The sequence below is a fragment of the Nostoc sp. DedQUE04 genome, assembly GCF_034530995.1.
Taxonomy (GTDB): Bacteria; Cyanobacteriota; Cyanobacteriia; order Cyanobacteriales; family Nostocaceae; genus Nostoc.
The window spans coordinates 1-57,671 of record NZ_JAVRCA010000015.1 but is presented as its reverse complement, the minus strand read 5'-3'; the positions used below and the strand labels follow the sequence as shown (position 1 = coordinate 57,671).

General features: G+C 41.4%; 53 protein-coding genes and 1 pseudogene (1 of these 54 running past the window's edge). 20 read left to right on the top strand and 34 right to left on the bottom strand.

The annotated features are described in order from the left end of the window. Together RM049_RS13240 and RM049_RS13235 are read left to right on the top strand one after the other, a co-directional pair. Positions 1-1,448: the 3' portion of a hybrid sensor histidine kinase/response regulator gene (locus RM049_RS13240; protein ID WP_322704475.1), read on the top strand. It extends 1,048 nt beyond the left edge of the window; the window shows 1,448 of its 2,496 coding nt (coding positions 1,049-2,496); the start codon falls outside the window, past its left edge; it ends in the stop codon at positions 1,446-1,448. 238 nt (positions 1,449-1,686) lie between these two features. Then, complete coding sequence (locus tag RM049_RS13235) at positions 1,687-2,226, top strand: diguanylate cyclase (RefSeq protein WP_322704474.1); 540 nt, start codon at positions 1,687-1,689, stop codon at positions 2,224-2,226. A 69-nt stretch (positions 2,227-2,295) separates the two neighbouring features. Here RM049_RS13235 and RM049_RS13230 read toward each other — a convergent pair whose 3' ends face one another. Together RM049_RS13230 and aat are read right to left on the bottom strand one after the other, a co-directional pair. After that, positions 2,296-2,919, bottom strand: a complete 624-nt coding sequence (locus RM049_RS13230; RefSeq protein ID WP_322670972.1) for a hypothetical protein — start codon at positions 2,917-2,919, stop codon at positions 2,296-2,298. Positions 2,920-2,959: 40 nt separating this feature from the next. Further along, positions 2,960-3,535 (bottom strand): leucyl/phenylalanyl-tRNA--protein transferase, encoded by a 576-nt coding sequence (aat, locus tag RM049_RS13225; protein WP_322704473.1) that lies wholly within the window; start codon positions 3,533-3,535, stop codon positions 2,960-2,962. Positions 3,536-3,639: 104 nt separating this feature from the next. Between aat and RM049_RS13220 the strand changes: the two genes are divergently transcribed. Then, a complete protein-coding gene (locus RM049_RS13220) occupies positions 3,640-3,969 on the top strand; it encodes a hypothetical protein (RefSeq protein ID WP_012410384.1) in 330 nt (109 codons plus the stop codon). 85 nt (positions 3,970-4,054) lie between these two features. On the opposite strand, the gene rpsN is transcribed toward RM049_RS13220, so the two are convergent. From rpsN to RM049_RS13190, 6 genes are all read right to left on the bottom strand, one after another. Further along, a complete protein-coding gene (rpsN, locus tag RM049_RS13215; protein ID WP_322670970.1) occupies positions 4,055-4,357 on the bottom strand; it encodes a 30S ribosomal protein S14 in 303 nt (100 codons plus the stop codon). A gap of 76 nt (positions 4,358-4,433) precedes the next feature. Continuing rightward, on the bottom strand, positions 4,434-5,123 hold the full coding sequence (nth, locus tag RM049_RS13210) for an endonuclease III (protein WP_322704472.1): 690 nt from the start codon (positions 5,121-5,123) through the stop codon (positions 4,434-4,436). Then, on the bottom strand, positions 5,099-6,199 hold the full coding sequence (rseP, locus tag RM049_RS13205) for an RIP metalloprotease RseP (protein WP_322670968.1): 1,101 nt from the start codon (positions 6,197-6,199) through the stop codon (positions 5,099-5,101). The genes nth and rseP overlap by 25 nt, the downstream gene beginning before the upstream one ends. Positions 6,200-6,336: 137 nt before the next feature. Continuing rightward, complete coding sequence (gene serS, locus RM049_RS13200; protein WP_322704471.1) at positions 6,337-7,617, bottom strand: serine--tRNA ligase; 1,281 nt, start codon at positions 7,615-7,617, stop codon at positions 6,337-6,339. A gap of 101 nt (positions 7,618-7,718) precedes the next feature. Further along, a complete protein-coding gene (locus RM049_RS13195) occupies positions 7,719-7,916 on the bottom strand; it encodes a hypothetical protein (RefSeq protein WP_322699652.1) in 198 nt (65 codons plus the stop codon). Positions 7,917-8,149: 233 nt separating this feature from the next. Then, positions 8,150-8,728: a DUF3611 family protein gene (locus tag RM049_RS13190; RefSeq protein WP_292730500.1), complete on the bottom strand. Its 579-nt coding sequence runs from the start codon at positions 8,726-8,728 to the stop codon at positions 8,150-8,152. 597 nt (positions 8,729-9,325) lie between these two features. Here RM049_RS13190 and RM049_RS13185 point away from each other — a divergent pair. After that, positions 9,326-9,673, top strand: a complete 348-nt coding sequence (locus tag RM049_RS13185) for a PadR family transcriptional regulator (RefSeq protein WP_289798053.1) — start codon at positions 9,326-9,328, stop codon at positions 9,671-9,673. Between the two features lie 52 nt (positions 9,674-9,725). Then, entirely contained in the window at positions 9,726-10,256 is a 531-nt protein-coding gene (locus RM049_RS13180; protein WP_322683019.1) for a cofactor assembly of complex C subunit B, read from the top strand. 451 nt (positions 10,257-10,707) lie between these two features. Here the strand turns inward: RM049_RS13180 and RM049_RS13175 are convergent, their stop codons facing one another. Continuing rightward, on the bottom strand, positions 10,708-11,025 hold the full coding sequence (locus RM049_RS13175) for a DUF3155 domain-containing protein (protein ID WP_041566316.1): 318 nt from the start codon (positions 11,023-11,025) through the stop codon (positions 10,708-10,710). A 287-nt stretch (positions 11,026-11,312) separates the two neighbouring features. Here RM049_RS13175 and RM049_RS13170 point away from each other — a divergent pair, with 287 nt between their 5' ends. After that, on the top strand, positions 11,313-12,665 hold the full coding sequence (locus tag RM049_RS13170; RefSeq protein ID WP_322704470.1) for an ATP-binding protein: 1,353 nt from the start codon (positions 11,313-11,315) through the stop codon (positions 12,663-12,665). Positions 12,666-12,690: 25 nt separating this feature from the next. Here the strand turns inward: RM049_RS13170 and RM049_RS13165 are convergent, their stop codons facing one another. The 3 genes from RM049_RS13165 to RM049_RS13155 all read right to left on the bottom strand — a co-directional run bounded on the left by RM049_RS13165 (position 12,691) and on the right by RM049_RS13155 (position 15,501). Further along, positions 12,691-13,578, bottom strand: a complete 888-nt coding sequence (locus tag RM049_RS13165) for an aldo/keto reductase family oxidoreductase (protein ID WP_322680872.1) — start codon at positions 13,576-13,578, stop codon at positions 12,691-12,693. A gap of 126 nt (positions 13,579-13,704) precedes the next feature. Then, on the bottom strand, positions 13,705-14,514 hold the full coding sequence (locus tag RM049_RS13160) for an SDR family oxidoreductase (RefSeq protein WP_322704469.1): 810 nt from the start codon (positions 14,512-14,514) through the stop codon (positions 13,705-13,707). Positions 14,515-14,535: 21 nt separating this feature from the next. Further along, a complete protein-coding gene (locus tag RM049_RS13155; RefSeq protein WP_322704468.1) occupies positions 14,536-15,501 on the bottom strand; it encodes an NADP-dependent oxidoreductase in 966 nt (321 codons plus the stop codon). A 296-nt stretch (positions 15,502-15,797) separates the two neighbouring features. On the opposite strand from RM049_RS13155, the gene RM049_RS13150 reads away from it, so the two are divergent. Then, positions 15,798-16,718 carry an AraC family transcriptional regulator gene (locus tag RM049_RS13150; protein WP_322704467.1) on the top strand — a complete coding sequence of 307 codons (921 nt, stop codon included), beginning with the start codon at positions 15,798-15,800 and terminating at the stop codon, positions 16,716-16,718. A gap of 212 nt (positions 16,719-16,930) precedes the next feature. Here RM049_RS13150 and RM049_RS13145 read toward each other — a convergent pair whose 3' ends face one another. From RM049_RS13145 to RM049_RS13130, 4 genes and pseudogenes are all read right to left on the bottom strand, one after another. After that, positions 16,931-18,172: an S-layer homology domain-containing protein gene (locus RM049_RS13145; RefSeq protein ID WP_322670960.1), complete on the bottom strand. Its 1,242-nt coding sequence runs from the start codon at positions 18,170-18,172 to the stop codon at positions 16,931-16,933. Between the two features lie 425 nt (positions 18,173-18,597). After that, positions 18,598-19,227: pseudogene (locus RM049_RS13140) on the bottom strand (S-layer homology domain-containing protein); the annotation flags it as partial. 1,640 nt (positions 19,228-20,867) lie between these two features. Then, a complete protein-coding gene (locus RM049_RS13135) occupies positions 20,868-21,587 on the bottom strand; it encodes a conjugal transfer protein TrbI (RefSeq protein WP_322704466.1) in 720 nt (239 codons plus the stop codon). Positions 21,588-21,975: 388 nt separating this feature from the next. Continuing rightward, complete coding sequence (locus tag RM049_RS13130; protein ID WP_322704465.1) at positions 21,976-24,276, bottom strand: NACHT domain-containing NTPase; 2,301 nt, start codon at positions 24,274-24,276, stop codon at positions 21,976-21,978. A 134-nt stretch (positions 24,277-24,410) separates the two neighbouring features. Here RM049_RS13130 and RM049_RS13125 point away from each other — a divergent pair, with 134 nt between their 5' ends. Then, a complete protein-coding gene (locus RM049_RS13125) occupies positions 24,411-24,635 on the top strand; it encodes a hypothetical protein (RefSeq protein ID WP_322704464.1) in 225 nt (74 codons plus the stop codon). A gap of 355 nt (positions 24,636-24,990) precedes the next feature. Beyond that, positions 24,991-28,017, top strand: coding sequence for an SMC family ATPase (locus RM049_RS13120; protein ID WP_322704463.1), 3,027 nt, complete (start codon positions 24,991-24,993; stop codon positions 28,015-28,017). A 32-nt stretch (positions 28,018-28,049) separates the two neighbouring features. Here the strand turns inward: RM049_RS13120 and RM049_RS13115 are convergent, their stop codons facing one another. From RM049_RS13115 to RM049_RS13065, 11 genes are all read right to left on the bottom strand, one after another. After that, the gene (locus RM049_RS13115; protein ID WP_322704462.1) at positions 28,050-29,468 is read right to left on the bottom strand and encodes a peptidoglycan-binding protein; all 1,419 of its coding nucleotides are present in this window, start codon (positions 29,466-29,468) and stop codon (positions 28,050-28,052) included. Positions 29,469-29,629: 161 nt separating this feature from the next. Further along, on the bottom strand, positions 29,630-30,139 hold the full coding sequence (locus RM049_RS13110) for an SH3 domain-containing protein (RefSeq protein ID WP_322704527.1): 510 nt from the start codon (positions 30,137-30,139) through the stop codon (positions 29,630-29,632). A gap of 444 nt (positions 30,140-30,583) precedes the next feature. After that, positions 30,584-32,095 carry an AAA family ATPase gene (locus tag RM049_RS13105; RefSeq protein WP_322670952.1) on the bottom strand — a complete coding sequence of 504 codons (1,512 nt, stop codon included), beginning with the start codon at positions 32,093-32,095 and terminating at the stop codon, positions 30,584-30,586. A 277-nt stretch (positions 32,096-32,372) separates the two neighbouring features. Beyond that, positions 32,373-33,056, bottom strand: a complete 684-nt coding sequence (locus RM049_RS13100; RefSeq protein WP_322704461.1) for a hypothetical protein — start codon at positions 33,054-33,056, stop codon at positions 32,373-32,375. Between the two features lie 294 nt (positions 33,057-33,350). Beyond that, positions 33,351-33,878, bottom strand: a complete 528-nt coding sequence (locus tag RM049_RS13095) for a DUF177 domain-containing protein (protein WP_322688582.1) — start codon at positions 33,876-33,878, stop codon at positions 33,351-33,353. A gap of 172 nt (positions 33,879-34,050) precedes the next feature. Beyond that, positions 34,051-34,578: a protein jag gene (locus RM049_RS13090; RefSeq protein ID WP_322670949.1), complete on the bottom strand. Its 528-nt coding sequence runs from the start codon at positions 34,576-34,578 to the stop codon at positions 34,051-34,053. After that, positions 34,575-35,726, bottom strand: a complete 1,152-nt coding sequence (gene yidC / locus RM049_RS13085) for a membrane protein insertase YidC (RefSeq protein WP_322704460.1) — start codon at positions 35,724-35,726, stop codon at positions 34,575-34,577. The genes RM049_RS13090 and yidC overlap by 4 nt, the downstream gene beginning before the upstream one ends. Positions 35,727-35,886: 160 nt before the next feature. Next, entirely contained in the window at positions 35,887-36,279 is a 393-nt protein-coding gene (locus tag RM049_RS13080) for a PH domain-containing protein (protein WP_322688581.1), read from the bottom strand. Further along, positions 36,266-36,688: a ribonuclease P protein component gene (rnpA, locus tag RM049_RS13075; protein WP_322704459.1), complete on the bottom strand. Its 423-nt coding sequence runs from the start codon at positions 36,686-36,688 to the stop codon at positions 36,266-36,268. The genes RM049_RS13080 and rnpA overlap by 14 nt, the downstream gene beginning before the upstream one ends. Before the next feature lie 26 nt (positions 36,689-36,714). Beyond that, positions 36,715-36,849, bottom strand: coding sequence for a 50S ribosomal protein L34 (gene rpmH / locus RM049_RS13070; protein ID WP_099102484.1), 135 nt, complete (start codon positions 36,847-36,849; stop codon positions 36,715-36,717). Between the two features lie 106 nt (positions 36,850-36,955). Further along, the gene (locus RM049_RS13065) at positions 36,956-37,468 is read right to left on the bottom strand and encodes a DUF2808 domain-containing protein (protein WP_322670945.1); all 513 of its coding nucleotides are present in this window, start codon (positions 37,466-37,468) and stop codon (positions 36,956-36,958) included. 816 nt (positions 37,469-38,284) lie between these two features. On the opposite strand from RM049_RS13065, the gene RM049_RS13060 reads away from it, so the two are divergent. The 3 genes from RM049_RS13060 (at position 38,285) to RM049_RS13050 (ending at position 41,283) form a co-directional block, all read left to right on the top strand. Then, on the top strand, positions 38,285-39,460 hold the full coding sequence (locus RM049_RS13060) for a Re/Si-specific NAD(P)(+) transhydrogenase subunit alpha (RefSeq protein ID WP_322683004.1): 1,176 nt from the start codon (positions 38,285-38,287) through the stop codon (positions 39,458-39,460). A gap of 126 nt (positions 39,461-39,586) precedes the next feature. Further along, a complete protein-coding gene (locus tag RM049_RS13055) occupies positions 39,587-39,880 on the top strand; it encodes an NAD(P) transhydrogenase subunit alpha (protein WP_109009004.1) in 294 nt (97 codons plus the stop codon). Further along, complete coding sequence (locus RM049_RS13050; RefSeq protein ID WP_322704458.1) at positions 39,877-41,283, top strand: NAD(P)(+) transhydrogenase (Re/Si-specific) subunit beta; 1,407 nt, start codon at positions 39,877-39,879, stop codon at positions 41,281-41,283. Before RM049_RS13055 ends, RM049_RS13050 begins: the two co-directional genes overlap by 4 nt. A 135-nt stretch (positions 41,284-41,418) precedes the next feature. Here the strand turns inward: RM049_RS13050 and RM049_RS13045 are convergent, their stop codons facing one another. After that, a complete protein-coding gene (locus RM049_RS13045) occupies positions 41,419-42,051 on the bottom strand; it encodes an alpha-ketoglutarate-dependent dioxygenase AlkB (protein WP_322704457.1) in 633 nt (210 codons plus the stop codon). Between the two features lie 183 nt (positions 42,052-42,234). Here RM049_RS13045 and RM049_RS13040 point away from each other — a divergent pair, with 183 nt between their 5' ends. Next, on the top strand, positions 42,235-43,074 hold the full coding sequence (locus tag RM049_RS13040) for a hypothetical protein (RefSeq protein ID WP_322704456.1): 840 nt from the start codon (positions 42,235-42,237) through the stop codon (positions 43,072-43,074). A 48-nt stretch (positions 43,075-43,122) separates the two neighbouring features. Here RM049_RS13040 and RM049_RS13035 read toward each other — a convergent pair whose 3' ends face one another. After that, positions 43,123-43,293: a hypothetical protein gene (locus RM049_RS13035; protein ID WP_322704455.1), complete on the bottom strand. Its 171-nt coding sequence runs from the start codon at positions 43,291-43,293 to the stop codon at positions 43,123-43,125. Here RM049_RS13035 and RM049_RS13030 point away from each other — a divergent pair. After that, positions 43,282-44,181 (top strand): DUF4351 domain-containing protein, encoded by a 900-nt coding sequence (locus tag RM049_RS13030; protein WP_322704454.1) that lies wholly within the window; start codon positions 43,282-43,284, stop codon positions 44,179-44,181. The genes RM049_RS13035 and RM049_RS13030 overlap by 12 nt on opposite strands. A gap of 3 nt (positions 44,182-44,184) precedes the next feature. Continuing rightward, complete coding sequence (locus RM049_RS13025; RefSeq protein ID WP_322682999.1) at positions 44,185-44,322, top strand: hypothetical protein; 138 nt, start codon at positions 44,185-44,187, stop codon at positions 44,320-44,322. Positions 44,323-44,359: 37 nt separating this feature from the next. Here RM049_RS13025 and RM049_RS13020 read toward each other — a convergent pair whose 3' ends face one another. The 3 genes from RM049_RS13020 to petN all read right to left on the bottom strand — a co-directional run bounded on the left by RM049_RS13020 (position 44,360) and on the right by petN (position 47,923). Further along, complete coding sequence (locus RM049_RS13020; protein WP_322704453.1) at positions 44,360-47,512, bottom strand: GAF domain-containing protein; 3,153 nt, start codon at positions 47,510-47,512, stop codon at positions 44,360-44,362. A gap of 152 nt (positions 47,513-47,664) precedes the next feature. Beyond that, on the bottom strand, positions 47,665-47,826 hold the full coding sequence (locus RM049_RS13015; RefSeq protein ID WP_322670936.1) for a hypothetical protein: 162 nt from the start codon (positions 47,824-47,826) through the stop codon (positions 47,665-47,667). 7 nt (positions 47,827-47,833) lie between these two features. Next, on the bottom strand, positions 47,834-47,923 hold the full coding sequence (gene petN / locus RM049_RS13010) for a cytochrome b6-f complex subunit PetN (protein WP_017322509.1): 90 nt from the start codon (positions 47,921-47,923) through the stop codon (positions 47,834-47,836). Between the two features lie 279 nt (positions 47,924-48,202). Between petN and RM049_RS13005 the strand changes: the two genes are divergently transcribed. From RM049_RS13005 to RM049_RS12985, 5 genes are all read left to right on the top strand, one after another. Then, positions 48,203-50,089 (top strand): ATP-binding protein, encoded by a 1,887-nt coding sequence (locus RM049_RS13005; protein WP_322704452.1) that lies wholly within the window; start codon positions 48,203-48,205, stop codon positions 50,087-50,089. Positions 50,090-50,119: 30 nt separating this feature from the next. Next, positions 50,120-51,382, top strand: coding sequence for a sensor histidine kinase (locus tag RM049_RS13000; protein WP_322704451.1), 1,263 nt, complete (start codon positions 50,120-50,122; stop codon positions 51,380-51,382). Between the two features lie 125 nt (positions 51,383-51,507). Beyond that, on the top strand, positions 51,508-51,942 hold the full coding sequence (locus tag RM049_RS12995; protein ID WP_322704526.1) for a hypothetical protein: 435 nt from the start codon (positions 51,508-51,510) through the stop codon (positions 51,940-51,942). A gap of 178 nt (positions 51,943-52,120) precedes the next feature. Further along, positions 52,121-52,693: a 3'-5' exonuclease gene (locus tag RM049_RS12990; RefSeq protein ID WP_322704450.1), complete on the top strand. Its 573-nt coding sequence runs from the start codon at positions 52,121-52,123 to the stop codon at positions 52,691-52,693. 329 nt (positions 52,694-53,022) lie between these two features. Next, entirely contained in the window at positions 53,023-53,820 is a 798-nt protein-coding gene (locus RM049_RS12985) for a superoxide dismutase (protein ID WP_322704449.1), read from the top strand. Between the two features lie 274 nt (positions 53,821-54,094). Here the strand turns inward: RM049_RS12985 and RM049_RS12980 are convergent, their stop codons facing one another. After that, on the bottom strand, positions 54,095-55,414 hold the full coding sequence (locus RM049_RS12980) for a hypothetical protein (protein ID WP_322704448.1): 1,320 nt from the start codon (positions 55,412-55,414) through the stop codon (positions 54,095-54,097). Between the two features lie 134 nt (positions 55,415-55,548). Beyond that, positions 55,549-56,247, bottom strand: a complete 699-nt coding sequence (locus RM049_RS12975; RefSeq protein WP_322704447.1) for a hypothetical protein — start codon at positions 56,245-56,247, stop codon at positions 55,549-55,551. Positions 56,248-57,671 lie beyond the last annotated feature (1,424 nt).

Below are 57,671 nucleotides of genomic sequence, written 5' to 3'. Positions count from 1 at the left end.
AGCCAATAATTCACCTTACCAATATAGTTTTCCAGTTTACCGCGGGTAACTTAGATATCCGTGCCAAAAATAAATCAAAAGACGAAATAGGTCAACTGTCAAAATCGTTTAACAACATGGCACTTCAGTTACAAACATCTTTGGAAACTTTAGAACAACGGGTACAGGAGAGAACAGCAGAGTTAGCCATTGCTAAAGACAAAGCCGAAGTCGCAAATCAAGCTAAAAGTTTATTTATTGCGAATATGAGTCATGAGTTGCGATCGCCCCTCAATGCTATTCTAGGTTTTTCTCAGTTAATGTTACGCGCGAAAAACTTGCCTACCGAGCATTATGAAAATGCCGGGATCATTTATCACAGTGGTGATTATTTACTAACGCTCATCAATAATATTCTCGATTTATCAAAAATAGAGGCGGGTAAAACTACTCTTAATCCTAGAGATTTCGATCTATATCGCTTGCTAGATGACTTAGAAGATATGCTACATTTACAGGCAAGCAATCAAGGCTTAAATTTAATATTTCAACGTAGTGAAAATGTCCCATGTTATATTTGCACAGATGAGTTAAAACTCCGGCAAGTATTAATTAATTTGATTACTAATGCCATTAAGTTTACTCAAAAAGGAACAATTAGTTTAACAGTAAATAATACTAGTGAAGAAATTACAGATATTTTAACTCTTGATTTTGAAGTCTGTGATACAGGAGTGGGAATTGCAGCCGCAGAATTACCCAAACTTTTTAATGCTTTTTCTCAAGCACAAGCTGGAAAAGAATCTCAAGAAGGAACGGGTTTAGGTTTAGCAATTAGTCACAAGTTTATTCAGTTAATGGGAGGAGATATTTTTGTTGAAAGTAAATTAGGAGTCGGGACAACTTTTAAATTTTATATTCAAGCAAAGTTAGGTCAACCAACCAATAACAATACTTTAGAAGTACATCCAAAAGTATTAGAACTTGCACCAGGACAACCTATATATAAACTCTTAATAGTAGATGATAAACCTATTAATCGCCAATTATTAATTAAACTTTTACAACCGTTAGGGTTTGAGATGAAAGAAGCTAGGAATGGCAAAGAAGCGATCGCTATTTGGAATGAATGGGAACCCCACCTGATTTGGATGGATATGCGAATGCCTGTCATGGACGGTTACGAAGCTACAAAATATATCAAGTCCACTACCAAGGGGAATGCTACAGCTATAATTGCTCTGACGGCAAGTGTTTTAGAAGAAGAAAAAGCGATCGTTCTTTCAGCCGGATGTGATGACTTTCTCCGCAAACCTTTTGCAGAACATACAATTTTTGACACACTAGCCAAACATCTTGGTGTCAAATATATATTTGCTGAAAATAATTCTTCAAATTTGGAATATACAGAAAAAAATACTTTAATATCCCAAAATCTATTGCTTAGTTATCAATCCTGTTATTGCTAAAGCTTTCGGAAGCAAATGTGAAGAGATAATCGGCAAATTAGTACTCAAAAAACTCTTAGCTTATCTAGAACCAGAACTCTTTAATCACTTCGTTAATCTTGTCAAAACAGGGGAAGCTTTCAAGCGAGATTTTTATCATCCATTAGGTAATTCTTGCTGGTATCACTTTGTTGCAGTCAAACTAGATGATGGTTTTGCTATTACCATATGCGACATCACTGGACGAAAACAAATTGAATTGGCTCTCCAAGATGCCAATCAGAAACTAGAACAACTGGCAAATTTAGATGGCTTGACTCAGGTGGCTAACCGTCGTTGCTTTGATGCACGACTCAAAGCAGAATGGAGACGCCTTGCACGAGAACAACAACCCTTGTCACTGATTATGTTTGATGTTGATAAATTCAAACTTTACAACGATTACTATGGTCATCTTGCTGGCGATGATTGTCTAATGAGGATAGCGCAAACAGTGCAACAAACAATTCATCGTCCTGCCGATTTAGTAGCGCGTTACGGTGGAGAAGAATTTTTGGTACTCTTGCCCAATACTGACTTAGCGGGAGCGATAAAAGTAGCACAAAGTATTCAGCAAGCAATTCATGCTCTGGCTATTCCCCATGTACAGTCTGATGTCAAGAATATTATCACCGTTAGTTTAGGAATTACCTCTCGCATACCTATCTGGAACATCAGGCCAGACACACTCATTGCTTCAGCAGATAAAGCACTGTACGATGCCAAACAAAATGGGCGCGATCGCTATTGTAATGATTGAAAGATTTTTATGACAATACCTTCATTTCCAGCATTATTACATCAGTAACAATCACATCTAGCTTTTCTTCTAAAATAACCCAGGGTCTATTATTTCAATGCTGAATCTACCATGCCTGAATACTACATTATGCCATTCCTCGTCACCCATCTCGTCGTTATAGTGTAGGTAGCCATCGCGGAATGCACAAACACTTTTAGGTTCAAGAAGCAACAGTTTCCAAAATGCCTTGGCAATACGTTCATAAATCTCAGTTGATGAACCATCTGGATTAAAACGTAGTCCAGCACGAAGATTGTAATCTTCACAGATAAATGGGTATGCTATCCAGTCTCCATTTGACCCTAGCTCACAAGCCATGAACATTTGCTCTATGAGTGCATACTTGTAGTCTGGAATAGACAAGCTGATCAAAATATTAGAACCAAATATGGCTGGAATTCTAGCCCGTACCCACACTGCATTAGCTGATTCTCCAAATAGATCCTGGCATCTCTGTAAAATACTTGGAGGTTGTCCCTCAATGTAGTCTGAAAGAGGAAACATTGGATCTTCTCCAACCCTCTGATATGAGATAATTTCTAGTTCGCTACCCAAGTCACCTAATAGCGCAATAAAAACAAACCCACCATGCTGGGCACATTCCCCAAGAATCTGATGAAACCATCCATGTTTGATAACAATGGAAACCATCAATCAAATTACTTTTTCATACTAATAAATTTGTCATTATTTATACTAAGCTACAAGCACGTTGCAACGCTTGCTGAAGTAGCATTTGATATTCTTCATCCCCAACCCGATAAGCGCCAAACCTCTCCAAATGGGGATTCATCATTTGGGCATCAAAAAACACAAATTTCCTCTGGCGCAATCTTTCCACCAATTTAACCATCGCCACCTTTGAGCCTTCGGGAATGCGGTAAAACATCGACTCGCCAATAAAAGCCCCACCAATCACAATCCCTAAAATTCCTCCAGCTAATTCGTCACCTTGCCAAGTTTCAAAACTATAAGCATAACCACTCTGGTAAAGTAGCCAGTAAATCTTTTCCAATTCCGGTGAAATCCAAGTTGTCTCTCTATTAGCACACCCAGCCACCACAGCTTGGAAGTCCCGATTAATCGCCACAGTAAACCGCTCTTGATTCAGAACACGCTGTAAAGACTTGGGATAACGAAACCGTTCATCTAAAGGAATAAAAGTTCGATCGCGACTTCCGTACCAACTCAGGCGATCGCGCTCATCAGCCATGAGAAAATAGCCTTGTGCATAGCCCTCAACAATAGCCGCGATATCATATTGCATAAATAAATATAAAAAAACACTCCTAGAAACGCAATTTGATGCTAAAAAATCAACCTCAGCGTCCCTCTGCGTTTCCCTCCGCGTCCCTCTGCGTTTAAAAAAAGATGACTCAACCAATTCCACCCATCACCCTACCACCGCCCGAAAACCCCCTACTCGAAGGTGAATGGTTACGAGAACGCTTACAACGGTGGCTAGATACAGAATTTATCCCCGAAGCAGTCAACCAAAATATTGCCCAACGAGCCGCACAGATTTTTGTGCGTCAACGGATGGAAGGAGAAAATGACCTTGGTTCTCTGGTAATTGCCATTGTCACAGAGATGCAGTCCTATGATTTTTCCAATAGCTTCTATGGAGAGTTTGCGATCGCCAACGCCGTCAGCGATCTACTCTTAGAAAGTCTGGGAATTGATAAGTGTTGTGGGCAATAAGAGTTAGGAGTTAGGAGTTAGAAGTTAGGAGTTAGGTTTGTCTCAATTAATAACTCATCACTCATAACTCATCACTCATAACTTTTTACCAACTAGACTTAACAACTCCAGGTAAAAGACCTTCATGCGCCCATTCTCGCAGTACGTTCCGAGACAACCCAAAATCGCGGTAAACTCCTCTAGAACGACCAGTCAACCAGCAACGGTTGCGGTGGCGGGTGGGCGCACTGTTCCGGGGTAGCTGTTGAATCTTCCGGTGGATTTCTAGTTTATCCAAAGGAGATGCTGCACTTCTGAACTCTTCTAAAAGAGTTTCCCGCTTGTCAGCATACTTTTCGATCAACTTGGTGCGCTTTTTCTCGCGCTCAATCATGCTCTTTTTTGCCATATATTCTCTAACTTATTTGAAGACACCGTTTTCCATTCTACAGTCTCTCCATCAATTCTGGGGTTACTTGTGTCGCTTATTCTACAACCACTGGCTTATTTGCAGCCGGACATAAATCGGCAAGCTCGCAAGCAACGCAGACGGGAGAGCGGGCTTTACAAATAGCACGACCGTGATAAACCAGCCGAATTGACCAATTTTCCCAATCAGGCTGAGGCAATAAACCCATTAAATCTTGCTCAATCCGAATGGGGTCTGTATGTTCAGTTAAACCCAAGCGTTCGCACAGGCGCTTAACGTGAGTATCTACTGTCACGCCAGCATTAATGCCATAACCATGAGCTAGGACTACATTTGCTGTCTTGCGCGCCACACCTGGAAGCTTTAATAATTGCTCCATTTGGTTGGGGACAACAGAGTTAAACTCAGTGACAATCATCCGACAGGCGGCTTGAATGTTCTTGGCTTTATTGCGATAAAATCCGGTTGAACGCACCAAACTTTCTAATTCTACCAAATCAGCGATCGCTAAACTTTCTGCATCAGGAAACCGAGCAAATAAAGCTGGTGTTACTTTATTCACCCGCTCATCAGTACACTGAGCAGAGAGAATCGTTGCCACCAACAATTGTACTGGCGTTGAGTAGTTCAAAGAGCAAGTAGCATCTGGATAAAGACGCTTCAGCCGAGCTAAAATTTCTATCGCCCGTTGCTTTTTAGATAACGATTTGCAGGTAATGCTTACTGGAACAATTTTTGTACCCATTCCAATTGGCTAGTTAATTGGGTAGTTTCTTTGACGATCAGAAAAATTCCTAAGCCTAAGAGTAACACCAAACCAGTTTGCATTACACTTTCTTGAATGCGGGCGGGTACAGGCTTACCGCGTAAACCTTCAATTAGCAGGAAAGCGAGTTGTCCGCCATCCAAAGCTGGTAAAGGCAAAATATTGATAATAGCCAAGTTAATGCTGATAATTGCCGCAAAAGACAACAGATTTACAGTATTGTCCTCTGCTAATTTCGCACCAATTTTGACAATATTAACTGGCCCAGAAACTTGCCCAGCAGTTTGTTGAAAGTTAGTAATTAACTGACCAAAACCGCTTAGTGTACCAACAAATAATTGTTGAAATCTATTAGCAGCAAGACCAAAAATTTCAAAAGGACTATTAGGACGGCGATAAATTGCTGTAGCATTTGGACTGAGTGCCACACCAACTACGCCTTTGCCATCGGCTCCCAATTTCGGAGTTAATTTCAGGGTTTGTTGTTGGTTTTCACGTTGAATTTTCAGTTCGATTTGCTGATTGGGATGAGTTTGAATTTCTTTAGTCAGCAAAGGAGTTGATTTATCAGAAGCTAGGAGTTCCTGACCGTTAACAGCCAGAATAATATCTCCTTCCCGAATTCCTGCTTGGTAGGCAACAGATTCTTGATTAACAGGCTGTACAACGACACCAGCTTGATAGGTTAATTCCTTGGGAATGCCGACAATACCCAATTGCAGAGCCAACACCAAGTAGGCAAATATTAAATTGGCGATTACTCCAGCACTGATGACAATCGCCCGGTCTAAAACTGGACGGTTACGCAGCAGATTTGGGTCATTGGGTGGAACATCGCTATCGGGGTCATCATCGGGAAAGCCCACAAAACCGCCCAAAGGAAAGGCGCGGACAGCATATTCGGTTTGTGAACCTTGGTACTTCAAAAGAACCGGGCCAAAACCCAAAGAAAAACGGTTAACGAGAATGCCTTGAGAACGTGCTGCAACAAAATGCCCCAACTCGTGTACCAAGATCAAAACAGCCAAGACTGCGATCGCTGCTAAAACTGACATAGAGTAAATTGTGAAGATATTAAGCTATAGTTATCTCCATTCTAATTGGGCATTGGGCATTGGGCATTGGTCATTGGTCATTGGTCATTGGTCATTAGTTTTTAACAAAGGACAAAGGACAAATGACTAATGACAAATTATAAAACTTCACGTCCCAAGTAAGGTTGCAATACTTCTGGTATCCTCACCGTCCCATCAGGTTGTTGATAATTCTCCAAAATTGCTGCCATCGTCCTTCCCACCGCCAAACCCGAACCATTGAGGGTATGTACAAACTGAGTACCTTTCTTCCCCGTCTCTTTGAAACGAATATCAGCCCGTCGTGCCTGAAAATCTATAGTATTGGAACAGCTAGAAATTTCACGGTATTTTCCAGAAGAGGGCAACCAAACCTCTAAATCATAAGTTTTAGTAGAGGCAAATCCTAAATCCCCAGTACTTAAATTTACTACTCGGTAAGGCAATCGCAACGCCTGTAAAATTGCTTCTGCATTCCCTACCAATTTTTCCAGTTCATCAAAAGACGTACTGGGTTCGACAAATTTCACCATTTCCACCTTGTTAAATTGATGCAGGCGAATTAATCCCCGCATATCGCGCCCATAACTACCAGCTTCGCGGCGAAAACAGGGAGTAAAGGCACAGTGGTAAATAGGCAAATCTTCAGCAGCGAGAATTTCACCCCGATAGAGATTTGTAACTGGAACTTCAGCTGTCGGAATCAGCCATAAGTCATCATCAGCGCATTTAAAGCTTTCTTCCGCAAACTTGGGTAACTGACCGGTCGCCGTCAAAGACTCAGTATTAACTAACAGTGGCGGACTGACTTCCACATACCCAGCTTGAGTATGGAGAGACAGCATAAATTGAATTAATGCCCTTTCCAATCCTGCACCAGCGCCCATCAATGTCACAAAGCGACTTTGGGCAACTTTTACAGCTCGTTCAACATTGAGAATACCCAGCTTTTCACCAATTTCCCAATGAGGGAGAATATTCGGATTTTGAGGAATGTACTCATCACCCCAACGGCGTACTTCTACGTTATCTTCCTCATTTTTACCAAGGGGTGTAGAGTCACTTGGTAAATTCGGAAGTGCCAACACAAGTTGAGCAATTTCAGCTTTGAGGTCTTTTTCTTGGGGTTCGAGTTGACTCAATGTCGCTTTAAGAGAGTTACCTTCATCCCGCAAAGCTTGAATTTCTGGGTCTTGAGGATTGATCCCAGATTTAATCTTCTGGCCGACAATTTTACCAATTTCGTTGCTCCGAGCTTGGAGTTGACTGCGCGTCCCCTCAAGTTCCCGTTGTTGCCGATCTAACAGTAAAATCGGTTCGATGTCGTATTTACCACTACGACTATTCAATCGTTCTTGAACTAATTGGGGATTTTCCCGTATTTGCTTGATATCCAGCACAGATTTTTCTCAGTTTTTAGCCTATTATCTACCTGCCAACACATCAGCATATACTGATTTTGGCTTTGTGTGAGCAGAAAAGCAACCATTTAAATTTAGTATTATTCTGATTTTCTAGATTCCTGAGTGTTTGCAGGTGAGGCTAGCCAGTAGGCAAGTACGCCTGATAAACCACTCCAGTAAACTGCCTGGTTTTGGCTATTATCGCGTTCCAGAAAGATTAGGGAACTACATAATCCAATCATCAATGTGCTAAAAAGTACTTGTATACCAAACTTCCATATTTCTAGTTTTTCCATAGTGTCAGACCTTCAATAAAAATTAATTCACCTTGATAACGGTTCTAATATCACTCTTTAGATGGGTGCTAACGTAAGAAACTGGTATTATTCTTCACACAGTAATTTAATAATTTCGGAAAAGTACAATCAACATATTTGAATTATTGCCATACAACTTTTGAAAAAGAGGAGAAAAGAAGTCAAAAGAATTGCTGATTTTTGACTATTACCTTTTCTTCTGACTCCCTTTTCTACGGTCGGTTAATGCGATTGAGTAACCAAAGTGACGCCACCAGCCCTGCAAAGTGGGCTGAGACAGTGTTGGTGTTTGCCTGTACTACAAGCATATCTAGACCGCTAATAATCCGGGTAGGGTCAAAAAATTGGGTAGTTATCGCTTGCGGAGATATGGATCGTGCTACCAGTGTTCCAACGATCGCTTGCGCTCCCAAAAGAGTCACTAGCGTTCCTCCTAAATTCACCCACACACCTAAGCGTAATACTTGCACAGTCTCGCTTTTCCGAGGGCGGTTGCTGGGATTGGAGGATTCCAATTGCTTGCCAATTCTCGTGTAACGGTAAGCTAAATAAATCCCCCCACCTAAAACAACCAGTCCACAAATTGCTAAAAATACGCCAAAGCCAGTCCCAGGATTATTACTAGGACTGCCAGTTCTTTGATTAAAGATGGCGAACAGCAGCACAATTATGCTAGAAACAACGCCTAGTACTAGCTGAATCCAGAAGCTAATCCAACCTGTAAGGCGAAAAGTTTGGGCAATTGCCCTAAGAGTTGAGGAAGATGATGGGGCATCGGGAGTTTGTGACATAGCGATCGCTAATATGCTGGGTGCTTGATAAAGGAAGGCGAAGAGGAGAGGACGAAGGGAGTTTAGCGCCTTCTTTGATAAATTTACTATCACACTTGTCAAATAAGACAAGAAATTCTGCGATCGAGGAAATCAGAAATGGTTACTGTTTAAGTATGTCTACCGACGTAGCAGTTCGATCTCAGATATATCCCTTAGCTTAAGATTTTAGAATTTGCATTGGGAAAATCACTGTAAAACAAAGTGTTTATTAAGCTTTACAGACAAAATAGCATTTTACCTGTAAAATTTCTTCGATGGCATTTTATTGCTTAAGCAGCTCGGCATCAGTTAACACCAAGATACTGAGTCTCTCACTGTCTGTTCGCTCCTCACCACACCGTATCGAGCTTGAGTGGGGGTACATTGTTTTGTGCCCCTAAAACTCGCAAACTCGCCCCACAACTTCACAGGCGTGGGTAATTGTTTGATGTTTACGCAATAGATATCTAGTCTAAGTAGCTTTATATGTATTACTCGCGTAGTAGTAGCACTGTATACTAGCTACAAGGATTGTAGACTTTACCCTAAGGCATTTTTTTTAGCCATTCACTAACCATGAAACTTGAGGATATATATCAATTTTTTGAGAATCCTCCGCCAACTTACCTTTGTCAAGAACTAGCAGTTTGTTACATACTGTCTGTTTTATTACAAGGTGAATCCTACGGAACCGAGTTGATTGAGCAATTAGAAACTGAGTATCCCGTCTATCGGCTTTCAGATACCGTACTTTATAGTGCAATCAAATTTCTAGAAGACCAAAAGGCAATCACTGGATATTGGAAGAAACTCGAAGGACGGGGGCGCCCCAGGCGGATGTACCAAGTTTCTCCTGAATGGCAAGTTCAAGCTCAGGATTTAGCTTTTCAATGGCTTGACTACATCAACGGGAGGAAAAAGTAACGAATCATTGATAATGAATAAGTCTCCTCCAGTCAAACACTAACAATTAGTTATGGATACTGCTATTCTGCCATCTACCTTCCTGCTAACCTTGTTGTTATCGGTTGGGCTGTTTTTCTTTATTCGTGCCTCGACTAAAGACCGCACAGAAATAGCCCACCTAGTATCTGAGCAAGATGAAGCTGTTTTAATGTCTCAATTAAAAGAGTATTTTCGATCGCGGTCTTACCGAGTGGCAACGGTAGACCGAGAACAAAATCAGGTAATTTTTGAAGGTAATGTTCGTCCCAGCTGGTTCTTAGCCATATTTCTAACTTTCCTAGCAGCGACTGGCATTGTTTGTCTATCTCTGGTGACATCCCTGCTTTTTCCTAGCCTGAGTACCCTTGTTCTGGCGATGGTACTGCTGTCGCCTTTAAGTGGTCTATTTTATTGGAAAAAATCTGGAAGACTTGAGAAGGTATCGCTCAAAGTAGAAACAACTCAGAGCGAACAAACCTCCTCAAGTAAGATTGCTGTAGTTGCCCATCGAGATGAACTCAGCGAGTTGCAGAGGACTCTACAGCTCAAGCCTGGGAAATAATTGTTGATTGTTGCGACCATCTCTTAACTATGATATGCAGACTTCTGACCTAACCTACTATGCAGGCAATGGAAAGTAGTCAGGAGAAAATCAAGACTGCTGCTTTGTCAGTTTTCCCCACGACTTTGGTCGTGGGGAAAAAATTTAAATTCATTAACTTAAATTCATTGACAGAGCAAGCTTTAACCATCTACGGCATAAGAGCGCAACTTCACTCTTCTTTTTAGACGCGCTTGGCTCTATACCCACTCCCTTTTGCATCATCAAATTAGTATCAATCCATGCAATCTAGCATGGTTTGAAACAGCTTCACTTTCCAACTACCTGGACTAGATTTCCTGGCAAATCAGCTACAAACTAAAAAAAAATTAAATTTTGCATAAACTTAGCAATTTTGCCAGTTAATAATAGTCAGGAGCCACATTCAATGCCCAAGATGACCATCTATGGTTCAACGACTAGCTAAAGCAAGAGGTTCTTGACCTGGTGAAGGTTCCAACACCCTCAAACTAGGAAACAAGAAATGGTTTTCCTCTACGTATTGAGCACCAAACAGTCCCTTTTCTGCCCAGAAATAACGATCTGTAGTGTGTTCATTTCGCTTTACAAGTAGCAACGCTGGTGGCAAAATCCCTTCAGCTTGAATGAATCTTCTCGCTGCTGTTACTGGCTTTTCTTCGCCACTTTCGATGCTATATTGAGGCACGTGTTCCAAAATACGCCGTCCTTCCTGACGACGACGACTCTTCCTTTTGCGTCTCCTTGCCAATATACTGTCCTCCTCTTTCAAGCTATAGATTGTAGTGATAGCTACAAAATCCGTCGTCATTATATAGGTTCTAGTTCAGAATATCAATAGTTTTTAACCTTTTAATATAAGAAAGTTAATATCTTTGAAACATCAAGAAAATAAAATCACCTAAGAATATAATTCCTTAGTACAAACCATCTCTTTTGAAGATTTTAGTTAAGCTTGATGAAATGAGTGAGGTAAAAATTAAGTATCCTCTCTTACATCATGCCTCAAAATCTATAATCTTGAGCAAAAGCTAAAAAATGTTAATGTCTGCCAGTTCTGATTTTCTTGCTTTGTGTCGAGAGCAAATAGCGCTACTAACCCAAGGGCTAGGAGCAACTTTAAGTATTGTGTACTTAACACAAGAATTGGTAGATACTCCTTCTGGCGATGCCAAACTGATTCCTGTGGTGATTTACCCGGAAACAGCATTATTGCTGCCAGGAGAGGAAACTATTGAAGCGACGGCATACAAGCAACTTCAACTTGGAAAGGCGTTTATATTACCCAATCAACAGGGAAGGTTATTGACAGCAGGTTCAGAATCTCCAACTTCGTCACGGGAGTCTGAGATACCAGATACGTCTCAACCCGATCTCAAAGAGGAATACCTACTTAGTGGCAACCAAATTGTTTTACCTTTGATTTATGAGGGTGTGATGATGGGGTTATTAGTGACAGGTAGGAAAGATCGGGTATGGAATGAACACGAACAAAGTCAGATTCAACGGATAGCCCAAACATTAGCGATCGCTTGTATTTTAGATCAGCGGCGAGCATGGTTTGAGCAACAGTTGCGCGAGCAACAAATTCTCCAAGAAAAACAGCGAGATTTGCTGGATAATTTGTTGCATCAGTTTCGTAACCCATTAACGGCGTTACGGACTTTTGGCAAACTCCTATTGAAACGACTACGACCAACAGATGCTAACCGGGATGTGGCAAATAGTATTGTCAGAGAAAGCGATCGCCTCCAAGAATTGCTGCAACAATTCGATCAAGTAATTGATTTGACAGAGGCAGATTTAGCACCACTACATCTCCCTGAAGAAGTATTTGTAGAAGCAACTATCCAAAAAGATGCTAAACCTCCGTTATTATTACCAGGAACGGGAGATAAAGCAGTTGACTGCTCCCTAGCAGATATATTAGAACCATTATTAATATCAGCCAAAGCGATCGCCCAAGAGCGAAAGCTAAAACTAATAACTGAAATTCAAGAGAATTCATCCCTAGTACGTGCCAATGTCAAAGCATTACGAGAGGTGTTAACTAATATTATTGATAATGCTTTGAAATACACTCCCACTGGTGGCAAAATTTTGATTCAGGCGGGGCAAGAAAAAGCTAATTTTCAGGGAATAGTTATTAGTGATAACGGGCCCGGCATTCCACCCCAAGATTTAAAACATCTTGGAGAACGGCATTATCGCGGAGTACAAGCGCAAACAGAAATCCCAGGTACAGGTTTGGGGTTAGCGATCGCTAAACAATTAATAGAGCAAATGCAGGGTGAAATTGAGGTTTTCAGCCCTGCAATCAACTCTAAATTCACTTCACCCAATGCGCCAGGAACTACATTTATTATTTGGTTGCCGGAAGTTGAGAATTAGTTTTTAGCCTTGGACAATAATGTTTTCACTGAACCGCAGTTGTAGCGATCGCGTCGAGATGTGCGATCGTTTGCGGTGAAAGTTGCAGGTCTGCCGCTTTGGTGTTTTCGTGCAGATGACTAATGGATGACGTTCCGGGAATTAACAGGATGTTCGGCGATCTCTGAAGCAGCCATGCCAAGGCGACCTGCATCGGTGTAGCTCCAAGTGATGCTGCGACAGCATCGAGGGCTGACGATTGCAACGGATTGAACCCACCCAGCGGGAAGAACGGCACATAAGCAATTCCCTGCTTTGCGAGGTCGTCAATGAAAGCGTCATCTTCTCGGTGCGCTACGTTGTACTGATTCTGCACGCAGACGATTTCTGCGATCGTTTGCGCCTCTGCCAACTGCGTAGGTGTGACATTGCTCAAACCGAGGTGACGAATTAATCCCTGCTCCTTAAGTTCGGCTAAGGTCGTTAGCGGCTCTGCAAGAGAACCCTCCGATGGCCCATGAACGTCACCCATCAAGCGGAGATTGACAACATCGATCGCATCAAGTCCGAGGTTACGCAGGTTGTCGTGAATCGCTTCGGTTAGTTCCTGCGGCGACATCGCGGGAACCCACGATCCATCTTCAGGACGACGCGCTCCCACCTTAGTGACGATCGCTAAATCTTCCGGATAGGGATGCAGTGCTTGTCGGATAATTTGATTCGTGATGTGAGGCCCATAGAAGTCGCTGGTATCGATATGATTAATGCCAAGTGCGATCGCTTCGCGCAAAACAGCAACGGCTGCATCCACATCTCGCGGCGCACCCATTACATTCGGGCCCGCGAGTTGCATGGCACCATAACCTATGCGCTTCACTGTTATTGAAGTGTTCGGCAGCGTAAAATTCCCACCAAGGTTCGTTTGCTCAGACATATTGCTACTTTCTCCAAGAATTTTTTAGTGATTTAATGAAAGCAATTTTGTAGAGTCCATTTCTCATTGATCTCGCTGCGTGCGATCGCAGCCCTCTCCTGGCGATCGATAGATTCCTATCGCTTGTCATTGTTCGTTGCGGCTTGCGAATATTTGCTCATACTCACCGTTCCTTTCAGCAAATCGTAGTGCTTTGACACGATTAACAAGGATTTCGCCGTGGGGCGGGTTGGGAGTGCTGAGAATCTGCATCACTTCAGCAATAAAGTCAGCCAGTGGCATTGCGGCAGGATCGGTCGCCTGACTAGCCCCGCCAAGTTCCGTCTGTACATAGGGTGGGGCAAGTTCAAGAACCTCCACGGAGGTTTCTTGAAGCTGAACGCGAAGCGACTGCAACCAAGAGTGTAGAAAAGCCTTGCTCGCGCAATAAGTCGGATATGGACTGATGGGAACGAAAGCCAAGCCAGAGGTAGTGGTGATGATTGTTGAATGCGGTTGCTGTTTGAGAGTCGGGAGGAGTGCCGCCGTGAGGTGAAGTACACCGACAATATTAGTCTGAATCATAGACTGGATCGCAAAGAAATCGATCGGATCTGAGGTGAGGTCTTCCGTCTTAGCAATTCCGGCATTGTTGATTAGAACATTGAGTTTAGGGAACTGCTCTCGAATGCGGGACGCAAAGGCTTCGATGTCCGCCGGATCTTGAACGTCAAGTTGAATCCCGTGCATACCGGAGTGAGCGGCGGTGATTTCGTCGAGAAGATGTTGACGGCGACCTGCGACGATCACTTGATTACCGCGTTGATAGAAAGCCTCGGCAAGCCCACGACCGATGCCGCTTGTGCCGCCAGTGATGAGGATGGTGTTGTCCGTGAGATTCATAGGTATTTTTCCTGCAAAGATGTCAAAATTTGTTGAGAGTAAAGTTGTTGTCAAAACTGAAAATTCAATCAGCGCTTATTCGCCGCTCACGCGCAACACGATTTTACCCAGATAGTGCTGTTTCATCGCATCCTGCGCCTGTGCCGCCTCTGACAGCGCAAATGTCTGCGCGATGTGAACTTGAAACTCACCGATACCGATCAATCGGTTAAGTTCGTCTAACAACATCGGGTCGGCGAAGCCATTTGCCTTCTTGAGTTCCACACCGTCGGGCGCTTTGGGTTCGGGCATCACGCCGTTAGGAAAGGAGACGATCCCACCCTGGCGCACCAAACTCAGCGTAGATTGAACTGTATCGCCGCCCACCAGCACCAGCGCTGCATCGAAACCATCGGGGGCAAAAGCGCGGGCGCGTTGGGCAACGTCGTCGGCGCGTCCATCTACCGCTTCGTCGGCACCCAATTGCTTACACAGTTCTACGCCGTCTGCACCAGATGCGATCGCGAAAACGTGTGCCCCCATACGTTTAGCCAGTTGCAGCGCCACGTGACCGACACCGCCGCTCGCGCCCCACAGCATTAATTTGGTTTCGCTGCCTATCCCCAGTGCCAGCAAATTGTTTAGCGCTGTGATACCAGCAATGGGTAGCCCGCCTGCCATCAGCATATCGAGACCATCGGGTATCGACGCGACCGTTTTTTCAGATACAACGACGTATTGGGCATAGCTACCGCCCTTGTCATTCATGAAGCTCTGGGCGTAAACGCGATCGCCAACAGCAAAACGCTCAACGCCGTCGCCAATGGCAACAATCGTGCCTGCACATTCGCCACCCAGCACGCGCGGAAAGTGGACTTCGTTATACACCAGATCGCCTTCACGCTCCATTGCGTCCCAGATGCCAACTCCGGCAATCTCGATGCGAATCAAAACTTCGCCTGCATTTACCATAGGCACGGGTAAGGTGTGCAAAGTCAGCTTGTCAGCATGACCGAACTCGTCCACAGCCATTGCTTTCATTTGTTGCGGAGTATTTTGCATAAATAGGTTCTCCTGCTTATTGCTTCAGTTGTTATTGAAGAGTTCAAAGGCGTAAAACTTTTCAAAGTTTGTTTGGACGGATTGCCATTTCCTCCAAGAAGTTTTTAATTTCAGGAAACAAATGCGGCATCGTTGTTCGGACTCTTTAAGGTCTTGCTTGAGATGCTTTCATCCTACGAATTCGATTCAGAGTTTCCAATGCCTAAAACTCTTCGATCCTTGCCTAATTCTCCAGCATGGATTGCTTGAAGACATTCTATAATCGTGTAGGGCATTGAATGAGTCGAGGCTTTACCATGACTTTCGTTATCCCCAATTCTGAGGTAGTTGCAGATCGATGCGAAGCGCTGGCGGCATTAGTGGAGCGGCACACCGAACCCAATAACAACCTTGTCTATCCAACTGCGATCGCACCATTGAGCTTTTCGCGATCGAATGCGTCATCTGCCATCATCTACCAGGATTATGAACCGCGTCTGGCCATTCTCGTTCAAGGCAAGAAAAACATAGTGCTGGGAGAGGAAACGTATCCCTATGAGATCGGGCAATGTCTTGTTGTCTCAGTCGATCTCCCCATCGGTGGGTGTATCGTTGAGGCGACAAGCGATCGGCCGTATTTGGGATTAAAGCTGACCCTAGACCCAATGCAACTTTGTGAAATGGCTGCTCAAATGAATTTTAGTTCAGCGAAGAAAGAGAACTCCGTCCGAGGCTTATTTGTGAGCAACGCCGATCCCACGTTGCTTGACTGTGCCCTTCGCCTCACTAAGCTCTTAGATACGCCACAGGATATTCCTATGCTGGCACCGATGATGATTCGGGAACTCTACTACCGTCTGCTGATGGGGGAACAAAGTGAAGCCGTGCGTCAAATTGCTACATCTGGCAGCAGTATGCAGCGAATTGCTGAAGCGATTAAACGGATTAAGTCTAAGTTTACTCAGCCGATGCGAGTCGAGGACTTAGCAAAGCAGGTAAGAATGTCTACTTCGTCGTTTCATCAGCACTTCAAGCAAGTGACCTCAATGAGTCCACTTCAATATCAAAAGCAGTTAAGACTGTTGGAAGCTCGTCGCCTGATGCTGACGGAAGATTGTGATGCAACCTCTGCTGCTTATCAGGTCGGGTACGAAAGTCCCTCACAGTTCAGCCGGGAATATTCCCGCCTATTCGGTGCGCCACCGATGCGAGACATCGAACGGTTACGAACGGCTTGACCGAATAATTACTAATTCGTAATTCGTAATTCGTAATTCGTAATTAATGGTACAAGCTTACGCTAATAAAAAACGGCGTAAAAAATTTGCTTAACTTAAATTTAGTTTCAGCAATTTTCTAAAAGATTTTAGTTTGATAAAAAACTAGCGTAAATACTAAATATATTAGTATTTACGCTATTCTTACAATTCGGCTTTAGATGTATTAATGACTATCTTAATGAAACCAATAAGTTTTGATTGATAGTCATTTGTAAATCGGTATTTGGGTCAATGGCGATTAAGTCAACACTATTCTTGCCGAAGAACAGACCAACCAACGCACCGATACCAGCACCACCCAAGACTTCTTCTGTGGCAATGGCGCGATCGCCTGTGACAGCAGATACCGCAGTTGCCGCACCTGCGCCCAATACAGTATTCTTGATAATTGAACCAACACTAGTACCCTTCTTGACGGTTTCAGTTTTGGTAATCACTTCAGAACTAGCGTTAAGTTGATACTCTTGACCATTGGTCAAAACTAGTTTCTCGGCAACGAATTGAGAACCGCCTGTAGCAGGTTTGAGTTGACCAACAACTTGACTACCAGCAGGAATCACTACAGCTCCGTCTTGCGTCACCACATTTTGAGATACTGTCAATGTCAAGGGCGATGTTTCATCCTTTGTAACGAGAATTTTTTCTGCCTTGTCATACTTCACAGGAATAGTAGTCCCTTGGGCAATTGTCACTGATGTAGGTGTTGGGGTAGTAGATCCGACAGCCACAACATAAGGTGAGTTAATTGCTGAGGCTTGATTAGAACTAACCAATGCTTGATAGATAAAAGCTGCTACCTGGGCGCGAGTAGCGGTTGCAGTTGGATTCAGGAAGTTCACATTCGGATAGTTCACCACAATTTTCCTTTCAGTTGCTGCGGCGATCGGGCTACGGGCATAGCTAGCGATGTTAGAGGCATCGTTGAAGTATTGCAGAGTGCTTTCGGTATTACCGCTAGGAGTATATTCCAAACCGTTAGCAAGGGAAACTAAAACCTGTTCGCGGGGAATAGCTTGATTAGGTTCAAAGCGATTACCGGGATAACCAGATAAGAAACCAATGGTATAAGCTTGTTCAATTGCGCTAGATGCCCAATAGTTGCTAGGTACATCAGCAAAATTGATTGCTGGCCGTTGCTGTGCTTTTTGGAAAGCTTTGTTAACCATCGCGGCAAATTGAGCGCGTGTCACCGGTTCTTCAGGGCGGAAACTACCATCAGGAAATCCGGCAATTACACCTCGCTGTGACAATTGTTGAATAAATTGTGCTGCCCAATAATTAGATGAAACATCAGAAAAAGTCGTTTGAGCTAAAGATGGTGAAGCTGTAATGAAAGGCGCTACAGTACCGACTGTGACGCTCAAAGCCATGAGTGCAGCTGTTCTAGATTGCCAACGATTTAAGTTAAACATTATTTTTTTGCTCCAGTTTTATTATTTTTTTTACTGTTAATTAGTTAGACATTTACTAAAGTACAAGGTTCCTAATTTTTCTGCTTTTTGTCAAAACCATTACTTTAGTCATGCAGTCATCATTAAATTCATTAAGACATCTATGCCAAACGAACTAGCTAATAGAAGTAATATCATCACACTATTCTCTATTAGCAGATTTCCAAAAATATAGATACGGAGTGAGACGATCTAGAGAAAGAATAGTTGCTGTTGAGTAGAAAATTTTATGGTTAAAAGTAAAGGCGATCGCACACTCTAGTTAAAGTAGCGATCGCCTATTAAATAACTATCTAAATCAACAGATTCTAATTGTGACTGATACAGGTGTTGAAGTAGTAGACCCGACAATTATTGTATAGGGCGAGTTAATTGCTAAGTCTTAACACAACATAAGGCGAGTTAATTGCTGAGGCTTGATTAGAACTAACCAATGCTTGGTAGATAAAAGCTGCTACCTGGGCGCGAGTAGCTGTTGCAGTTGGATTTAGTAACTTTACATTTGGATAGTTCACCACAATTTGCTTTTGGGCTGCTGCTGCGATCGGGCTACGGGCATAGCTAGTGATGTTAGAGGCATCGTTGAAGTATTTCAAAGTGCTTTCGGTATTGCCACTAGGACTATATTTCAAACCATTAGCGAGGGAAACTAAAACCTGTTCGCGGGGAATAGCTTGATTAGGTTCAAAGCGATTTCCAGGATAACCAGATAAGAAACCAATAGTATAAGCTTGCCCAATCGCACTGGATGCCCAATAGTTGCTAGGCACATCAGTAAAATTGATTGCCTGCCGTTGCTGGGCTTTTGGGAAAGCTTTGTCGATCATCGCGGCAAATTGAGCGCGTGTCACTGGTTCTTCTGGGCGGAAACTACCATCGGGAAATCCGGCAATTACACCTTGCCCAGACAATTGTTGAATAAATTGTGCCGCCCAATAGTTAGATGAAACATCAGAAAAAGCAGTTTGAGTTGAAGATAGCGAGGAGCATCCCACTACGATCTGTTTGCCTTGCAAAGGATAATTCACTGGATCGCAAACAAAACCTGCTGAATTAGCCTGTATAACAGTCCGCGTTGGCGGATTTTGTTTCTCTAGTGATTTCCAATCGTCAGAGATTTTTTCGAGAGTGGGATGCTTACTTAAAAACTCTGAGTCTGCAACAATATCGTGAGGCCCCTTAGCAGTTATCTTAGAGCTATTGAGATAGATATTATAATCATAAACAACGTTTTTGTTTTTAGTGTTGTTATTAATATTTTTGTCAGGAAAAGCATAGAGAATGTTCCTGAGAATTCTGACATCGGATGAGGTATGAGCAAATATTTGCCCCCCATTAATTTCTGGACTCTGATTATTTAAAAAAGCTGTGTTATTTACAATATCAACATGGTCGCTAAAAAATGCATGAATCCCTGAGCCACCATTGTTAAATGCAAGATTGTTTTTAACTAAAGTACGTCCTTTATATACACCCAATTTTGAGTTGTCTTGATTTCTTGTACTATCGATAATAATGCCATTACCGTCTGTAATCTTTCCAACTGCAATCCAAGGGATGTACATACGATTGTTGTAGGTCTTGTTGTTGGTAACAAACATCTTGTATCCCTGGTTGTTATCAGAATTCCAATTATTCAACATTGAAATGCCACTGCAACCATAAACGCTGTACCAGGCATTATTAAATACCACATTATTATCTATTGTCACATAGTCTGCTTGAATTGCTGAAATACCTGCTCCTCCACAATCATGCACTTTGTTGTTCAAAATACGGATGTGATGAACATGACCATTGGTTCGACCATCAATGTTGATACAGTTTCCATTCGTCAGTGGGTTTTGTTTGTTAGTCTTCTGACTCATCGCGTAATCAAGGGTTATATTGGCATTGTTTCCCATAACCTCTAGCCCGTTGACCTCGATATATGAAGCTTTATTTGAAATCGTGATCCCATTCCATGTATTGTGCTGAATTTTTGGGAAATGCCCAGGATATGCTTTATACCTAATCCATGCATTTGCAGTTCCAGAACGTATAATATTTACTACACTCCCAGCTTTGCCTGTATTTGTGTATACTCCGTTCATAATCAATACTGTATCGCCAGGGTTCGTAAGGTCTGCTGCCTTTTGAATTGTTTTAAAGGCAGATGAAGTAGAAAGTCCGCTATTATTGTCGTTTCCACTACCACTAACATAGTATGTTTTCGGTGTTGAATTAGCGCTGATTAGCTCACCGCTAGATAGACTCACTTCCTTGTTAGTGGATACCTGACTGGCGTTTTCAACTGAAGATACTTTTATATTGTCTCCCGGAACCAAAAGACTTAATACTACAGGAATTGCAAGATATGTGCTTAAATTCAAACCTTGAATTACCACAAGAAAAAGCTCCTCGATCGCTACTACTTAATAAAAGTATCAGGATATTCCATAATTTTGAATACTCTTTTAGATACAGAAGACAATAGAGCTAATTTTTAAACAAGTATTACAATAAATATCGATATCGATCGAGACGATACAGAGGTGAAATAGTTGCTGTTCAAGAGAATTTTTTAAGGTTAAAAATAAAGGCGATCGCACACTCTAGTTAAAGTGGCGATCGCATATCAGGGAGGATTAAATTCACAACTTGAATGAAGTTAAATCTAGTAGCGAGATTGTGGTACTAAATTCAAGTTAGAATTCAATGTAAGCCTTAAATCCTGTTCAGGTCTAAGGACAAAGGCATTTCCTTCTTTTTTCCGCAACAGCACACTCGCACCTGCACCCGCAGCCGCACCAATAACAGGTTTTAAATCGTCAATTTTGCGATTACCAGTAATTAATGAACCTAAAAGACCAGCACCTCCACCAATAGCTGCGTCAGTTAAAACCTGAGTAGTGTTGGGCTTCTGTGATACTCTTTGAGTTGTGGTGTATGTCCGAGAAGTTGCATTAATCGACTGACGTTGACCGTTAGAAAATTCTAATTCTTGAGCGACAAACCGCACGCCTTTTCCTTGGTTATCATCATTTCTTGTATCTCTAGAATAACTATCTAAGTCAACAGATTCTAGCCGTCCATTTACTTTAGTACCAGCAGGAATTAAGACATTTCTATTTCTGTCGATAATGTCGTTGGCTATTCTCAAGGTTAGAGATTTACTTTCTCCTGGAGCAATAGTAATTGTCTCTTTTTCGTAGGTTACAGGAAGGTTAACTCCAGAAGGAATGGTCACATTTCCGTATTGCCCATTTCTGTTTTGCCCAATGTTGTATTGAGCATTAGCAGGAGCCAAGCTCAATAGGGGGCTAATGACGGTTGCAGTAACGGCCATTGCCATAAGTGCAGCAGTTCCAGATTTCCATTGATGTAGGCGAGTCATAAGAGGGTTGTCCTTTGTGTATGTGATGTATTTAATGACGAGGATTCACTGAGTTTGTTTCTGACTGTTTTTGAACCTGTCTGTAGGCGTATACAAGTACTTATTATGATGGGAAGTTTTTGCGATCGCACAGACGTAAACCGTCATAGACATCGCTTGTCAGAATTTGTATTCTGCTAATGTGCGTTACTAAAATCCAAGGTTAAGGTTTACACGACGTAAATGAGTATCATTTTGTTCCAAAATGCTGTTTTATTACTCATGTCCACATATCTAAGCCATTGAATAGAGGCGAATGGGTTGACTGTGAACTCTTGCTTCCATTCTAGATTTATTTGCGAATATTTGTGAAATATTTTCGCTTTTTTAACGAATAATTCACTATTTATTATATGGGTATGTATGATTGCTGTTGGCGCTGTTTAATCTCTGCGATCGGTAATAGCAAAGTATCTTCTATTTCCTGTCGCACTTCACGGCTGACATAACAATCGCTATTTAAGCATTCTACTAGTAACGTATTGGAATCATAATACTGCCTTAGTAATTCTTTCTGGTATTGGCTGAACTGCCAATCATGGCCAATATTACGATACTTAATCATCACCGCTCTCAATTGCTTAATCCAAGACTTCCCCTTGATTTTCCACCATTGCTTAAATATTTCTATGCCACCATCTACATAAGGTAGTTGAGCTTTCAGTTGTTGGAGTGCTTGTTGCATTTTAGGCTCAAGCGTAAGGACAAACAATATACGTGCTAGATCAATGGCAAGGGTAAGGAAAAGATTAAACTCATACTCATCAGCAAAGGTAAGGGTAAACTGCTCGTCAACATCACACGCAAGGGTAAGAGCTAGTTCATGATTAACTTCAAAGTCAAGTTCAAGGGTACGAGAAAGGATACGGAAACTATCAAGCTCACAGTCATATTCAAAGTAAAAAGCACGAATAGCTGCTGGCTTGCATTGAAGTTGAACTGAAAGGGATCTTTGATTCACCCATTGCAAAAACTGTTGCAACTTATCATCGTCAACTACAATCGCATCAATGTTCTTTTTCATCAACTTCAACAAAATATCTGCACTTGGCGACATCCCAACCCCTAACAAAAATACTTCCTGCCAAGGTTTTTCCATTACGTGGTTGACTAGATTTTGCAATGCCTCCTCTGATGATTGTTGGACAATCACAATTTCTCGAGCAGTAAAATATTCATGAAATGTTAAATGGGAAAATGAGTAAATCCCTTTTGCCCGTTCTACTAATAGTCCATGTTGGGCTTCAATTGAACGCAGAACTACCTCACTTTCTAGTTGCAATATTTCTGGGTCATTATTGGCATCTGGTAAATTGCGTATGTATTCTGTGATGTATTGCTCTGCTGCTTTCTGCTTGAAGAAATAATCACTCCGCTCAAACGTAGTTAGAGCAATTTTACTAAGTAAGTCTTCTTTCCGTTGAACCGATAGCTTTTTGTAAATTTGGTAACGTTGAATTCCGCGTTTAGCATCCCACTTTTTCAGTAGTGCATCTAATCCTTCTTTGTATAACTCAGAACGATTTGCTGGAAAATCCCCTGACTCTTCAAATGCTAAACATAGGAGCGTCAATAGCAATGGACTTGCAGCAAGTTGTTTAATGCGGTTATTCTCTTCGAGACGTTTAATAAAAATTTCTGGCTTGACAAGTTTATCCTTAAACCAGTTAGTTGCAAACGTAGCAATTTGTTCATCGTCAAAATCAGCAACTTCTACCTCCGTGAACTTCTCAAAGGTATATTCCTGTGCTGCAATTCGGCAGCTTATGACAAAGTGATTGTTTTGGAAATCGTCAGAAAATTCTTTAATCTCTTTGAAGACGTGGCTATTATCTTCTTCTCTAACTTCATCCAAGCCATCAAGTAAAACTAATGCCTTACCGTGTTTTAACAGCTCATTTTTTAGAGACACAGTTTGTCTTGCCCCGACTCCCCTCCAATTGGAGAATTGCTGACTGATGTATTCCAGTAAACTTGGTTTATTAGCAGCTTCAGCAAAATCTTTAAGGGTGACAAAAATTGGTACGCGTTCAGCCTGAAACTTACCTCCAATACACTGAATCGCTAAATACTTCAAAAACGTAGTTTTTCCTGCCCCTGGCTTACCCAAAATCATCAACTTAGGATATTTTTCTACTGCCTCTAGTCCTGGCACTCGTTTTTGAGTAATTTTGCCCAGTTCAAAGCGGTCAAAATCTTCGCTACTATACTGTTGCAATAATTCATCAATTCCTAACCGTTGTCGCCCAATAATTTTTTCCAGGATGTTAACGCTAGTGTAAATATCATTCAAGCCGATGGGTTGAGTCATATCTAACACCCGCATTGTGCCACAACGTTCTTGAATACTGGGTTTTATCTTTTTGCGTACCTCTTGCACGATCGCATCAATATCAATGCTGTTATCTTGATTTACCTCTGGTTCACTGGCTGGTTCAGCAACTATTTCTTCCCACTCTAGGTCTAGCCTGTCACAAATCTGGACAAAGAGATTGCGGTCAACAGGTTTACCTGTAAAGAACTTTCCGATCGGCTGGCGAGTTACTTCTAACTCTTGAGCTAATGCTTTTTGAGTTAAAGAATAACGAATTAAAGCTTTTTTTGCTTTTTGGATACCTTCTGGAGAACAGGAAAGCGATCGCCCCGACATAACCTAACCACTACACGTTTGCTGATTCTAACTGCCAAATTGGCTATTCATACTCATCGCATACACAAGTCATTCATATAACAAGCCTGTATTTAAGCCTACAACAACCACTCGACTGTAAAGCTAGGAATATAGTGATTCAAACGATTTGGGGTGCTTCAATGTTATCCAAGAAATTTTCTTTCAGGGATGAAGTGTTAGCTAGTGTAATGCTGATTACGGTGATTGGTTCTCTCACACTTGCAGTTATTGACGAGAAGAGTCGCTCTCAATTTCTAGATTTAACCAAATTTACTATCGGTACATACATTGAATTGTTGATACCTCGGTTAAGGTCAAACGATCGCGATCGCAATTAGCCTATGACAAATTCTCTCTTGGCGACTATCGCAATCCTAAATAATTCGTAAGAGACAAGATCCCCGACTTCTTTGATAAGTCAGGGATCTGTCACTTTCAATTCTCACAAATCAAATAAGAATGTTTTCTCCTCAGACAATAGAAAAAAATAACGAAAAGTCTCCTGGAAAGTTTCATTTTTCTCCGAAGACAGTAAAACTTTTTCATGCAATAAGAAAAATTGACTGATAGTATTGTAAATTTTTGTAAAATTGATGTCTTCAAGACTAGAAACCTGATATCTAGATAGCTAAACTAACAAACAGTGCATCTGTACTGTTATTTATTAAAAGTAGATATGGCGCTATAGCGTGAATGATCCCAGTACAACTTATCCTCAAAAACTTTCTTAGTTACCGTGATGCAACTTTAGATTTTGGCGGTTTGCATACGGCTTGTATTTGTGGTTCCAATGGTGCGGGTAAATCCTCCCTTTTAGAAGCAATCACTTGGGCAATTTGGGGTGAAAGCCGCGCCACTGCTGAAGATGATGTCATCTATTCTGGTGCGAAAGAAGTTCGGGTTGATTTTACTTTCAAAAGTAACCAGCAAAAATATCGGGTGATTCGTACCCGAATTCGGGGAGGTACTAGTGTCCTCGAATTTCAAATAGAAATACCATCTGGGTTTCGCTCACTCACTTGCAAAGGGGTAAGAGCAACCCAAGATTTGATTTTAGAACACATCAAGCTTGATTATGATACATTTATTAATTCTGCCTACTTACGTCAAGGTCGCGCAGATGAATTCATGCTCAAGCGTCCCACAGAACGCAAAGAAATTTTAGCGGAGTTGTTGAAACTCAATCAGTACGATGATTTAGAAGAACGAGCAAAGGAATCTTCTCGTCAGTTCAAAGCCCAGGCAGTAGAGTTAGAGCGTTCTTTGGAATCGATAAAAATTCAGCTGCAACAACGCCAGATTACCCAAGCGCAAAGGGTGGAGTTAGAAGCCGAACTCAACCAACTGCAACAGGTGCAAGCTTTTGATAATATTCAATTACAAAGTTTGCAAGTTGTCCAGCACCAGCGCCAAAATTGGGAACAACAACTTAGCTTTATAAAGCAGCAATACCAAAATCTTACCCAAGATTGCGATCGCCTCCAACAAGAACAATCAGCTATTGGCTCTCAGCTATCAGATTTAGAAAAAATATTACACCAAGAAGCTGAGATTAAAGCCGGATACGCCCAATATCAAAGTCTCCAATCTCAAGAAGAAGCTTTTGCTGTCAAATTTGAAGAGTACACTCGCGCTCAACAAAATCGCCAACAAAAGCAACAACAGCTTACCAAAGAAATTCACGAAATCGAACGGCAACTGCAACAAGCCCAAGCGCAGCTAGAAGCTTTGCAGCAACAAGAGCGAGATATTCAACAAACTTTAACTAAATCAGGTGAAGTCGAAGCCGCTTTGTCACAACTAGCCGCAGCCCGTCACCATGTTGCTCGTTTAGATGAATTGCAAATGCAAGTGACTCCCTTGTTGCAACAACGAGCAACTTTACAAAGCCAACTCGATCGCACTCATGCTGGTTTAGTAGCACGACTCGAACAACTCCAAAGCACTGAGAACCAATTGCAACGCCAGCACAGTCGCCAACCACAACTGCAACAAGCGGTAATGGATGTGGCAATTCAAATTGAGGAACTGGAGAAAAAGCGGGTTTATCTGCAACGAGTCCAAGAAAAAGGGCAAGAAAGGCGGCATTTTATTGAACGTTTGCAAGCTCACCAACGGGATTATGAAAAACTGCTGGGAGAATTAGAGCAGAAATTGCAAATGCTGCAAAATCCTGAAGCACTTTGTCCATTATGCGAGCGTCCTTTAGACGAACATCACTGGAGTCGCGTGGTGGAAAAAACCCAAAGTGAGTTAGAGGATACTCAAGGACAGTTTTGGGTAGTGCGGGAACAATTGGCTGTATCTGACAAAGAAATTCAGACACTCAGACAAGAATATCGCGACATATCCCAACAATTGGCGGGCTACGATGGTTTACGCGAACACCGGGGACAGTTAGCAGCCCAGTTAGAAGCGACAACTGATGTGCAACAACAGTTACAACAAATTGCTGCTGAAAAACAGCATTTAGAGCGATCGCTCCAAGCTGGTGATTACGCTCCTGATAAACAAGCAGAACTCCAGCAGCTAGACCAATATCTGCAACAAGTTAATTATAATGAACAAGACCACGCCTTAGCTCGGAGCGAAGTTGAGCGGTGGCGCTGGGCAGAAATTAAACAAGGGCAAATAAAAGATGCAACTAAGAGACAAGCGCAACTATTAGCCCGAAAACCAGAACTTCAATTGCAAATTGACCAATTACAAGTCAGAATTCAGCAAGATCGGATTGACTCTGAATGTGCTAAACAAATCGCAGCGCTTGAGCGTCACATTACTGAAATTGGCTACAGTTCCGAGCAGCACAACAATCTGCGTATGGCTGCAAAGAAAGCTCAATCTTGGCATTTGCGGTATCAACAACTGCTATCAGCCCAGCAGCAGTATCCCCAACTCCAGACAAGGTTGCAAGAGTTGGAGGAATCCAGAAGCGCCAGAGTAACGGAGCGGCAAAAACTTGGCACCCAAATCGAAAGTATTATTGGGCAACTACAAGCAACAGCTAACCCATCTGCCCAAATTCAAGCTTTAGAGCAGCAGTTAGCAATCCGCAGACGGCAACTTGATGAGCAAATAGCCAAATTGGGGCGTTTAGAACAACTGGCGCATCAATTGGAAACCCTGCAAATTCAGTATGAACAACAGCAGCAGCAATTACAAGCTTGCAAGCAGGAATATCGGGTTTATCAGGAATTAGCGCAAGCTTTTGGTAAAAATGGTATCCAAGCACTGATGATTGAGAATGTGTTGCCACAACTGGAAGCCGAAACAAATCAACTACTTTCGCGTTTGAGTGGTAATCAATTTCATGTACAATTTATTACTCAAAAAGCTGGACGCAGTGCTAAATCAACCAAGAAAAATGCCAAACTGATAGACACCTTAGATATTTTAATCGCCGATTCTAGAGGAACACGAGCTTACGAAACTTACTCAGGTGGAGAAGCCTTTAGAATTAACTTTGCTATCCGTTTGGCTTTGGCAAAACTATTAGCGCAACGGGCGGGGGCGGCGTTGCAACTGTTGATTGTGGATGAGGGTTTTGGTACACAGGATGCCGAAGGATGCGATCGCTTGATTGCGGCGATTAATGCGATCGCTTCTGATTTCGCCTGCATCCTCACTGTCACCCACATGCCCCACCTCAAAGAAGCCTTCCAAGCCAGGATTGAAGTGAATAAAACTCAGGAAGGTTCCCAGTTGAGCTTGTCAATTTAATTACGAATTACGAATTACGAATTACGAATTAGTTAATTGTATTTTACCCGTGCATCCAGACCTAACGAGCGGAGCTTTTTCGTTAGCGTTTCTGCTTGGGCGCGATCGCTAAATGCTCCAGCATTCACATAATCCCCTAAATTGGATTGCTCCGCGACAGCGTTGGGTATATATTGTTGCACTTTACTCAGAGTATCATTACTGGAAATGGGAATTATTACTCTGTAAGGATTATTAGCAACTAATGTGTTGCCATTAGTAACAGGTACTACATTGTCATTGGCAGGAGGTAATGCATAGCGGTTAGTGTCAGCTAATACATAATCATTAGTTTGAGTGTAATTGCCCCCAGTTGAACCATTCAACCCTAATGCTTCCCAAGTTTGCCAATCTACATTTCCACTAGAATTAATTCGAGAATATTGCTGGAATGCAATCACAGATTGTCTAGTGTAATCGTTGAAAAGTCCATCAGGATTAGTATTAGAGAAACCCAACTGCGCTAAACGCTCTTGAACTAATCTGACATTTTCTCCGCGATCGCCTACAGTGAGATAATTTCTACCTGGTTGTTGAATACTACCTGTAGAGACTCTACGTACTGAGTCCAAAACTTGGGCATTAGCAATGCCATCAACAGGTAATCCATTATTTCGTTGGAATGCAATTACAGCTTCTCTAGTCATCGGGCCAACATTCCCAGTGGCATCAGCATTTAAATAACCTAGCTGCCGCAAACGCACTTGCAGTTCTCTGACTTGTTGAGTGGAAAGACTCGATCTTCCTGGAGTCGGAGAAGAACCCATTAGTGCGTTCCAAGTTTGTCGATTCACAATCCCGTTAGCAGTTATGCGATAACTTCGCTGGAATGCAATTACAGCATCTTTAGTAATTCGTCCAAAATTCCCAGTGGGATTAGTATTAAAGTAGCCTAACTGCCGTAGACGCTGTTGTAATCTTGTGACGGCTGCACCAGTTTTGCCTTGAGAAAGAGTAGGATATTGACCAACTGGCGAACGTGATGCGCCACTGATATTTCTATTAGAACTTCGACTTTGACATGCTCGTTGCAAGGCTCGTTGAGTGCTAACACCTATAACTCCATCAGCCGATATTCTATTGGCTCGCTGGAATTTGATCGTAGCATTTTGAGTCAAGCTAGCAAACTTACCTGTCACTGGGCCGTTAAAATAGCCTAACTTTTTTAAACATCTCTGGCTACTGCTAACTTCAGGCCCATTACTTCCTATTTTCTGAAGTGCTAAAACTTCTCCAGCAATACTCAAAAGCCCCGTAATCAGAGCCACAGACAAAAGACGCATTGCACCAAAAGTCGATAACTTTTTCCAATTTAAAAAATTAAAATTAACTACGATAGGAACAACCTTGATGCTTTCGGATGCCTCGTAGACTGAGGCAAGCTTGATTAAGCTAGCTACCCCTGTTTTCACTTGCTTTTTTAAGTTAATAAATATAAAAAAGTATACCACTGACTATATGTAAGAATTACTTTTCGTATGATTCTTTACAAGTAAGTGTCCTGGGGATGAGGGAAACAAGGGGACAAGAGGACAAGGAGAATAACCAATGCCCAATGCCCAATGCCCAATGCCTATTGTTCATCAACTTTTTCAGTATTACCTGCTTTCACCCAACCTTCTTGTTCGCTATCTTCCAAACGGATCTTTTGCCAAGCTTTATCCTCGCTTTCTGACAAAATAATAATTTTTTGATTAAAAGCAACTCCACCAATTTTTTCAGCTTCTTGATTTGGTTGCGATCGCAAACTCAAGCCTTCAGCCCAACTAACACGTCCTCGGTAAGCTCCCGATGGTAATGGTTTGGATGATGGGGTAGCCTTTGGTGATTCTGTAGGAGTAGAGGTTGGGCTTGCAGACGATTGAGTAGATGTTCCAGGTGTAAGAGCGGGCTTACTTTCTCCAGGCTCAGTTTTTTTAGGAGCTTGGGCTTTCACTGAAGGACTATCATTAGAAAAAATGGGTTTGGCAGGGGCTATGCCGGTGCGATTCATAAAATAGAGTGCAATTGCAGCACCGCCACCTATTAGCACAGCGATCGCTAAGAAAAACCCCAGTATAAACTTTGTTAAGCCAGACAACATAATTAAAACCTGATTATCAAGAGTCAAGGGTGTAGGTGAGCCAGTTATCTGCGTATTTTCCCCATCCATTGAGGAGAGTGGTGTTTAACTGGCTCTCAAGGGTTACGAGTAGAGAAGCAAATCTGACTTTTCACGGGATCTGGAAAACCCCTCTTCAAACCTCTCCCCTAGAAGGAGAGAGGCTTTGATTTCTCCCCCTTCCCTACAAGGGAAGGGGGGCTGGGGGGTTAGGTTTTCCATTGGCTTTTCCACATGACGTGAAAACTCAGAGGCAAATAACCCATCAGTATAAAAATCAATAGTCCATAATAATTCATCATTATTGACTTTTGACTAACTGATTATTGTAGCTATGCTGAATAGACATCTGGTGAAATTAAATATGCGTTATCCAAAATCTTTGTAGAGACGTAAGCACTCCTGCGTCTCTACATTTTTTTGGGTTCACGTAGTGCGCCGGAGGCGTTCGCTCAAAGGATTGTGTTTAGATGCTAAACGCGCTCTCCCAGCAGCAGCCCATTCTTGGAGTTGCTGAATTTGCTCTACGGCAGTTCGTGCTAAGGGTATGATCTGACTGGCTGCTTCTAAAATGTCGTCGGTAGCAAAATCGCGGTTTTGGCTAAATCCAATATGCATCGCTTCAATTAAAGTTTGCTCAATCTCGGCCCCAGAAAAATCAGGGGTTTCATAAGCTAGCCTGTCGATGTCATAACTTTTCAAATTATGGGGGCGCAGTCGGGATAAATGAACATCATAAATTGCTTTTCTCTCTTCTTGAGTAGGCAAACCCACAAAGAAAATTTCATCAAATCGCCCTTTGCGGAGCATTTCCGGCGGTAAAGCTTGAATGTCGTTGGCGGTGGCGACGACAAACACGGGTGAGCTTTTTTCGGCTAGCCAGGTAATAAAAGTACCAAACACACGGCTGGCTGTTCCGGCATCACCTTTGCTACCAAGCCCTGCAAAGGCTTTATCTATTTCATCAATCCATAAAATACAGGGAGCAAGGGCTTCAGCTACTTGAATCATTTGGCGAGTGCGAGATTCTGATTCACCCACCAAACCACCAAATAATCTGCCCACATCCAAACGTAACAAGGGTAAATGCCAGTGATGAGCGATCGCTTTTGCCGTTAACGATTTACCAGTTCCCTGAATACCCACCAACATTAAACCACGGGGGTGCGGTAATCCGTACTGTCGCGCTCGATCTGTAAATGAACCTCCCCGCCGAATCAACCAATCTTTCAAGTTATCCAGTCCGCCAATATCAGAAATTTGCTCAGTGGCGGGGTAGAAGTCCAGGATTTGGGTTTGGCGGATAGTTTGGCGCTTTTCTTCCAAAACCAGCTCTACGTCTTCTGGTCGCAATTCTCCGTGGGTTGCGATCGCTTTTGCCAAAACGCGGCGAATCCGTTCCATCGAAAGTCCTTGACAAGAGCGCACCAAATCATCTAAAACTTTTCCAGAAAGGGAGTTACCAGTACTTTGTAGTAAGCGATCTACCTCAGTTTTAATTTCTGAGGCGGCTGGTAAGGGAAACTCGACGACTGTCAGCACTTCCGTTAAGTCATCAGGGATGGCGATGCGCGGCGACAGTAATACAATATTTTTTGGTTGCGATTTGAGAAGTCTGGACAGATTGCGGAGTTTGCGGGCGATCGCCACATCTTCTAAAAAGCGATGATAATCTCGTAAAATCATTACCGCAGGTGCGGAAGCTGGTAATTTTTCAATAAATTCCAAAGCTTGCAACGGGTTACGTCGCCCAAACCCAACATCATTGGGGTTTCCCTGGTAGCCATCGACAAAATCCCAAGTATACACCGGGCGATTACCCTGGTTGCTTGCTTCTTCCCGGATAGCTGCTTCTACCCGTTCTTCCTCGTATGTAGGAATATAAATCAAGGGGTAGCGGGCACGTAACAGCAGTTTAAACTCTTCACGGAAGTTCATATTTGGGTGTGGTTATTAGTTCTTCTCTCATTGTTCAGGTTTGTATCGCTTCTAACAACTAAAAAACCAACATATAACAGTATATAAAATCTTTCATCATTATCTGCTTGAGACAGAATAAGATTAAGATACCTATGGATACTTTAGCTATTGTATCTAGGGCTAACCTCTACACTTCCGTTGAGCAATATATTTTATTAATGCCTATAAGTAATTGCTGTTAAGGATTTCATCTGCCTTTTCGTCGCAACTTCTTTCCGAGGTCGCCGCTATCAAATTAGAACAAGATGCTTTCAAAATATTTCTCGATAGGCTTTGGTAAATCTTGATTTTCTAATTCGCTAATGTCTTGAAAAAACTTAAACATAGGTGGATTTATCAAAACTACAATAGTATCTCCCTCTTTACCTTCTTCACTTAGTAGATAAAATCTTGCATCACTATCTGCTTGAGACAGAATAAGATTAAGCATCAACAGAATTCTTGCGGTAACAACCCGCCATTTTAAATAATTTTGAGTATATGACGTTCTAAATTCGTAAGGGCAAATTAAAAAATCGCCTACATTGGTAATTAGATGCGAATTGCCCTCAGAATCCTCATATTCATCTACATCCTCGATGATAACGCCACATCTGCTTAAACTATTACATAAGTAAATATCTTCAAATATCATTGGTGGATATTCATACAAATCTTCTTTATCTAGAGTAAAGCAACGATGTGGTGGTAAGGGTCTGTATAAATACAAAAAGTTATCGTCTTCGTCCGGTTCATTATCCATCAGTTCCTCTGCTTCTGGAAATGATGTTATATCTAATGTATTCAATCTTTTATATTTTCCATCTCTTAACCAAATTGAATTGTTATTTAACTGTAATGCTTGAATTATGGGAACTAAAGTTGAATTTTCATAAGAATAAAAACCCAATGCTTCCAAATTATTTAATATTTCTTTCATCTTTAACTTTTTTCGTTAACTAGATATAGGAACCTAGAACCAGTGTGTTATCTATCTTTCATAGGTTCGTTTTAATACAGTTGAAGTTGTCAAATCATATTAAGAAGATAGGCCATTTCTTAACACAAGCATTTTAATTTATTAGATATAAATTAACGCTAAAAAATTATTTCGTTTAAATTAATGTCGGGATTGTGGGGTTAATCGACATTTTCACTAATAAAACAATAAGCCTGTGTAGACAGGCTTAGTTCATGTAAGTGCAGACTTCAGTCTGACGGAATTAGCAAATTACTACCCCGGAAGTTGCTTTTTAAGTGCTTCTAGAGAAGCCCAACGGTTATCAACAGGAGTTTCACGACTATCAGAAGTATCAGGACTATCAACAGTACTACTTACAGGAATACCTGGACAATTGCGATCGCATAACTGGCGCTGCGGTATTGCCAAACACATCTGCTCATACAGCCATTCGTTGGGATAAAAATAACCATCGGGCGGTAAGCTTTCTAGCAAATCTTCCATAACCACTTCCCTTTCTAAGGGCAAGTCATTTGCCTGATTTGCAGTTTCATCTAACCAGATGATTTCCTTTGTATCAACCCCTAAACGGCGATTGTATTGCTGCAAGCAACGGTTGCAGGTACAAGTAATAATTGTTTCTGCCTGACCTGACACTTCCAGGTAATTGCCATGATGTTGCACGCGCACATGACCGCGAACTGGTGTTAACGTTTCTAGACCAGGCAGAAATTCCTTAACTTGAACTTCCTCTGTTCGCTCCGATGCTCTAGTTAGCTGCGGAATATAAATTGCGTCCATAGGATTTGTGAGACATCCTCACTAAAATTTATCTAGATTATCAGCAATTATACTGATACTGAATCTTTATTTTATCCCTTAATAAAAAGAGAAATTTTGAAATTATATATGGTTATGAGTTTTCAATTAACTCCAAACTCCTGTACAGACGCGATTAATCGCGTCTCTACTCCTAACTCCTAACTCCTTCCAACGAAGCGGGACAAACAACCAGATGGCGATGTGGCTCTTTACCGCGACTGAAGGTTTCTAAATCTCCAAATTCCTTTAAGAAGGTATGAACTTGACGCCGTTCAGCAGAACTAAGAGATTTGATTTCCACTTCTCTACCAGAAAAGCGCACTTCATCGGCTGCTGCTTCTGCTAATGCGCGAATTTCGGCTTCTCTTTTGACTCGGTAGCCATTTAACTCAATAGTGAAAGAGGCTTGTTCCTCCGGCGGTTGGCTGAGGTTTAGAACCGAATTTGCTAGATACTGAATCGCATCTAACACAGAACCATCAGCACCAATTAACACCTGGATTTGTTCTGATGTCAAATTGGTTTGGTCAATAGTCAACCAGTAGTTATCTGGTTCTGGAGAATCGCCGTCTTGAGATTGGGCAGTTTCTAAATGACCCTGAATCTCAGCAGGTATTCCAGTGAGTTCCAGCAGGGTTTTTAACCATTGCTGACCTCTCTGCATTGGAATGTCGCTCATGATCCCCCTGCCGCCTTTTTCTTAGGACTTTTTGGTTCAAACGGTAATGCTTTCTGTTCTGTGACTGCTGCTTCTTTTTCCTGGGTTTCTACAATTTTTTGTAGTTCCTCCGGTAGAGGTTCGCGGGAGAGAAGATAAGTTTGGGCGGTTTGGAAAATATTACCAATCACCATATACATCAGCACCCCAGCTGGTAGGGGGAAGAACAAGAACATCCCAGAAAAGATGACGGGGGTGATTTTGTTAACTGTATCCTGCTGCGGATTGCCACCGCTGGAATTTTGCCCGGAAAGCATTTGGCTAACATAAAGGCTGATTCCAAAAAAGACGATCATGGCAACGATATCCCAGTGGATTGTGCCATCTGGATCTTGTGCGCCAACCCTACCTAAAGCGTCAATAAATAGAAAGCCTTTTTCTGCTGCTAATCCAGGAATTGTTCCTTGAATAGTAACTTCTCCTGGTTGCAAGGCTTCTACATTGCCTTGGGCATCAATTTTTATCCTATCTTCACCTTTGGTAACTTTCCAATCAGGAACCAGCTTATTTTCTGGGTGTTCTGCTAAGAGTACCTGAAATGGTTTACCTGCAACAGTCTGATACTGTATCTTGGTTTGTTCTCCTACTGCTAGTTTGTTTCCGCTAGGAATAATAGCAGCTACTTTAACGTGTTCCCCATCTGCAATGTAAATATTTTGCGGAGCAGTAGCAAAGGCTTGTGGTTGAATTTGTTCGATTTGTTCTGCGGGAAGAATTTGCAGGTTAACGCTGTAGTTCGCACTTGCAAAAGGCGAACCCCGCAAGGTAGCAAACAGCGCTAACAAAACTGGCATTTGCACTAGTAATGGAAAACAGCCTGCCAAAGGGTTGCCAAATTCTTTTTGGACATTAACCATTTCCTCCTGCTGCTTTTGCGGATCGTCCTTATAGCGCTCTTTGATTTCTGCCATCCGCTTCTGCATCAGAGGTTGTACAATTCGCATCTTCCGCATATTGCGAATTGAGCCAGCACTCAGGGGATAGAGCGCGAAGCGGACTATCAAGGTCAAAGCAACGATCGCTAATCCGTAGCTAGGCACTATACCATAGAAGAAATCTATGATTGGCAGCATCACGTTGTTCGAGAGAAAGCCGATACCAAAATCCATTATTCTGAATTCAACCTGAGGTACTGTAAACTGAATCTAATTTATCTAAATCATGAATTGTCGGCGACTATCTTTCGCTACGGATAGCCGCACATTATAAATGGGGCATTGGGCATTGGGCATTGGTTCTTATCCCCCTGCTCCCTTGCTCCCCTGCTCATCACTTGTTAGCAGGAGCGCTAAATTCGGGATTTTTCGCAGCAATTCTTTCGTTAATGTAGTCATAGACTTCCCGAAACTTGGGAATTGCACGCAATTCGAGACGACTACCGTTTTTTAGGGTGATTGCCATATCTCCCCAGAAGCCAATGCCACGGGGAACTTTGACGATTTTGACAATTTCTGAGTAAATTACATCAGTGCGATCGCGTCCCTGCCAACCTCCGGTAACAGTAATTCGGCGATCGGTGATGCGGAAACGCAGCCACAATGCCCTGACAATTGCCCCGACTGCTAATGGTAGCCCGACAATGGTTAGCCCAATCAGCAGGTTGACAATTAAATCCCCAACATGGGGGCCACCTTCATAATAAACATCTTCACGAATTCCCATCGAACACCTCAGCTTGTGCCAACAACTGCTCTAATTCTTGCAGAAATTGTGGGCTTACGCACTTAGATTCTGCTGCTGTGGGTTTGACAATGAATACTAGCCGCCATCCTGGTGATAATTTTGGCAGCAAGTTGTATAAAGCAGCAGTAATTTGCCGTTTGATTCGGTTGCGAACCACTGCCCTTTTGCTGACTTTTGTGCTAATCGAAATACCAATCCGCGTGCTGGCAAGGAGGTTTGAGTCAGTTGCTTGTGTAGTCTGGGTGGCAGTGTCCAAAGAAGGTTTCGTTGAATATAAGGGCTTTAAGGCTCTCAATGTTAAATAAGAGCCATGACGCCGAATTCCTTCTCGGAAAACTGCCTGGAAATCCTTGCGGGATTTTAGCCGATTTGTTTTGGGCAAAGCCACAGATGCTCTTTATCGCTCGATCTGTCCTAAACACTCAGACGGTGACGGCCCTTTTTTCTTCTGGCGCTAATCACGTTTCTGCCGTCTGGTGTCCGCATCCTGGCGCGAAAACCAGAGGTTCTTTTTCTCTTACGGCTAGTACCGCCCAGTGTTCTTTTCATACTCTTCTCCTCTTAAGTGATTTTTATAAAAACTCACAATCTCTAATTGTATCACTTTGTTAGGGAATTGGGAATCATCGATTGGTTATATCCCTACTCCCTATTCTTAAGTAATACTCAAAATCCATGTTCCCATATAGCGCAGTAGTGGTACATCGCCAGGGGAAAGCACTTGACAGTTAAAATAGTAAACTCCACCGAAGGATGGGTTTTTCACGTTAGATAACACCACTTCGACTGGGCTACCTGCTGGTACTGGATCTTGAGGAAAAATATTGATCAGTTTACCTTCTTTGTCCCATTTCACCTCAGAAAGCGGAACTGCTTTGCCCTTGACTCGGACTTCAATTTTTTTCTGGTCAAAAGTTCCTTTGTAATAATCAGGGTAGGTAATGGCAAATTGACCAACTGCCAATTTCATTCTTTTAGCTGGAATCTTTAGTATGTATCGATCCCAACCATTAGCTTGTCCGCCAAAATCTAATCGGAAGGGTAGCTGATTTTCTTGTTTGACGCCGCTAAACAGCGTAAATCCAGGTAAGCTTTGCGCCCAAGTTAAGGCTGGTAATCCAGTAACCAAAAAGCTAGTCACGGCTAAAGCAGAAAGTAAACGTCGCATAATCGGGCTTCCTTTACGAAAATATAAATCTGTGATCTAAAAATAACTGTGTGTTAGTATTCTTTACTAAACTTTACTACTGGCTTCTCGACAATGGACGTTTAATTTCCAAAAAAAGTGCCATCCTGTCTGATGTTTAGGCAACAGGAAAGTTACTTAGTATTAAAACAAACGTATATTAAATTTACTTCATTACCCTTATGTAGCCATGATTTGATTGCTAAGTTGGGTCAAATTGGAACTAGATATAAACACAGTAGGGGGTTGGATTGTGTTTCTAAATATGTATAAGTGTATCTAAATTTGAGAATTTTGTTATAAAAATTGAGGTGTGCCATCAGCGATCGCCAGTTAAGTTGGGCTAAATTGATTAAAATAAGTTGGATTGGAATCGAAGTTATAATCATTAAAATTTGATTGGGAAATTATCAAGCTTTCAAAATTCGGTCAATATTACTCTATAAGAAAGGAATACCAAAATTTCTCAATCCCGAAAACAACCTAAAGATAAAGATGCAAAATTTGGGAATCAATTTAGGATGTGCAATACGTAACCCTGTTTGCAACTATCTGAAAATATGACATCTGCGAGCGGCAAAGCAAAAAGTCCGATTGGAGGGAACCTCCGCTCAGAACTTTACAAAAAAATGAGGCTTTGTCTAGAGAGCAAAGAGTGGGAGAGGAAAGATTCAAGGTTCAATCTACAAGTAAAATTCATGGCTGATGTTCCTGCCTAAGTACTATGAGTGCGGGACACCCATCATCTGGACAATCGCTTACTTGGCAGAGATTAGGTATTTATCTTCAGGAGATTTCATGAGAATAGCAGTTGCTAAAGAAATTGAAGTTTGTGAACGTCGTGTGGCATTAATTCCTGACACCGTTGCCCGATTGGTAAAACAAGGTTTGGAAGTTTGGGTAGAAGCGGGTGCAGGAGAACGCTCATTTTTTGGCGATCCTGACTATGAAGCAGCAGGAGCCACAATAATCAGCGATACTGCCAAATTATGGGGTGAAACAGATATTCTGCTGAAAGTAAGTCCACCGCAAGAACGAGAAGATGGACGCTCAGAAGTTGATTTGTTAAAGGAAGGGGCTGTATTAGTCAGTTTCCTCAATCCCTTAGGAAATCCTGTTGTGGCGCAGCAACTAGCAAATCGGAAAGTCACAGCTTTGAGTATGGAGATGATCCCCCGTACCACCAGGGCGCAAAGTATGGATGCTTTGTCCTCGCAAGCTTCATTAGCCGGTTACAAAGCAGTATTAATTGCCGCCGCAGCCTTACCGAAATACTTTCCGATGTTAACCACAGCCGCAGGCACGATCGCTCCAGCGAAAGTATTTATTATGGGCGCTGGTGTAGCCGGATTGCAAGCGATCGCCACCGCTAGACGTTTGGGAGCAGTGGTAGAAGCCTTTGATATTCGTCCCGCCGTCAAAGAAGAAGTGCAAAGCTTAGGGGCAAAATTCGTTGAAGTCAAATTAGACGAAGAAACCGTCGCTGCTGGCGGTTACGCCAAAGAAATTTCTGAGGCTAGCAAACAACGTACTCAAGAAGTTGTCGCCGAACACATTAAGAATTCTGATGTAGTGATTACTACAGCCCAAGTACCTGGGAGACAAGCACCACGGCTAGTTACAGAAGAAATGGTGGCACAAATGAAACCAGGTTCAGTAATTGTGGATTTGGCTGCTGAACAAGGTGGTAACTGCGCCTGCACAGAACCTGGCAAAGATATTGTATGGAACGGCGTAACAATTATTGGCCCCATCAATCTCCCATCATCAATGCCAATTCACGCCAGCCAATTGTATGCCAAGAACGTAACATCGTTGATTCAACTGCTAATTAACAAAGAGAAAGCTTTGCAGGTGGACTTTGGCGACGACATCGTTGATGCAGCTTGCGTTACCCATGCAGGTGAAATTCGCAATCAACGAGTGCGGGATGCACTACAAGCATCGAATACTCAGCAACCGGCGGTTAATTAGGGACTGGGAAGTAAGAATTTTAGATTTTAGATTTTAGATTTTAGATTGAAATTTAATCCAAAATTTAAAATCCAAAATCCAAAATTGAATCGCCCAATTCCCATTTACACAAGGAGTTTTGATTTCATGACAGAGGCATTACTTGCTGCTTTGTTTGTATTTGTATTGGCATCTTTTATCGGCTTTGAAGTCATCAATAAAATCCCACCAACTCTACACACGCCTTTAATGTCAGGTTCAAACGCCATTTCTGGCATTTCGGTACTTGGGGCAATAGTGGCCTCAGGTGCTAGAGAAACAAGTGTGTCAGTAATTCTTGGTTTAATCGCTGTAGTACTAGCTACAGTCAACGTTGTAGGTGGCTTTCTAGTCACAGATAGAATGCTGCAAATGTTCAAGAAGAAGGAGATTAAGGCGTGAGCGACTTTTTACCAACTGGCATTCAGCTGACATATTTAGTCGCTGCATCCTTATTCATTTTTGGTTTGAAAAAGCTGGGTTCACCAGCTACAGCGCGAAACGGTAATGTGATTGCATCTGTGGGGATGCTGCTGGCAATTGTGGCGACAATGCTCGATCAGCATGTGTTGAACTACGAGATGATATTGTTGGGCTTGGCAATTGGATCGGGAATTGGTGCGATCGTTGCCTATAAAGTCCAAATGACGGAAATGCCCCAAATGGTGGGTTTACTCAACGGTTTGGGCGGTGCGGCTTCAGCATTAGTCGCCGTTGCCGAATTCTGGCGATTATTGGATTCTGGCGCACCCGTACCCCTAGATGTAAACATTTCCATGCTGTTGGACGTGTTAATCGGTGGTGTTACCTTCACAGGTAGTTTTTTAGCCTTTGCTAAATTGCAAGGTTTAATTAGTGGTTCTCCGATTACATTTCCTTTCCAGCAACCATTTAACCTGTTGCTTCTGGGTGCTTATTTGGTAGGCAGTGTCTATTTAATCATTACACCAGATAGCTTACCCATATTCTTGGGAGTGGTAGCTGTTTCCTTAGTGCTGGGTGTGATGTTCGTCATCCCCATTGGTGGCGGCGATATGCCGGTGGTAATTTCGCTGTTGAACTCCTTGTCAGGTGTGGCGGCTGCTGCTGCTGGATTCGTGGTGATGAACAATATGTTAATCATCGCTGGTGCTTTGGTAGGAGCATCTGGCTTAATCCTCACCGAAATTATGTGTAAGGCGATGAACCGCTCCTTATTTAGTGTGCTGTTCAGCGCTTTTGGTACAGGTTCTAGTTCTGGTGGTGGTGCTGCTAGTGGTGGTGTGATCGATCAAACTGTCCGCAGTATCGATCCTGAAGAAGGGGCGATGATGTTGGGTTATGCCCGTTCTGTGGTAATTGTGCCTGGTTATGGTATGGCAGTCGCCCAAGCGCAACATAGCGTCCGGGAATTGTCAGATCAGTTGGAAAAAATGGGTGTTGATGTCAAGTATGCCATTCACCCCGTTGCTGGGAGAATGCCGGGGCACATGAATGTGTTGCTGGCAGAGGCAAATGTGCCTTATACCCAGTTGTACGATATGGATGATATTAATCCCCAGTTTGAACAAGCGGATGTAGCTTTAATAATTGGGGCAAATGATGTAGTAAATCCGGCGGCGCGGAGTGATAAAAATAGCCCGATTTATGGTATGCCGATTTTGGAAGTAGATCGGGCGAAGCAGACGATTGTAATTAAGCGCGGGATGAGTACGGGTTTTGCCGGTGTAGATAATGAGTTGTTCTACAAGGATAAAACGACGATGCTTTTTGGTAGCGCTAAGGATATGGTGGCGAAGTTGGTTTCGGAAGTGAAGCAACTTTAACGAACCGCAAAGGCGCGGAGAGCGCGGAGGAAGAATTTAGAGAGTTGGCTTGCCTTGCGGGTGTGATGCTTCTAAGGCAAGTTTTTTTGTGTATTTTATCCCGATTAATTTATCCTATTTTTATATAAAAAACAGTTATTTAATTTGTCTGAAAGTAAGATTTATTCTTGGTTGTGTAAGTTTATTTGTTTTAGGTATTTGATGTTGCCAAAAGTGCTGTGTAGTTCCTTTCATCATTAGTAAACTTCCATGAGTAAGTTGAATTTCGTAGTTTAATTCTTTTTGTATTTTATGTCTAAACGTAAAACGACGATTAGCTCCGAAACTTACAGAAGCAATTATAGGGTTTTCTCCAAGTTCTGGTTCATCATCACTATGCCAAGCTACGCTATCTTTACCATCACGATATAGATTGAGTAACACACTATTGAATTTAATTTTAGAGAAAGATTCAATTTTAGATTTAATATTAATTAATACAGGAGTCCATAAAAAAGGTTGCATTGTGATTTTAGAGTAAGAATAAGATTTATCGGTATCTCCATACCAAGCTGTAAGCCTTGGTAGCTTAACTTGTTTACCAAAGAGTATTGTATCTTCTTGATTCCAAGAAGTAGTTTCATATAATTCAACAAATAATTGGTTACTCTCGTTCCCATCAAAGAAATTTTGGTAATAGATTACTTCAGCATTTTGCATAGGTAACTTTTCACTCTGATGCTTACTCTTATCATTTTCCTCTTCCCAAATCGATAGTTGATTAAACATGAAATAATTTCAATATAACCTACTATTAAAAGTATAGTACAAAAATACTGTATGGATTCATTCTGAAATTAAGCTAAGATTGGTATAAAAATTAAAACAATCTTAAAATGGTTGCTGAGTCTTAAATTTTACCAAAAAATATTATATAGTAGTTTTGATAACTTCATGATATTGAGTATTCTTATGAATTGTTTTCAAATTATTAAATCTGTTCTAGATGAAGCTTACAGTCAAATACCTGGAGATGACATAAACAAAGATAATGATATTAAAGAAGCAATAAAATATTTGCGGAAAGAATATACGAGTTTATTAACTGAAAACAATATTACTTATAGTGATTCTATTACTAGATTTGCCTATATTTATACCTATGTAACATCTCATGCTAACTTGGTCTGTACTCTTATGGAACAAGATGATAATTTAGGTAAATTATTTAACAATTTAAAAGTCAATGTAGCTTGTATTGGAGGAGGCCCGGGAAGTGACTTTTTAGGAATATTGAAGTATCTGATGACTAATAAAAAATCACCTACAGTTAAATTTCAACTTTGTGACAAAGAGAAAACATGGGCAGAGTCTTGGTATGATGTAGATGATAAAATTGATCCTATTTTTCGCATATCAACTTCTTATTTACCATTAGATGTAACTAAGCCAGATGATTGGCAGGTACATAATAAGTATTTTCAATCAGACCTTTTTACAATGATTTATTTCATGTCTGAGGTATATACATTGCAAAGTCTAGCAAATGAATATTTTGCTAACTTGTTTAGTCAAGCTAAACCTGGAGCATTATTCTTATTTGTTGATAATAATAACCCCAATTTTTACGGTTGGTTTGATAAACTGACTAAAGACAATAGTATTAATATTATCAACAATAAAACAGGTAAAATCTCTTTACCTCATCATGAAGATAAAAATGACTTAGAAATATATTTTGAAAAGTTTCAAAATATTGGTAATCCCAAAATAACTGCTGATGTTGCTTATCGTGTTGGACGTAAAGAGTAGTAAACTAAGGCTACAATTAATTAACTTCACTCATTTATCTGCATCTCTCTAGTTAGTTAAAAAAGCGATCGCCTGCAAAATCTTCAGCGTGCGATCGCTCTCTCCTTCCTCTGTGTTCTCTGCGTCTCTGTGGTTTGTTAAAAAGAGCGATCGCCAATCTCCACAATGCGTAGGCGAGCGCCCATCAAAACATGATATAAATTTGACATGATAGACCACGATCGCCTATTCAAAGAACTGTTAACAACCTTCTTTTGGGAGTTCATCGAGTTATTTTTCCCAGAGATAACAGCTTATCTGGAACGGGATACGATCTCTTTCATTGACAAAGAGGTATTTACCGATGTTACTGCTGGAGAAAAATATGAAACTGACTTAGTAGTAAAAGCGCGATTTAGAGAGCAAGAATCGTTTTTCCTAGTACATCTAGAACATCAAGCTTATTATCAAGAAGCTTTTGATTTGCGGATGTATCGCTACTTCGCTAGATTATATGAAAAATACGCCTTGCCAGTGTATCCTATCGCTTTGTTTTCTTACGATAGCCCCAAAAAAGCTGAAACAAATTTTCATCAAGTAGCATTTCCTCATAAAATTGTCTTGCAGTTCAACTATGATGTCATCCAGTTAAATCGTCTGAATTGGCGAGAATATCTGCAACAGCAAAATCCCGTAGCTAGTGCGCTCATGGCTAAAATGAACATAGCGCCAAAAGACCGTCCCAGAGTAAAATCTGAGTGTCTGCGCCTGCTAGCTACCTTGCAGCTAGATCCAGCGCGAATACAATTGATTTCGGGATTTATTGATACTTATCTGCGACTAAATGCCCAAGAAGAAGAAATTTTCCAGACTGAAATTGCTCAATTTGAACCAACTCAACAGAAGGTAGTTATGCAAATCGTCACTAGTTGGATGGAGGAAGGGATACAACAAGGAGAGTTGAAAATAATCGAGCGTCAATTAACAAAGCGAATTGGTGTAATTACTGCTGAATTACAAGAGCGGCTGCGCGGGTTATCGTTAACTCAGTTAGAGGATTTAGCGGAAGCGTTACTAGATTTTTCCACTGAAGCTGATTTAGTGGCTTGGTTGCAACAGCAGCAATAAGATATGTATTCCACAAGGGGAGCGATCGCTTTCTCCTTCCTCTCTGTCCTCTGCGCCTGGAGTGGTTCTTTAAAAAGAGCGATCGCCTGTAAAATCTTCAGCGTGCGATCGCCTTTTTTCTCCTTCCTGTGTGTCCTCTGACGTAGCCTCTCATAGAGAATGCATCGCCTATTTTTTCCTAACTAATTGTCCTTTTCATCGGAATTTGTATCCAGAACTCACAGCCATTAGCAGATTCAGAAACACATTTGATATTACCGCCGTGTTTTTCCACAATAATTTGGTAACTAATAGATAACCCCAAACCAGTACCTTGTCCAGGTTGTTTGGTAGTAAAGAAAGGTTCAAAAATGCGCGATCGCACAATCTCTGGAATCCCACAACCATTGTCAGCAATCCAAATCAGAACAATATTCTCTTCTATAACTTCTGTACGTATCCAAATTTTAGGATTGTCAATTTTTTTGCCACTAATTGCTGAGTTTTCCAGTGCATCAATCGCGTTGTTGAGAATATTCATAAACACCTGATTCATCTGGGCTGCATAGCAGACTACTGGAGGCAATTCACCATATTGCTTAACTACCTCAATAGCAAAAGAATTAGTTTGTGGTTGCAGGCGATGTTGTAAAATTAGTAAAGTACTGTCGATACCTTCATGAAGGTCAACGGGCTTCATTCCTGATTCGTCAAGCCGAGAAAAACTTCGTAACGACAAGACTAATTGAGAGATCCGCTCTGCACCCATCTTCATTGAAGCCAGAATTTTGGGCAAGTCATCATTAATGAAATCTAAATCTAATGCTGCTACTTGCTTTTTAATTTCTTCTGTTGTCTTAGGATACTGTTTCTGATAAAGGCGCAGTAATTTAAATAAATTTTCGGTATGTTCGGTAACATAAGTGATATTCCCATAAATGAAACTAATCGGGTTATTAATTTCATGTGCTACACCAGCAACTAACTGCCCCAAACCTGCCATTTTTTCACTTTGAATTAACTGGCTCTGAGTGTCCTGTAATTCTTTCAGAGTCTGGGTCAGTTCTTCTTTTTGACATTGAGTTTGTTCTAGTAATTCCGCTTGCTGAAGCCCTACGCCTAACTGAGTACCAATTTGCATCAACAAATCTACTTCATCTTCTTGCCAATCACGGGGTTTGATATTTTGATAAGCTGCTAGCAATCCCCAAAGTTTCTCACCCTGAAAAATCGGCACAATCATATATGCCCTAGCCTCCATGAGTTCAATCAGCGCAATATAAGGAATAGAAGAATCATCGGTGCTGTAAACATCCTTAATAACAAGAGTTTTACCATTAGCAAAATCCCCGCCTTGGGTTTCTTGCAAGTAATTACTTGCATAGGCGTAGCCTGTCGTAGACATTGCAGGTACAATTTCCTTTACTGATGTCCAACCTTCGGCTAAAGACTCAGCAACAAATTTCCCACTCCAATCAGTCCCGAATCGATAGATTGTCACTCGGTCAACTTCCAATAACCGTCGGACTTCTTCTGTACTGGTCGCAAAAATGGTGTCAATATCAAGAGAGTGGCGGATTTTCTCCACTGTTGCAGCTAAGGCCTTTTGTCTTTCGGCTGCTTTCCGTTCTCGTTCGGCGGCTTGAGCCAGTTTTTGGGCTTGCACCTGCATCTGTGTCAAGGATTCAGCTTGCTGTAATGCTACCCCCAATTGAACGCCAACTTGGGCTAGCAAGTTGATTTCTTCATCTTGCCAATAACGGGGCTGGGAGTTTTGATAAGCTACTAGCAATCCCCACAGCTTTTCACCCTGAGAAATTGGTACAAAAACTTCATTACGTGCATACTTACCCGCTTGTTTTCCTTGCACAAGAACGCGTTCTGTCACAGGCTGCGGCTTAACCATTGGTGTCCAGCCATCAACGATGGAATCAGCCACAAATTCCCCACTCCAATCAGGATAGAAGCGATAAATTGCGACTCGTTCCACTTCTAATAACCGACGAACTTCTTGAGTAGTGGTTTTAAATATGGCTTCAATTTCAAGAGACTGACGAATTTTTTCTACTGTGTGCGCTAACGCTCTTTGCCTTTCAGCAGCTTTGCTGATATCTGCTGCTTGAATCTGCATTTGTTGGATAAATTCCGCTTGCTGCAAAGCCACACCTAGTTGAGTACCCACTTGAGTAAGCAAGTAAACCTCATCTTTTTGCCAATCACGGGTTCCAGCATTTTGGTATGCTGCTAGCAAGCCCCAGAGCTTTTGACCGTGGTAAATAGCAACGATCGCATAAGCTTTTGCTTGATATATCTCTAAAATTTTAATGTAGCAGTCACTAAAGCCTGAATTGTAAATATCATTACAAATTCGGTACACTTCACACTGAGTGAAGTTCCCACCCTCTGTATCTTGTAAATAGGTATCAGCGACTGGAGGTTTAGCTAAATCTTTGGCGCTACATTCGCTGACGTTATCTTTCAATTCCGGGCGTTGCGACTGTTGATCTATCAGGGAAACCCAACCCTCTGCCACTGATTCAAACACGAATTCACCACTCCAATCGGGATTGAACCGATAAATAGCGACGCGATCGGCATTTAGTAGCTGCCTAAGTTCTGCGGTGGTTGTGTGGAAAATGATTTCCAAATCTAAGGACTGGCGAATTTTCTCAATGGTGATAGCTATAGTTTTCTGCCATTGAGCCGCTTTTTCTCTAGCTTTTGCTTGTGCTAGTTCTGTTGATTGTAGTTTGACTTGTTCTAAGAAATCTGCTTGCTGTAAAGCAACTCCTAGATGTTCGGCAATTAATTGCACAAACTCAATTTCTGATGCTTCCCATTGTCGAGGACTACCACACTGATGAATACACAACAATCCCCATAAATCTTTACCTTTGATCAAGGGGGCAATTATACTGGCACGTACTTGGAATTTTTCTAGAATCTGGATATAGCAATCACTGGCATTTACTTGATAAATATCAGTTATTGCTCTAATTCGACCTTGCTGATAAAGTCCTGCGAACTCCTCACTAAAGCAGTGGTCGCGCAGTTTGGCTGCTAATGCCGAATTCCATTCGGCTGCCACATCTTCATAGATAAATTCTCCTTCCCATGCCAAATCAGGATAAAAACGAAACACGCCAACCCGATCGCTTTTCAGAAGTTGGCGGACTTGAGTGACTGTAATTTTGAAAATAGTTTCTATGTCTAGAGACTCCCGAATACGGGCAATAACTCCAGATAAGGCTTTTTGTTGCTCATTCTGACGCAAGGAGCATGTTACATCTGAATGAGATTCTTGCCGTTCTGAATTTGGTTGTATGGATTGAGTAGTAGAGGAGTTTTCCATTCCCAGTGGGACTTTAAATATTGAAAGTCTTCTATTTCATGATTCCCGTTGCGATCGCAAAGGTAACAGTTATTTCCTGGGAATGTCATAAAAACAATGTAGGGACGCGATACAATCGCGTCCCTACAAAAAGATTTTCAATTACCAGAAAACTATCGCCGCTTGGGAGTGGCGCTGCGGGTGGTGCGTTTTTCTTCATCTCGGCGACGGCGATCGCGCCAATCCGCCAGGGTTAAATAACCAATACCACCAGTGACTACTACGAGCAGCACTACAGCAAATAAAACCAAAATACTCAAGAATGGACTTTCCACAATGCCTCTATAGTCCGTTACGTCCCCACACTACCATTGCAATTGACCAAGTAAACACAACTAACAACGCTACCCAACCTAGTGTCAAAATCTCCATAGTCCCACTTTTCAAATAATTACAAAAGGTTTCTAATACTTATCATACAGGGATTGGGCAGGCTGAGATTTTTTTATCAATCAGATTGTAACTTTTGCGTGTGATCTTTACGACAGAGTACGTTTACATAAAAAAGACACCAACTTTTCTTGATACGTTAGTACTTAAAGCAACGATAAACACGAATGTAAAAAAGTAGCGATCGCGCTTTCTGACTTGATACTTTTGGGAATACTAGGGCTATGGGTATATATTTCCAATCCAGCAACCCCTAATATCATGCCGACATTTTTCAACTATCCTTTCCACTCCAACGGTTTTATACCTCATGGACATTGTTATCTTTGGCAAACTGGATTAGTCTGGCTGCACATTATTTCTGATGCCACGATCGCTCTAGCCTATTATTCTATTCCCTTCCTACTGATTTACTTTATTTCTAAGCGTAAAGACCTTCCTTTTAATGGCGTCTTTTTGTTATTTGGTGCTTTTATCATTGCTTGCGGTACTGGGCACTTAATGGATATTTGGACGCTTTGGCATCCAAATTATTGGGTTGCAGGTAGTTTAAAAGCTCTAACTGCCATTATTTCGATATATACGGCATTTGCGTTATTTTATCTCATGCCTCAAGCTCTAACACTACCTAGTCCAACCCAGTTAGAAGTTATCAATCGAGCGCTTTCAACTGAAATTGTCGAGCGCAAGCGCATCGAAAAAGAATTACGCCTTGCAGAAGAAGTTGCTCAAAACTCCAGCCAAGCTAAGAGTGAATTTCTCGCCAATATGAGTCATGAACTACGCACACCTCTTAACGGTATTTTGGGCTATACACAAATTCTTCAACGCACAGAATCTTTGAGTGAGAAAGGACGTAAAGGAGTCAGCATCATTTATCAATGTGGTTCTCATCTTTTAACCCTAATTAATGATGTTCTGGATCTCTCTAAAATAGAAGCCCGGAAACTAGAATTGTATCCTGTTGATTTCTACTTACCTGCCTTTATAGATAGCGTGACTGAAATTTCTCGCATCCGCGCAGAACAAAAGGTGATTGCATTTCACGTCCAACTCGATCCTAATTTACCAACGGGCATTCATACTGATGAAAAACGCTTGCGGCAAGTACTGATTAACTTGCTTAGTAATGCGATTAAATTTACTAATGAAGGTAGTGTCACCTTCAAAGTTAAGGTCATTGCTAAACAATCAAACACCAATGGAAAAACTAACTACAAAATTCGTTTTGAGGTAATAGATACTGGTGCTGGAATAATCCCTGAACAAGCGCAGAAAATCTTCCAACCCTTTGAACAAGTAGGAAATCAAAAACGACAATCTGAAGGTACAGGTTTGGGATTAGCAATCAGCCAAAACATTGTTTTGTTGATGGGTGGTCAGATTCAGGTACAAAGTGAATTTGGCAAAGGTAGTACTTTCTGGTTTGAGGCAGAATTTCCAGAATCTAAAGACTGGGCAAAGGTTTCTAGAGTGGTCGAGCAAGGAACTATTATTGGTTATCAAGGACAAAGCCGCACCATTTTGATTGCGGATGACAAATGGGAAAATCGATCGGTAATTGTAAATTTACTAGAACCAGTTGGGTTTACTGTTGTAGAAGCTAGTCAGGGTCAGGAAGGATGGGAAAAGGCTCTAGCCCACAAACCAGACTTGATTATTACTGACTTAGTGATGCCTATATTGAATGGATTTGAGTTGATCGATCGTTTACGTAAATCTGAGCAATTTAAAGAGATTGCTGTCATCGCTTCCTCAGCCAGTGTGTTTGCAGCCGACCAGTACAAGAGTATTGATGTAGGTGCAAATGCATTTCTACCAAAGCCTGTAGAAGCTGAAACGCTGCTGGAAATGCTACGACAGTTTTTGCAACTGGAATGGATTTTTGACGTGAAGGTAGATGAAATAAAAAAAACCAATATAGATGCTTTGGATCGACCAAATGAGATGATTTATCCTGCCAAAGAGGTTTTGCAAGATTTACTCGAACTGACAAAAGACGGTGATATTCAAAAAGTTTTGGAACTGACCGAGCAACTTTCTAAATCTGACGAGCGTTTAAGCATTTTTGTCCAGCAAATCGTCCAGCTTGCTAGTAATTTCCAACTCAAACGTTTGGAAACTTTTATTCAAGAATATATCAATTAATTTGAGTTAAATTTCAATTGTTAATTAATCATGCTTAAAACCTCAGATACCGGATTTATTTTGATTGTGGATGATAATCCCACAAATTTATCTCTCCTGTGTGAAGCGCTTAATAGTGAGGGTTTTCGTTTTCGGGTTGCAGTCGATGGAGAAAGTGCGATCGCTCAAGTCGAACGCAATCAACCAGAGTTGATTTTGCTGGATGTACAAATGCCTGGTATTGATGGATTTGAAACTTGTCGCCGCCTCAAAGCCAATCCTGTTACCCAAAACATTCCAATTATTTTCACTACTGCCTTAGCGGATACAGAGAGCAAAACGAAGGGATTTTCCCTTGGCGCAGTTGACTATATCCCGAAACCATTTGCACAAGAAGAAGTGATTGCAAGAGTACGCGTACATTTACAACTCAAACAATTGACTGAATCTTTGGAACAACAAGTTAGCGATCGCACCAGGGCTTTGCAAAAAGCCCAAGTCCAATTAGTACAGCAAGAGAAACTATCAACACTCGGAGAGCTAATCGCTGGTATTGGTCATGAAATCAATAACCCGATCAACTTTATTTCCAGCAATATTCCACCCTTGCAAGAATATATTACAGCAGTAACCGAGTTGCTTCTACTATATGAACAAGAGTATCCAAATCCAACAGCCAAAATTACCAAAACTATTGAGAACTTGGATCTAAACTTTGTTCTCGAAGATATGGGAAAAATCTTGAACTCACTCCACGTAGGAAGCGAACGAATTCGCAACCTTTCTAGTTCACTCCGCAGTTTCTGTCGTTCGGATAGCGATGCCAAAATATCTGCTGATTTACATCAAGGAATAGATAGTACTCTAATGATTTTGCAACACCGCCTCCATGCTAATAGCGATCGTCCCCGCATTGAAGTGATTAAAACTTATGGAGAATTACCACAGGTTAAGTGTTATCTAGGGCAGATGAATCAAGTGTTTATGAACATTCTCGCGAATGCAATTGATGCCCTTGATGAAGCTATAATGGAAGGCAAAATCAGCAATATAATTCCTCAGATTAAAATTACCACAGAAATAGATTCTCAACAATTGGTTATAATTCGGATTGCTGACAATGGGATTGGTATTCCTGAACGGCTGAAAAAACGCTTGTTTGAGCCGTTGTTTACGACAAAAACTGTTGGCAAAGGTACTGGACTTGGCTTGTCGATCGCATACCAAATTATTGTAGAAAAACACGAAGGTATATTAGAAGTGAATTCTCAACCTGGTATGGGAACCGAATTTATCATCAAAATTCCCACTTGAGAGCGGTATTTAATTAATGACAAAGCTGCTCAAGCATTTATCATACTGGAGAGTAAGGAAACATTTCCCTAATACCTAATCCTTAACTTCTATATAGAGTGAACTCAATTTTAGATCCTCAATTAATGGCAGAACGCATAGAATCCCTCAAGGCTGGAATAGTTGGGGGATTCTCTGTGTGTTTGGCTTTTGCGATCGCTAGTCTGTTGAATACTTTCATACTGGCAAAGTATTTTCAGACACTTGTATGTCTGCAAAGTGATGTTAACTGGCACTTGGTGGTGAGTGGTGCGATCGCAACTTTTACTGGTTTCCTATTTGGTGTCACCTACCGCTATATCATCCGCTGCGATCGAAATCCTCAACTCAAAGCTGGTGGCATGTTAGCCTTTGGCTTGGTGCGCGGATTAACTCAGATAGAACTTGGATGGAATTCCCACAGCACAATTTGGCCTTTTTTGGTATTGGCGGCAGAAAGTTTGTTATGGTTTGCGCTGGCTGCGATCGCTCTTGATATCGCTATTCAACTCCGTTGGGTTAAACCTTTTTTATCAATCTAAATTTCTGTAATTTTACAGCTACCTGTAAGCCTATACAGAAGGTTGTGGTTCAAATAAATGAAAAAAGCAAAGCTACTGTAAACATTACGTTTTTGTAGTATAATGTATGTAATTACTACAAAATTTATAATTTTAAAATATAAGTATAAAAAGTTACTAATATTATTCTCAATCTAATATGAATACTAGAATATCTCACTATTATCTGATAGTTGATTTGGAAGCTACATGCTGTAACAGTAAAACTATTCCACGTCACCAAATGGAAATCATTGAAATCGGTGCAGTGATGCTCAACCGAACAACGTGGGAAATTGATTCGGAGTTTCAGCAATTCATCCAACCTGTGAGACATCCGCAACTGACAAATTTTTGCACAGAATTGACTAGTATTCGCCAGCAAGATGTTGACGAAGCGCCAAAATTTTTAGAAGCAATTTCTCGCTTCAAAGAATGGATTAATTTATTTCCTGACTATATTTTTTGTTCTTGGGGTAATTATGACAAAAAGCAATTTATTCAAGATTGTGCGTTTCATAATTTTCCTTATCCTTTTACTTCAGAACATATAAATATCAAAGAGGAATTTTCGGAATATCTTGGCGTATCTAAAAAATTTGGCATGGCACAAGCTCTCAATGAGTTGGGGATAGAATTAAAAGGTACACATCATCGTGGCATTGATGATGCCCGCAACATTGCAGCTATTTACAGACAGATGAAAAACAAAAAAAATCAGCTGAATAAATAATAGAAAATTTGTAGTGGTGTTGCCTAGTTCAAATAGTGGATAAAATCTAGCTATTATGCTGTAAACAAGATGTTCGTACAGGCAAATGGGACTCCCATACATAATAAAGTTAGGAGTTGTATGAATAATTCTTATTCTTAATCCAAGAGATTTATTCTTTACAAGGTTTGAATGATAAGTTTAAAAAATAAAATTTTAGCTAGATTTATTTTTGCTTTAATTAACTGACAACTAAGGTAATATATATAATATTTGGCTTAATATAACTGCAAAATAACACTCTAAGATCGGGTTATAAGCCAATAATATTGATTTTGAGGCTACAATTTATGATCGGATTTTGGCGAAAAAAAATAGTTTTTTTCTTCACAACAATTGTGTTGACAATTCTGCTAATTTATCACGAACCAGTACCAATAGCTGAGGCCCAAACTTCTACACCAACACCTACTAGACCGTTTGCCACTGTAGCTTATCCTAATAGGTCATTAAGTACTTCTCCCGCACAACTAGCACCATTGCCTTATGCTTATGGGGCACTCGGAAAAGCGATTGATGCTGAAACGATGAAATTGCATCATGATGCACATCATGCTAGCTACGTCAAAAACTTAAATGATGCATTAAAGCAGTATCCAGATTTGCAAAAAAGAAGTGTTGAAGGTTTACTAGTGAATTTGAACAGCGTACCTGAAGATATTCGGACAAAGGTACGTAATAACGCTGGTGGTCATCTCAATCACACGATTTTTTGGCAACTGATGAGTCCCCAAGGTGGAGGACAACCATCAGGCGCGATCGCTCAAGAAATTAACCAAACTTTTGGCAGTTTTGATGGCTTTAAAAAACAGTTTAACGCAGCGGGTGCAGCTCGTTTCGGTAGTGGTTGGGTTTGGTTAGTACGTAATCCTCAAAAACAACTCCAGATTGTTACCACAGCAAATCAAGATAACCCGATTATGGAGGGTTCATATCCGATTATGGGTAACGATCTATGGGAACATGCTTATTACCTTAAATATCGCAACCGTCGGGCTGAGTATTTGGATAATTGGTGGAATGTGGTGAATTGGCCGCAGATTAACAGGCGATACCTTTCCTTCTCTACGGGACGCTCTCCGAACTAAACGCTACGCAAAGGGCTGATAAACTACGCCATTTTCATCAGGTTTTATACGCTATGCACATTATCCAGTCTGGTTTGTAGCTTCTTTGTTACTTGTATCCTCGTTCCCAGCCTGAAGGCTGGGAACGAGTTCTGAGAGGCTCCGCCTCCAGTGGCTTGACCAGAGGCAGAGCCTCTGGCAATACATTCCCAGTCTGAGGACTGGGAACGAGGCGAAACGATGCTACATAAGCCTTTGGGCTTTTCTTAGTGCCATGTATCCCTTTATGTAACAATTACGAATGACGGATTTTTAAAGTTCGGTGTTTGTTACGGACTATCCATAGTAGAACAATTATCAATACAAGCGCTTTGATCGTTGATGGCTCCACTACCTTCTTCACTTCCGTGGGGGTTTGAGGAGTAACATTACACGGAATCTCAACGATCTGTGTGCGATCGGAACTATTACCACTAGGAGTCAGATCGCATTCGCCTTTGTTGGTGAGAGACAAAGGTGTATTTTCTGGAGAAACAGGTACAGGTGGTTGAGATGAAGAAACAGATGGTTGAGCTGAAGAACTATCGCCACTCAGTAGTAGAAGCAGAATTAAACCAAGACCCCCAACGCCAATTATTGGCCAAAGTGGAAAGGAACCAGAACTCTCTGGTACTAAGACATCTCCCGTAGAGCCAGGGAAAGCATCAAAAGCTATTGTTTCTCCGTCCAACGGTAGTGGATTTTCACTCAGCAAAGTATCTCCTGCGATATCTTCTCCTAAGAGCTGATTAAATTCCGCTGGAATCGCATTATTAGGGCGTCCGAGTTCCCCACCATCTTCGGAGTATGGAAAGGATAGGACTTCAAAAATCTTCTGTTGGAGTTGATTCTGATTACCAGAACTCAACGCATCCAAGCCTGTAGAGATTTTATCTAAATAAAAATTTGTCATCTCTGGCGACAGACCTAGAGACTGAATCTGCTCTTGAATATTGGAAATTTTTGAGGCCTCTTCAAACAGCAGTCGTCCGTATGACAATTTCAGGTCTAGTAATCCATTACGGAGGCTAACAGAATCATTGACTCCTGAGTATGGTGCCCAGTAGAACTGCTTGGTTACAAGTCCGAGTCCTTCTACTGGATTGCGACCAAAAGGTTGTCCAAGAAGGTATTGAGATCCATCCATGATTGCGGGGGATGCGTTTCTCCAAAAGGAGGCATAAGGCACCGCAGAGAGATTAGGATTATTGCCATAGAAGCTAGCGAAATTCTGGAAGTTTTTTTCCCCACCGGCTGCTCGGATCAGAAGGTTTTGATAACTAGTCCCATTGTTTAACTCTACTAATCGTTGGATTACCGATCCAGTCTTATTACAGGTCAGACCAAATCCCACATCACATCCAGGAATGACTCGCATCCGGCTCAAATTCTGGTTATTGATTTGGTACTGGAGATACTCAGACTCCAATCCTTGTTGGATGCCATAGCGTCCAACATTTAGTTGTGCAAAAGCAGACTGACACGTAGTGAGTACTACTGCAACAGATGAAAATGCGATCGCTGCAAAGCGAACTACCTTCGGCATCGCAATTCTTTGAACAATTGATTTAGGCAAGATGCACCTCCACTAGACAACAGCAATTTAATTAGGGATTGGTCATTGGTCATTTGTCATTTGTCATTTGTCATTGGTCAAAAATTATTATTCTCCCCTGCCTCCCCTGCCTCTCCTACTTCCTGCTCCCCAATTCAACTCTTAGGTAAATCAATGTTGATTGTGATGCCTGTACCTTTGAGATTTCCTGATGAGAGTGTGTGATATAAGACCAATGCTCGGTTTGGTTGGTCGAAAAGATACCCACGACGCGTTGGTTTAATCTTCCCTTCTTTGACTAAGGAAACGAAGGCTTGTAGATATCTACGTATACCTTGACGGTTGTCTTGAGTAGTATTCGTATGATGCTCAATCAGCATCATAAAGAAGTCTAAGCTACGATTTTCCTGACCTTGAATTAGACTGCCTTCATCTAGGAAAGAACTTGCTATGAGCCTGCTATTAACTTGTTTGACCTTAAATAAAGTAAAGTAACGTCCTTCTTTTTTAGGATCGTTCGCATAACAGACCCAAGAACCCTCTTTATTTTGTGTAAAACCCTGTTCAGCAAGGTAAGAAAGCAAAGAATTACTTGTCTTAGTTTGTGGTGGAGGTAATAAATCTTCAGTGGGATCTAAAGAGCAAATCCTCTGTGTTGTTTTTAGTGGATAAACAGCAGGTGTCTGCTGGGTATTGACGCGAAAGGGCTGTGTTGTTTTTCGTGGATAAACAGCAGGTGTCTGTTGCGTATTGATGCGAAAGGGCTTGTCATCAGACATTGCCATGCTAGACATTGCAGCCAACGCAGATAATTGCAGAACGATCGCTCCAAACAAACGAACTATGATATTCATGTTTTTCCTGTTACTCTTACTGACTTTGTGAATAATCGAATTTTTACTAGATCGAGATCGATCTAGCAGTCCTAAACTATTTGTTAAATTTAAGTGTTTGCCTGATTTGATCGAGGGTAGCTTAAGTTTTCACTAATCAAATAGGACTTTTATATATAGGTAACTAAGCACAAAGAGAATCAATATCTAAATAAAACACACAATGTTAATGTCTTATTGGCAAGATAAATTAGGCTTTTTGATATTTTTACATATACAAAAAACTGTTGACATTACGTCAAAACTTTTCTATTTACTCTTGTCTAATTTTTTGCCATCTTAAGAAGGTTTTATGCCTTTCTCGCTGGCTTTGATGATTCCTAAAAAAGAGCTTTAGTTAGCTCTTTAGTACCTTATATAAGCAGAGTTTAAAAAGCTCTGTGCTTTGCACGTTAGCGCTTTTGTTGATTTCCTGGGTAGGTTGAATAATTTTTTGTTTTTTAGAGGTAGCGCACCTAACTAGCTCTTTCAGCATGGTTACAAATTGATGTATAAATAATATCTCCCTGACAGTAAAATAATATTACCATGAGCTTGAGACATGCAACAGTATTGTGGACAGTTGTCAAAGTTGTACACTATGAATCGTAACTACCTCTTCATTAAATTTCATAGCAAATAGGTGAGAGGCAAGCTTAATCTATATTACACACTACTAGTATTAAATTATTAAATAACAACAGTGTGGAAACCGATGCTGCTAAGTATTAAATATAGCCTTTGCCTAAGTAAAACACGTATAAAGAATAAATTGCGATCGCTAACCCAACTGTTTAATTACCCTACTAGTAGTCTGTCAACCTAAAAATGCGCTTGTGAGGTTTGGAGAAAGGGGAAAGGGACGAATGTCACTAAGATAAGCGTTAACCCTTGGTATTACTGGTTTTGGGGTGTAGGGTGTGGGGTGTGGGGTGTAGGGAATTACGAACAACTTGGTTTTGTCTGGCGCACTAAAATTCAATTTTTATTAACACTACACCCAACACCCTACCCCCAACACCCTGCCCTGACGATATTTCACATGAGTCTTCGTGCCATTCGGGAAAGGGACTCATGGTAAGGGATTATAAAACCTTTTCCCTTTCCCCCTTACCCTTTACCCCGCTAAGTTCACTTGGCGAACTACTAGGCGATGTCTATGATGGTCTACGCCTATGCATCAAACAAAGTTAAGTTAGATCGCAAGTATAAAATTTGCGATTTAGCACGCTGTTGGTGTTGTTGCCACAGACCTTATAAGCCTGTAAAGCAGATATTTACGACTTTTCTAATACCAATTCAAAAAATGTTTGCGACAGATAGGGCATCTAAAATAAAATCATAGCCTCAACATTACAGCACTTTGCGCGACTAACTGGTACAGTAGCAGCAGTGAGAAAAATAGT

Coding starts and splice junctions, on each gene's coding strand:
- RM049_RS13230 (WP_322670972.1), bottom strand. CDS start 2,919: ATGGTTTCCATTGTTATCAAACATGGATGGTTTCATCAGATTCTTGGG.
- aat (WP_322704473.1), bottom strand. CDS start 3,535: ATGCAATATGATATCGCGGCTATTGTTGAGGGCTATGCACAAGGCTAT.
- RM049_RS13220 (WP_012410384.1), top strand. CDS start 3,640: ATGACTCAACCAATTCCACCCATCACCCTACCACCGCCCGAAAACCCC.
- rpsN (WP_322670970.1), bottom strand. CDS start 4,357: ATGGCAAAAAAGAGCATGATTGAGCGCGAGAAAAAGCGCACCAAGTTG.
- nth (WP_322704472.1), bottom strand. CDS start 5,123: ATGGGTACAAAAATTGTTCCAGTAAGCATTACCTGCAAATCGTTATCT.
- rseP (WP_322670968.1), bottom strand. CDS start 6,199: ATGTCAGTTTTAGCAGCGATCGCAGTCTTGGCTGTTTTGATCTTGGTA.
- RM049_RS13195 (WP_322699652.1), bottom strand. CDS start 7,916: ATGGAAAAACTAGAAATATGGAAGTTTGGTATACAAGTACTTTTTAGC.
- RM049_RS13190 (WP_292730500.1), bottom strand. CDS start 8,728: ATGTCACAAACTCCCGATGCCCCATCATCTTCCTCAACTCTTAGGGCA.
- RM049_RS13185 (WP_289798053.1), top strand. CDS start 9,326: ATGAAACTTGAGGATATATATCAATTTTTTGAGAATCCTCCGCCAACT.
- RM049_RS13180 (WP_322683019.1), top strand. CDS start 9,726: ATGGATACTGCTATTCTGCCATCTACCTTCCTGCTAACCTTGTTGTTA.
- RM049_RS13170 (WP_322704470.1), top strand. CDS start 11,313: ATGTTAATGTCTGCCAGTTCTGATTTTCTTGCTTTGTGTCGAGAGCAA.
- RM049_RS13165 (WP_322680872.1), bottom strand. CDS start 13,578: ATGTCTGAGCAAACGAACCTTGGTGGGAATTTTACGCTGCCGAACACT.
- RM049_RS13155 (WP_322704468.1), bottom strand. CDS start 15,501: ATGCAAAATACTCCGCAACAAATGAAAGCAATGGCTGTGGACGAGTTC.
- RM049_RS13150 (WP_322704467.1), top strand. CDS start 15,798: ATGACTTTCGTTATCCCCAATTCTGAGGTAGTTGCAGATCGATGCGAA.
- RM049_RS13145 (WP_322670960.1), bottom strand. CDS start 18,172: ATGTTTAACTTAAATCGTTGGCAATCTAGAACAGCTGCACTCATGGCT.
- RM049_RS13135 (WP_322704466.1), bottom strand. CDS start 21,587: ATGACTCGCCTACATCAATGGAAATCTGGAACTGCTGCACTTATGGCA.
- RM049_RS13130 (WP_322704465.1), bottom strand. CDS start 24,276: ATGTCGGGGCGATCGCTTTCCTGTTCTCCAGAAGGTATCCAAAAAGCA.
- RM049_RS13120 (WP_322704463.1), top strand. CDS start 24,991: ATGATCCCAGTACAACTTATCCTCAAAAACTTTCTTAGTTACCGTGAT.
- RM049_RS13110 (WP_322704527.1), bottom strand. CDS start 30,139: ATGTTGTCTGGCTTAACAAAGTTTATACTGGGGTTTTTCTTAGCGATC.
- RM049_RS13105 (WP_322670952.1), bottom strand. CDS start 32,095: ATGAACTTCCGTGAAGAGTTTAAACTGCTGTTACGTGCCCGCTACCCC.
- RM049_RS13100 (WP_322704461.1), bottom strand. CDS start 33,056: ATGAAAGAAATATTAAATAATTTGGAAGCATTGGGTTTTTATTCTTAT.
- RM049_RS13095 (WP_322688582.1), bottom strand. CDS start 33,878: ATGGACGCAATTTATATTCCGCAGCTAACTAGAGCATCGGAGCGAACA.
- RM049_RS13090 (WP_322670949.1), bottom strand. CDS start 34,578: ATGAGCGACATTCCAATGCAGAGAGGTCAGCAATGGTTAAAAACCCTG.
- yidC (WP_322704460.1), bottom strand. CDS start 35,726: ATGGATTTTGGTATCGGCTTTCTCTCGAACAACGTGATGCTGCCAATC.
- RM049_RS13080 (WP_322688581.1), bottom strand. CDS start 36,279: ATGGGAATTCGTGAAGATGTTTATTATGAAGGTGGCCCCCATGTTGGG.
- rpmH (WP_099102484.1), bottom strand. CDS start 36,849: ATGAAAAGAACACTGGGCGGTACTAGCCGTAAGAGAAAAAGAACCTCT.
- RM049_RS13065 (WP_322670945.1), bottom strand. CDS start 37,468: ATGCGACGTTTACTTTCTGCTTTAGCCGTGACTAGCTTTTTGGTTACT.
- RM049_RS13060 (WP_322683004.1), top strand. CDS start 38,285: ATGAGAATAGCAGTTGCTAAAGAAATTGAAGTTTGTGAACGTCGTGTG.
- RM049_RS13055 (WP_109009004.1), top strand. CDS start 39,587: ATGACAGAGGCATTACTTGCTGCTTTGTTTGTATTTGTATTGGCATCT.
- RM049_RS13045 (WP_322704457.1), bottom strand. CDS start 42,051: ATGTTTAATCAACTATCGATTTGGGAAGAGGAAAATGATAAGAGTAAG.
- RM049_RS13040 (WP_322704456.1), top strand. CDS start 42,235: ATGAATTGTTTTCAAATTATTAAATCTGTTCTAGATGAAGCTTACAGT.
- RM049_RS13030 (WP_322704454.1), top strand. CDS start 43,282: ATGATAGACCACGATCGCCTATTCAAAGAACTGTTAACAACCTTCTTT.
- RM049_RS13025 (WP_322682999.1), top strand. CDS start 44,185: ATGTATTCCACAAGGGGAGCGATCGCTTTCTCCTTCCTCTCTGTCCTC.
- RM049_RS13020 (WP_322704453.1), bottom strand. CDS start 47,512: ATGGAAAACTCCTCTACTACTCAATCCATACAACCAAATTCAGAACGG.
- petN (WP_017322509.1), bottom strand. CDS start 47,923: ATGGAGATTTTGACACTAGGTTGGGTAGCGTTGTTAGTTGTGTTTACT.
- RM049_RS13005 (WP_322704452.1), top strand. CDS start 48,203: ATGCCGACATTTTTCAACTATCCTTTCCACTCCAACGGTTTTATACCT.
- RM049_RS13000 (WP_322704451.1), top strand. CDS start 50,120: ATGCTTAAAACCTCAGATACCGGATTTATTTTGATTGTGGATGATAAT.
- RM049_RS12995 (WP_322704526.1), top strand. CDS start 51,508: ATGGCAGAACGCATAGAATCCCTCAAGGCTGGAATAGTTGGGGGATTC.
- RM049_RS12990 (WP_322704450.1), top strand. CDS start 52,121: ATGAATACTAGAATATCTCACTATTATCTGATAGTTGATTTGGAAGCT.
- RM049_RS12985 (WP_322704449.1), top strand. CDS start 53,023: ATGATCGGATTTTGGCGAAAAAAAATAGTTTTTTTCTTCACAACAATT.
- RM049_RS12975 (WP_322704447.1), bottom strand. CDS start 56,247: ATGAATATCATAGTTCGTTTGTTTGGAGCGATCGTTCTGCAATTATCT.